The organism is Actinoplanes subtropicus, assembly GCF_000721705.1.
Classification (GTDB): Bacteria; Actinomycetota; Actinomycetes; order Mycobacteriales; family Micromonosporaceae; genus Actinoplanes; species Actinoplanes subtropicus.
Map to the genome: position 1 here is coordinate 341,094 of NZ_JOJL01000020.1, position 55,004 is coordinate 396,097.

Sequence of the window (55,004 nt, forward strand, 5' to 3'; positions counted from 1 at the left end):
GTCCTCCGGGCCGGCCGAACTGTGGGACAGCAGCAGTTGGCTGGCGCCGACGTTCACCCGGCTGGCTCTCGGCCGGTACCAGTCGTGCTTCCCGGCCTCACCGGCTGGGGAGGGCACGCCCTGGCCGCCGCGATGGGTGCGGGCCCGATCTACTGCGCAGTGGCGGGTTGGTGGCCGGTTGGGGCCGACCTGGCGGTGACGGTCGAGTGCTACGACATCGTCACGTCAGCCCCTGCCGAAGCCCCGCCCGAGACCGGCCTGGTCACCGCGGGGTACACGGCCTGAGGGCGCCGTCGCCCCGCGCGGCGCCGGCATCGGGGCCGGAGCCACGCCGAGGTCGGCCATCAGCAGGACATATCGGCGGTACCGGCGCCCCGCCTCTCCGTGCCGGCCCGCGTCCCGCAGCACGCCCACCAGCCGCAGGTGCGCGGTCTCGTCGTACGGGTCGTGTTCGAGGAGGCGCAGCAGGTGCTCCACCACCTCGTCCACATCGGACACCGCCAGCGCGAGGTCGGCGAGGGTGCGCAACACGTGCAGGTACCGCGCCCGGGCCCGCTCGCGCAGCGGGGCGGCCCAGTCGAGGTACGGGTCGTCGTGCAGGAAGTCACCGCGGTACCCGGTCGCCGCGTCGCGCAGGGCCTCCCGCGCGTTCGTCTCTTGTGGATGGCGCAGCGCGTGGCCCGTCGCGCTCAAGAAGTCGAGCACGTCAACCTCGAGGGCGCCGAGCCCGACGCTTGCCTTGTCGGCGCGGACGAAATGGTCGGGCGGAAAGCGCCGGCCCGGGTCGAGCACGGTGCGCACCGTGGACAGCGCGACGGACAGCCGGTTGGCCGTGCGCGCCGGTGGTTCGTCCGGCCACAACGCCTGCGCGACGCTCTCCCGCGCCACCATTCGGCCGTGCTGGGTGACGAGCAGCTTCAGCAGGTCACGGGCTTTGCGAGAGCGCCACTCCTCGACGCTTACCGGGGTGCCGTTACGCAGCAGCGCGAACCCGCCGAGCGTGCGCAGCCGCACGGACGGAGGCGCGTCGGCAGTGGCGAGCCAGCGCAGCGGTCCCGCGGCGTGCGGACCCTGGTCGACCGGTACCCCTGCGCGCCGCAGCGCCCGCTCCGCCGTGCCGCTCGGCGCACCGGCCAGGCGAGCGCGCAGGTACGCGTTGGTGAGGGTGCCCAGTTCGCTCCCGGTACCCCGCCACACGTCAGCGGCCTGGGCGAGCAGTTCGTCGCGGCGTGGTGCCGGCTCGGTCAGCGCGCACAGTTCGAGCGCCTCGGCAAGGCGGGCGCGGCGCAGCGGACGGCCCGCCGACTCGGCGGCGCCCTTGCCGTGCCGCGCCGCCTCTTCCGGTCGCCCGTGGACGAGCGCCACCCACCCGGCCGCGAGCATAGCCTCCACTTCGGACAGCCCGGGTCCATGCTCCAGCGCGGCGCGCACCAGCTCCTCGGAGCGGTCGAGATCCTCATCCACCAGTACCCGCGCCAACCCTGCCCGGGCGGGTACCGTCCCCTGCACGTCACCAGAGTCCTGGGTGTAGGTCAACGCGTGCTCGTAGCCCAGCCGCGCCCGGGCCAGCTCACCGCGTACCCGGTGGATGTCCGCGAGGCGCATCAACGGGTATGCCAGGCCGTGGCTGCCCATCTCCCGATAGCTGGCGGCGGCCGCGGTGAAGTCCGCCGCGGCCTCGGCCAGCCGGCCCAGGCCGAGGTAGGCCAGCCCCCGGTTGTGCACGGCGAGCGCCTGGAAGAAGGCGTACCCGGTGACTTCGGCCAGCCCGATCACCTCGCCGCAGGCGTCGACCGCCGCGTCCAGGCGCCCCTCCTCCAGAACCCGCGATGCCAGATTGTTCCGGATGCGCAGCAGGGCCAGGACGTCGCCGCAGCGCCGGGCGGCTCGCTCGGCCTCCCGGTAGTGGTCGAGGTTGGCCTGCTCGTCGCCGTCCATCGCGGCGACCAGCGCGGCGGAGGTGTGCGCGAGCGCGAGCGCGCCGTCGTCGGCACTGGCCGCTGCGTGTCGCAGCGCCTGCGCCGCGGCGGCACGGCACGCCTCGTGCTCCTGGCGCAGCCAGTGCACGGCCGCGGCCCAGCCGGCCAGCCGGGCCTGGTCGGCCGGGGGTGCGCCGGCATCGGCCTGCCCAGCACACAGCACGTCCAGCGCCTCAACCAGCTCGCCCCGCAGGTAGTGGATGGCGCCCATCCGCCAGGCGAGGGCGGCACCCGGCGCCGCCGTGCCGCCGGCAACGCCCGACGCCGCGGCTGCTCGGCGCAGGTCGGCCAGCGCGCCCGTCCAATCACCGCGCACCTGCCGGCACTCCCCCGACAACCGGTGCAGTCCGGCGTCCACCAGCGGCGCGGGCAGCTGCGCCACCGCGGCGGCCACGTCGGCGGGGTACCCAGCGGCGAGCGCCGCGACACCGTGCTGATGCAGGAAGGCGGCGAGGGTACCCGCGTCCAGCCCGCGCGCCACGCGCAGCGCGTCGCCGAGCCGTCCCTGCGCGACGAACCAGTCCAGGGCGGCTCGCCGCACCGGGACGGCGCCCGGCGCTGCCTCGTTTTCCGGGTGCGCCGCGCGCAACAGCGGGGGTACCGCGTACCGCCCATCCTCCAGCGGCTGCAGCAGCCCCTGGCGGACGAGGCGGCGCAACGCCGGTCCGGACAGCGCCAGGCCAGCCGCGCCGCACCATTCGGCGGCGAACGCGGGCAGCCCGGCGACCAGCGGCAGCAGGTTGCGCAGCGGTTCGGCGTACGCCTGGACGACCTCGCAGAGCACGTCGTCAGCCGGGCGACCGCCGGGGCTCGCGAGGGCCGCCAGCCAGGCCGGCCGCTCGGCGCCGGGTAGCCGGGCGAGTGCGTCGGCGAGCAGCCGCACGGCACCCGGCCAGCCGCCGGTGAGCCGGTGCACCGATCCGGCAGCGTCAACAGTGGACTCCGTACAGAGCAAGCACGCCACGAGTGCGGCGGTCTCGGCCGGCGTGAACGCCAGGTGCGCCGCGTCGAGGTCGGCGACCAGTCCCTGGCCGCGCAGCCGGCCAAGGTCGACCGGGGCGTCCGCCCGGACGGCGAGCATCAGGCGCAGCCCGGGCGGCGCCTGACGGCACAGCGACTCCAGGACGGCGGCGCCCGCGCTGCCGACCGGCAGGCGGTCGGCGTCGTCCAGGACCAAGACGCGGGTGCCAGCGCCGTCCAGCACGTCGGCCAGCCGCCCCGCCACGGCCTCCGTGGTGGCCGCCGAGCCGGCCTGCGGTCCGGGCGCGGCAAACCACAGATCGCCGGGCAGTTCGTGGCCGAGCGCGCGCAGCAGCCCGGCGACCAGGGTGGCGGGTTCCCGGTCGCTGTCGTCGACGGTGTACCACGCCGCGCCCCGCGCCCGGGCCCAGTCGGCGAGCTGCGTCGTCTTCCCGTACCCGGGTCCGGCGCAGACCAGTGTCACGGGTCGGGTGCTGGCGTCGTCGAGCCGGCGCAAGACCTGCGGCCGGTCCAGGTGCGTCGGGTCCCGGCCGGGTATGCGGCGCTTGTGCCGCGCCGCATACCCGGTTGTCTCGTCCATGCCCGCACGGTACCGAGCCGACGCACACCGTGCGAAGCTGCATCAAGCCGCCTGACTATGGGGGCACGATGAACTCCACGGGAAGGAAATCGCCCCAGCCGGTGACCCACGGCGGGCGGCGGGCCGGCTCGACCCGCCGACGTGAATCGGCAGGGTGGTCACGCCGTACGGCTTCGGGAAGCTGCACAAGGCCTCGAAATCGAAGAACTCGCCGTGGAAACTGACGCCCTCCGCGCCACCGGACCACAGCAGGCGCAGCACGTCGATCGCCTCGTCGGCGCGCCGGCCCCGGGAGCGGAAGTCGACACCCACCGCCCGCGCCTCGCCGGGCAGGCTGCCCAACCCTACGGTCAACAACCGCATCCGTCCCCTGGAGAGCAGGTCGATGGTGGCGAGGCGCTTCGCCAGCACGACCGGGTGCTGGTACGGCACCAACAGCACACCGGTACCAAGCAGAATGCGGCTGGTCGCGGCCGCGACGAAACTCAGCGCGTCGAGCGGGTCGACCAACGGCAGGTCCGGCGGCAACTCCATCGAGCCGAGCACCGCGCCGCGGTAAAGCGCCACATGCTCGGGCATGTACAGCGCCTCGAAGCCGCATGCTTCCGCGTGACGTGCATAGGCGACCATATGCTCAGGATCCACGCCGAGCGAAGCAGTACCGTAACTGATAGCGAACTTCAAACCGATCTCCATCGTCCGGCAGGTATAGGACGTCAGGGACGTTAAAGGTTGCCGTCGACGTCAAGGCAACGAAATCGGCGGGCCGGCCGGTTGGGGTGTCGACGTGCGGCTGAGTGGACCGGCTGTCCTGGATGAACGATCATCAGGGTGTGACCGGAGTAGGTGTGTGGGTGCGTCTTGCGGCGCCGCTGATGTCGGTGATGCTGGTGGCCGCGTGCGCCGGGCCGGTCACGGCCGCCGGTGGGAACGTCCTGTCCGGCTCCCAACCGGGCGCTGGTACCCGGGCCAAGGGGGCGGGAATCGTGGTCGCGGACCGTCACGGCTGGACCTCGGCCGGTCTCGGCGGCTCGGTGCCCGCCGCCGGATCGTGTCATCTGCGCAAGGCGGCCGACGGCGAGCCGCTACCCGACCCGGAGTGTACGCCGGGCGCCGTCGACCGGGCGGTCACCGACGCCGACGTGAGCTCGACGGTGTGTCGCAAGGGCGGATACACCGCGTCGGTGCGGCCGCCGGAAGCGTTGACCGAGTCGGTGAAGAAGAAGCTGCTGGCCGCGTACGGTATCCCGGCGAGCCGGATCCGTGACTACGAGCTCGACCACCTCGTCGAGCTCGCCGCCGGCGGCGCCAGCGACGTCCGTAATCTGTGGCCCGAGCCCAATACCTTCCAGCAGTTCCGGCCCAGCGAGTTCGTCCACAACGACAAGGACGCCGTCGAGGCGTACACCTTCCACGCGATCTGCGCCGGCACGGTGAGCGTGTCCGCGGTGCAGAAGGCGATGGCCACCGACTGGACGACCGCGGTGAAGGTGCTCGGCCTGCCGCCCGTCCCTGCCGACTACAAAGGCTGAACCCCGCTCACCCGACAGCCAGGGTGAACAGCTGTTACGAGGCCGAGGTCGGCGACCGGCATGGTGGCTCCACGCCCACCCGAAAAGGATCCTGTGCTCCCATTTTGCTCCCAGCGTAAGGAGCAAACAACAGAAAACCCGTTACCGGAACCTCGGCAACGGGCTATCTGAGCAGTACTAACACAAGGTGGGCGATACTGGGATCGAACCAGTGACCTCTCCGGTGTGAACGGAGCGCTCTCCCGCTGAGCTAATCGCCCTTGATGCGAAACAGACTGTACTAGACCCGACCACCCCGTAGCCAACCAGGGGTCAACTCAACCACTCCCGTGCCTTGTCGATCAGGTCCACCCCGAAGCTGACCCGCACCGAGGCCCACACCACCCCCGCCACGAACCCCAGCCCGACCACACCCAGCACTCCCCGAATCGGGACGCCCCGGCGGCCGATCCAGGTGGTCCAGGCCTTCACGTTGCGCCTGGTGAACTGGAGCAGGCTCTTCGCCCAGGCGAATTCCAGGGCCCAGATCGCCAGTCCCAGGATGACGATCGCCCACCCGGGGCCGGGGAACGGGATCAGGATGATGCCGAGGGCGATGACCAGGGAGCCGAGGGCGCCAATTCCGATCTTGAGGGCCAGTCGGCCGGTCGGGGTGGCCCTGAGCTTGTCTAAAAAACCTGGATCTTCGTCCGCTTTCGCACCCATTTCATCCCCCAGTGTCCCGGAGCCCCGTCACTACCCGGGAGGAATGGACGTTACCGGAGTAAGTCAACTGCTGGACCACCCGACGCCGGGCGGAACCGAGTACTTGGGTAGAACAGGACAAGATATCGCTTTTCGTCTTGGACCAAAGGGTTTTCGGAACCGTCTTCCCACTACTGGGTGAGATCAGCGTATGGCGGAGCGTAACGACAGGGATCACCTGAGTATGGGAAACGCGGGGTTCACCAGCCTCGCAGCGGTGCCGGGGGGAGTTCGTCCATGAGTACCATTCGTCCAACGACCGTCGAGGTCGAGACCTCGCTGCGGCTCGTAGCGCCTGACGCCACGGCTCTGCCCGTGCGCGCCAGTCTCCGTTACGACCCAGCGGACCCGTATGCGGTCCATGTGTTGTTCCACGCGGAATCAGCCGGTGGGGAAGCCGTGAGCTGGTCCTTCGCGCGTGAACTGCTCGTGACTGGGCTCGATGAGCCCGCGGGTATCGGCGACGTCCGGGTGTGGCCGTGGGCCACGCCCCGGGGGGATTTCGTCGCCTTGGCGCTGTCGTCTCCGGACGGCAACGCGCTGTTCGAAGTGCCCCGCAGTGTCCTCGTCCGGTTCCTCCGGCGCACCTATGTCGTGGTGCCGCGCGGCCGGGAATCGGAGCACCTCGACGTGGACGCTGCAGTCAACCGGCTGCTGGCCGGGAGATAACGGAGATAAGCAGCAGCAAGAAAGGACGACCCGCGCGGACACTGCCGGTCCGCGCGGGTCGTCCTTTTTGCGAGGGAAACAAGCTGCCCAACAAATGGGCAATAAACGGACATCTGGCTCGTTTTTGCGACACATTCCCGTCAACCCGCGTTTTGCCAGGTGCGCCGCTGGTCATCGACGGTTACCGTCGGCCCGATGACCTCTACCGGCACGCATCTCGCAAGCCCTCTCACCCCGCCGGGGTGGGCGGGCGTGGCGACCTGCGCGCTCGGCGACGTGGAGCCGGCCGGGCGGCCCTGGCGGCCATCCTTCCACGCTCTGCTGCTGGCCACCGGCGGCCACGGCACCGTCGAGGTCGATTTCACCGCGCAGACCTGCCGCCCGGGCACCCTCCTCTGGATCCGGCCCGGCCAGGCGCTGCGGATCGGCTCGAACGGCCTGGCCGCCTCCGTGGTCACCTTCGACGGCCGGATCGCCGACGCCACCCGTCACCTGGCCGAGAACGCCCCGGCCACCTGGCAGCTGGAGGGTGAGGACGAGGACGCGGTGATCAGCGAGTTCGCCCAGCTGTCGGTGGACTGTGAGCGGCACCGGGCCGGCCCGGTCGCCGCCGACCTGCTGCGTCACCAACTGGCCGTGCTGCTGCTACGGATCGCGCTGCTCACTCCGGACGAGGCGCCGCTCGGCGCGGAGGCTCGCACGTTCGCCCGGTTCCGCCGCCGGCTCGAGGCGGGCCACGGCCAGAGCCGGCGGGTCGAGGACTACGCCGAGGAGATGGGCTGTTCGGTACGTACGCTGACCCGGGCCAGCCTGGCGGTCACCGGCCGGACAGCCAAGCAGGTGGTCGACGACCGGGTCGCCCTGGAGGCGCGCCGGCTGCTCGCCTGCACCCCGATGTCGGTCGCCGAGGTCGGCCGGCACCTGGGCTTCCCCGAGCCGACGAACTTCGGCCGCTTCTTCCATCGCGAGGTGGGGATGAGCCCCGGCCAGTTCCGCGCCGAGATCTCGCTGAACGGCCGCCGCGGCGTACCGCAACAGCGACCGCCCGCCGACTGAGCGTAATTCCCACAACGCCGTGGGGTATGTGCGGCGGCGCCGGGCGGAGGGGGCATGATAGGTGGGTGCAGATCTCCGCGCGCGGCGACTACGCGGTCCGGGCCGCCCTCAGCTTGGCGCAGGCCTACCCGGCATTGATGTCCGCCCAGGCCATTGCCCAAGATCAGAACATGCCTCGCAAGTTCCTCGAGGCCGTGCTCGCCGACCTGCGCCGCGCCGGTGTGGTCCGGGCGCAGCGCGGCGCCGAGGGCGGCTACACGCTGTCATCGTCCCCACGGGACGTGACCATCGGCCAGATCCTGCGTGCGGTCGACGGCCCGCTGGCCGGCGTGCGCGGCCTCCGTCCGGAGGAGACACAGTACGAGGGCGCCGCCGAGAACCTGCCGAATCTCTGGGTCGCGGTGCGCGCCGCGGTCCGCGAGGTGGTCGACGAGGTGAGCCTGGCCGAGCTGATCAGCGGCCGGATGCCCGCGCACGTCCGCAAGCTGACCACCCGCCCCGACGCGTGGCAGCCCCGCTGACGTTTGTGGATTCGAGCGACCGGGAACCGAAGTGCCCATGGGCATCCTGTTCCGTAGTCGCAAGAAATTCGGCCCGCTGATCCTGAACTTCACGAAGAACGGCCTCTCCTCGTGGAGCATCAAGATCGGCCGCTGGTCGTGGAATTCACGTACCCGCGCTCACCGCGTCGATCTCCCCGGCCCACTGTCCTGGAAGCAGGACAAGAGCTAAGGCAGCGAGATCACCACGTCCCCGCCGAGCCGCCCGTGCGGCGGCCGGCGGGTGACCGCGCCCGAGTCGGCGAGCGTGTGCAGCACCCGGGTCGCGTCGGCGGCGCGATAGATCGTCTCGGTCAGCGCGAAGGTGCGCAGCTCGGTCACCGTCGCCGAGCCGACCCGCCCGAGGTGGGCCAGGATCTCCCGGCGCAGCGGGCCCGGATGCGGCGAGAGCGAGATGTCGATCAGATGCCGGTCGGGGTCGGCCGGATCCCGATACCGTACGCCGGCGAACTCGTCCACCGCCCACAGCGCCTCCTTGAACCCCTCGAGGCTCTTGCCCGACGTGGTTCCGAAGGCCAGCAACTCCCCCGGCTCGTCCCCGGTCGCCAGCTCCACCGCGGTGAACAGCGGCCAGCCCGCCCGATAAGCCTCGGCCGAAACCCCGGGCGCGAGCGCCAGCAGCACCTCCGCCGGCTTCCCGGCCGTCAGGGCCGCCACGGTGGCCGGGCTGGGTGGCTCACTCGCGCTTGCCGCATCCAGAAATCCCAGCAGCGGTACGCGTTGAGCACTCGCCGCCTTGAGCGCCACCCCGAAACGCTCCTCGGTGCCGCCCGAGACCGCGTGCATGGACAGCAGGGCCAACTCCGGGATACCGGCGAGCCGGTCGGCCACCGGGGTCACGTCGTCGCCCACCAGCAGCATGGTCAGCTCCCGCCCGCGTACGAAATCGGTCTGTTCGGCCAGCACCCGCGCGGCGGCCTCGGCCGACGCACCGGATTGCGCATCGGCGTAGCCGTGCGCGTAGATCACCCGGCGGGCCCGGTGCAGCGCGGCGGGGGCCCACGCCTCCAGGTGCCGGACCAGCAGTTCCCGCTTCACCGTGGCAATCAAGGCAGTGCCCTCCGACGACGACATACATGAGTTCTACATTGTTCTGGACGGTCCATGGGCCCGTCAGGGTTGTACGTACGGTGTTCAACCGAGCACTATGGGACACATGTCAGCGGTTGCCGTCGCCGAGCTCACCCAGCGCGCCCAGAGTCTGTCGTCCGCGGGCGATCTCGCGGGCGCCCGCCGGGTGCTCGCGGGCGTGCTCGATCAGGCCGACGCCACCGACCCGGGCACCGCCGATCCCGATCTCGCGCTCGCCGCCGCGCTGCACGCCCGCATCCTGATCGCGCTTGGCGACGCGCACGGCGCCCGGCTCTGGGCCGCCTTCGCGCACGAGGCCGAGGAGCGGCTGCACGGCCCCCGCGACGAGCGCACGGTGGCCGCCGCCGCCACGCACGCCGCGGTGCTGCACCGGGTGGGTCACTTCGGGCGCGCCGCGCAGGTGTACGAGCGACTGGTCACCGACCTCACCGCGATGGACGGCCCGGATTCGCCGCGGGTGCTGGCCGCCGAGGCCGATCTGGCCACCGCCGAGCACGCGGCCGGCCACTGCACCTCGGCCCGCGCCCGGCTGACCGGCGCCTGGGTCCGCCACCGGCACCGCCACGGCGACGCCGCCCCGGCCGGGATCAAGATGCTGGCCCGGCTCGGCGCGATGGAGCGGGAGTGCGCCCGCGACGGCGAGTCGGCCGAGCACCTGGCGCTGGCCCAGGAGCTGTGCGCCCGCTACCTGCCCGCCGACCATCCGCTGGTCGGCCAGGTGGCGGCCCTCGCGGTGGCCCCGGCCACCGGCAAGCACGTCTGCGGCCGGGTCGAGCAGTCCGTCGGCCCGGGCTCGGTGCCCTTCCCGCGCCGCCCGACCGTCCCCGACCCGGAGGAAGGTGGCGATTTCCCGCCCGATGAGGCGCTGCGGCCGCCGCCGGACAACCGGCCCACCGACCCCAACGGCACGGTCTACCAACAGCCGCTCTATCTGGCCGACGTGGCGCAAGCGCCCGGCGACCTCACCGGCCGGCACGCCCGCGCCGACACCCCACCACCGATGGCCGGGCAGCGCTTCCCCGATTTCGGCCCGGACGGCCGGCCGCAGCCGATCGGCACCGCGCACGCCACCACGCTGGCCACCCCGCCCAACTCCGAGCGCCTGCTGCCGGTGCGCACCGACCAGCCGCCGCCCCGCCGCCGTCAGCCGTTCCTGCTGGTCGCGGTGCTGATCGCGGGCATCGCCGTGGCGATCGCCGTGATCGCGCTGACCCTGCCGGACGCGAACGGCGCGACCGGCGCCCAGCCGACCGTCCCGCCCACCTCCGCGGCCGCTCCCCCGGCGGCCACCACGCCGTCCGCCCAGGTCACGGCCTCGCCGACCGCGACCGGAGCGCCCGGCGCCCCCACCGCCCTCAAGCTCAAGGACAACCGGGACAGCGTGGCCCTGAGCTGGGTCTACCCGAAGGGCGCCGAGGGGCCGGTGCTGGTCTCCGGCGGCCGCACCGGGCAGCAGCTGCGGGCGTTCCAGCAGCTCCCGGCTGGGACGACCGACTACATCGTGTACGGACTGAACAACACGCAGAACTACTGCTTCACGGTGTCGGTGGCTTACTCGACCGATCGGATTCCCGCCTCGGCGCCGGTCTGCACCCACCGCTAGGGCCTGGGCCGCACCCGACTCGCAACCGCTCGAGACCTTTCCTGCTCCCTCGGCTCCCCAGACTGATTCGGCACACCCCCGGCAGGAAGCAGGCACGAGTTGACGACGAAGGCTGCCGAGCGAGACCACGCCCAAGTCGATGAGGCCGCGCTCGCGGCCACCCTGCTGGAGCTGGAGACCCGTGGGGTGAGCGCGTTCCGCACGGTTCGTGCCCCGGCCCTCGAGGTGCAGCGGGCGGCCCGGGAGATCGGCGACGAGGAACTCCTGCAGCGGGTCAACCTGCTGCTCGCCGACGTGATGATGCGCGAGGGGCGGGTCGGCGAGGGCGGCCGGGCGGCCCACCAGACGCTGGCCTGGAGCCGGGAGCACGACAGCCCGTACGTGCTGGCCCGCGCGCACCGCGAGCTCTCGATCTTCTACCGGCTGGTCGGCGACATCTCCGACTCGCTCACCCACGGCGTGCAGGCCCTGGCCCACCTGCCCGAGGACGTGCCCCCGAAGATCCGGGCCCGGCACCTGATGACGCTGGCCGTGGCGCTGGACGACGGCGGCTCCCCGGCCGACGGCGACCGCCGCTACCGGGAGGCGCTACGGATCGCCGAGGAGCTCGACGACCAGGACTTCGTGCTGCTCGTCCTCAACAACATGGCCTACTCCGCGTACGAGAACGGCGACGAGGCCGCCGCCCGCGCGCTGACCGACCGGATGCGGGGCGTCTCGGCGGCCACCGGTCGCCGGCTCGACGCGAACGAACTGGACACCGTGGCGCGGGTCGAGATGATGGGCGGCCGGTACGACTCGGTCGAGGTCGCGCTGGCCGGGGTGCTCGACGGCCGGGTGCTGGCCAACGAGGGCGACGCCGCCGCCGAGTGCCTGCTCACGCTGGCCGAGGCCCGCCGGCTGGCCGGCCGGCACGCGGCCGCGCAGGAGGCACTCGACCGGGCGATCCGGCAGTGCGACGCCAACGGGCTGGCCCGGCTGCGCGCCCGCGCCCGGCAGGAACAGGCCGCGCTGCACGCCGCCGCCGGCGACTACCGGGCGGCGTACGAGGAACATCTGCTCTTCCACAACGACTCGTCGGCGCTGCACTCGGCGCAGCGCGAGTCCCGGGCCCGCGCCATGCAGGCGGTCTTCGAGGCCAACGAGGCCCGCCGGGCCAGCGAGCACTTCCGCGAGATGGCCCACCGGGACGCGCTGACCGGCCTGTACAACCGGCGCTACGTCAACGAGCGGCTACCCGTCCTGCTGGGCGAGGCGGCCGTCGACCGCACCCCGATCTCGGTGGCGATCGCCGACCTCGACCACTTCAAGCGGATCAACGACACGCTCTCGCACGCCACCGGCGACACCGTGCTGCAGCGCGTCGGCGCGCTGCTGCAGGAGGCCGCCTCCGGCCCGGTCATCGCGGCCCGGATGGGCGGCGAGGAGTTCCTGCTGATCTTCCCGGGGATGGACGGCGCCGAGGCCGCCCGCCGCTGCGAACTGCTGCGGCTGCGGATCCGCACGCACGGCTGGCAGCCGGTGACCGGGGCGCTGCCGGTGACCACCAGCATCGGCGTGACCACCGCGCCGGACGGCCGGGCCACCGTCTCCGCGCTGCTCTCCCAGGCCGACCGCAACCTGTACGCCGCTAAGCGCGCCGGCCGCGACCGGGTGGTGACCGATCTGGCCTAGGCTCAGTGCCGCCACTGCAGCATGGCGGCGGTGGCGTCGTCGCGCAGCTCACCGTTCTCGTACGCGATGATGGTGTGCACCAGCCGCCGCATGACCTCCGGCGCCGGCGTCCCCCGCCCGATCGTCTCCAGCATGAAGGCGGCGAGCCGGTCCGGGCCGAAGAGCGCGCCCGTGCCGTCCCGGGCCTCGGTGATCCCGTCGGTGTAGAAGACGATCGTGTCGCCGGGCCGCAAGGCCAGTTCCGCCACCCGCGGCGCGCGATTCAGCATGTGCCCGAGCCCCAGCGGCAGCGCGGTCGGCGTGGGCAGCGCCGGCCGCAGACCGCCGTCGCGCAGGAGCAGTTCGGCCGGATGACCGGCGCTGATCCGGTGGTACTCGCCGGTGGCGGTGTCCAGTTCGGCCAGCACCGCGGTGACGAAACTGCCCGGGTACTGCGCGCGGATCCACTTGTCGATCGAGCGGTACGTGTCGGCGAGCGAAAGCCCGGACCGGCGGGCGTTGCGGTACGTGTTCAGGGTCAGCGTGGTCACCGCGCTGGCGGCGATCCCGTGGCCGACCGTGTCGAACAGGCCCACGTGCAGCCGGTTCCCGTTCGCCGCGTAGTCGAAGGCGTCGCCGCCGACGTCGTAGCAGGGCTCGAGCACCGCGGTCAGCACGGTCCCGTCGACCGCGAGCGTCAGCGGCGGCAGCTGGTTCCAGATGATCTCGGCGGCCACCTGCATGGGCAGGCGTCGCCGGGTGTGCTCGACCGCGTCGCCGTAGAAGCGCCGGCTGGCGATCAGCTCGGCCACCAGCGCGGCGATCAAGTCGAGGTCGCGGCGGTCCGCCTCGGACGGGTACGCCCGGCGGCGCATCTCCAGCACGCCCAGCCGTTCGGCGCCGTGCAACAGCGGCTGCCAGAGCCGCCCCCCGTCGCCGTCCGCGTCCGCCTGCCACGTCTCCCGGGCGGTGGTGAACGCCAGGCCGGCCGTCGTGCCCTCGACCGGGATCGCCGCGACCGTGTCCGGCGGGGTGCCGTGCAGCGGGCAGAGGCTCACCTGGCCGTAGTCGATGAGCAGCACCCCGGCCGACTCGGCGTCCAGCAGCGGCGCGGCCTGGCTGAGCACCGCGGGCAGGTCCTCGGCCTGGCCGCGGTGGCGCAGCGCGAGCAGCAGCCGGACGGCCTCCATCGGCGCGAGCATCAGACCATCATCCGGCCCTATGGACCGCGCCGCACCCCCCGGCGCTGCTCGGGGCGCGCCCGTTGCGGCGGTACCGGTCGTCCCGGCTTCCAGCTGTCCTGTTTGGCCGGTCGCCGCACGCCTACCCGCCGCGCCTCCAACTGGGCCGCGAACGCCAGCCCCAGGAAGATCGCGATGCCGGTGAGGTTCGCCCACAGCAGCAGCGCGATGATCGCGGTCAGCGGTCCGTACGTCGCGCCGAACCCGCCGCTCACCCGCACGTACGCGGCCAGCAGCAGGCTCGCCGCCCACCACAGCACCGTGGTCACCACCGCGCCGAACAGCAGCCAGGACAGGCCCGGCTGGCGGCGTCGGGGCGACCACTTGTACAGCAGGCCGACGGCGACCACGATCAGCCCGAGGCTCAGCGGCCAGCGCAGGACGTCCCAGAGCACGTGCAGGTGGCGGGCCCAGTCCAGGTGCCGCTCGGCCGACTCGTCGAACGCGTGGCCGGCCACCAGCAGCAGGAAGCCGAAGAGCGCGGGCAGCCCGGCGACGAGCGTGAGGATCGCGGCGCGGGTGTACTTCTCGAGCGCCGGGCGGTCGCGCTCCACGCCGTAGATCCGGTTGGCGCCGCGCTCGATCTGGGCCATCGCCGTGGTCAGTGCGACCAGGCCGGTGATCAGTCCGAGCGCCAGGGCGAGTTCGCCGGCGTTTCGACTGCGGGCGCTGTCCGCGAGCAGTTCGCGGACGAGCTGCTCGCTCGCGCCCGGGGTGATCGCGCCGATCGTGTCGGTGAGCACCTGGCCCGCCGTCCGGGCGCCGAGATCGGCCGCCAGCCCGGCAAAGGCGATCATGAAGGGGACCACGGCCAGGCAGAGCTGGAAGGCGAACGCGCGGGCGTGGCTGAAGCCGTCGCCGTAGCGGAACCGGATGAACGCGTCGCGCACCAGCGGCCAGCCCCCGTAGCGGCGCAGGGCGAGCAGGGCGTCGTCGGCGGAGAGTTCGTCCCCGCTCATGTCCCGCGTTTCCGGAACCGGCTCCGTGGAACTCACGACGAAGCCCGGCGGGCCGCGGCCTTCACGTCGTACGCCAAATCGGGATCGCTGTCCGGAAGTGGCACGCAGAGCAGAAGCGCCCGGGGCTTGATGGTGATCTTCAGGCTGCGGCCGGGCTCGATCAGATCGCCGTCGAGCTGGCGCGGCTCGGTGCGGCGGGTGAAGATCTCCACGCGCTCGGCGGTGTACGTCTCCATCAGCGGCACCCGCTCGCGGCGGCGCAGCACCGCCCAGGCCAGGCCGGCCCAGTGCCCGAGCGTGTTCGGGCTGAGGATGGCCACGTCGAGCTTGCCGTCGGCCGGGTCGGCCTGGCTGAGCAGGCGCACCCCACCCTGCAGCCGGCCGACGTTGCCGACGATCACGGTGCGCGGGCGGCGCGGCATCGGCGGGCCGCCGTCCAGGACGATCCGGGCGCGCATCGGCCGGTCGCGCAAATGCTTGAAACCACCGATCACGTACGCGAGCCAGCCCCACCGTTTCTTCGCCCGTTCCGAGGTGCCGGCCAGCATCTGCGCGTCGAAGCCCATCCCGGCCATCACCGCGAAGCACTGGTCGCCGGCCACGCCCACGTCGATCCGGCGGCGGCCGCCCTCCAGCGCCACCTGCACGCCGGTCATCGGATCGCCGTTCATGCCCAGGTTGGCGGCGAGCAGGTTCCCGGTGCCGGCCGGCAGCACGGCCAGCGCCACGTCGGTGCCGGCCAGCGCGGTGACCACGCCCATCACCGTGCCGTCGCCGCCGCACACGAAGATCAGCTCGGCGCCCGCCTCCTTGGCCTCCCTGGCCTGGCCGCGGCCCGGGTCCTCGGGGGTGGTCTCGTGCCAGGAGGGTTTCGGCCAGCCCGCCTCGGCCAGGCGCCGCTCGACGTCGGCGCGCAGGTCGGCGGGCGCCTTGGCGGGGTTGACCACGACCGCGCTGCGGGGACCTGTCACGCCGTCAGTGTGCCCGAGTCCGGGCGTCCCGGCGACCCGGGGAATCATGAATGGGTGAGTGAATTGACGTACGCCCCGGTGGGCGCGACGCGGACCGGCACGCTGCCGCCCGGTTTCCGGCACCTGTTCTACCGGGCGCCGCTCGGATCGGGCGCCGACCTGTATGAGCGCGCCGGGGACGCCGTGCTCGGCTTCCGGATGCATCGGGCCACCGGCGCTCGCGTGGTCGCCGCCTCGTCCGCCGTCCCTGGACTACCGCTCACCCTCGGGTTCGGCCCGCTTCGCGTACCGTGCGAGGTGATTTGGACCGAAAAATCTGGAAAAAGGACCGGATTTGCGTACGGGACATTGCCCGGTCATCAAGCCTCGGGTGAGGAGGCCTTCATCGTCGAGCATGACGACCGGGATCGCGTGTGGTTCACCGTTGTCGCGTACAGCCGGCCCGCCCGCACCCTGATGCGGCTGGGCGGCCCGTTCGCGGTCGCCTTCCAGCACACGTACGCGCGCCTGTGCGGCCGCGCGCTGAAGCGGCTCTGTACCGTGAACGGGTGAGCGCGACCGCGGTGACCTGGTGGGGCCACAGCACCGTGTGGCTCGCCGACTCGGGGGCCACCCTGCTCACCGATCCGGTGCTCACCGACCGCGTCGCCCACCTGCGGCGGATGGCCGGCCCGGCTCCGGCGCTGCCCGGCCCGCCCGACGCCGTACTGCTCTCCCACCTGCACGCCGACCACTTCCACCTCGCCTCGCTCCGGCTGGTGCCGGGCGCCCCCACCCTGATCGTCCCGCGCGGCGCCAAGGCCTTCGTGGCCAAGACCCTCGGTCCCGCGTATGCGTCCCGCTGCGTCGAGCTGGCCCCCGGCGAAGACACCGCGGTCGGCGCGGTCCGGGTCCGGGCCGTCCCCGCCGCGCACGACGGCGGCCGCGGCCCGTGGTCCCGCGAGCGCGCCCTGGCGATCGGCTTCGTGATCGAGGGCGCCGCCCGCACCTGGTGCGCGGGCGACACCGGTCTCTTCGACGAGATGGGCGAGATCGGCCCGCTCGACCTGGCCCTGATCCCGGTCGGCGGCTGGGGCCCCACCCTCGGCTCGCACGGCCACCTCGACGCGGCCGACGCCGCCGAGGCGCTGCGCCGGGTCAAGTCCGCCTGGGCCGTCCCGATCCACTACGGCACGCTGTGGCCGATCGGCATGGCCCGGGTCCGCGCGCAGATGTTCGAGCAGCCCGGCCGCCGCTTCGCCGAGCTGGCCGCGCGGGCCGCCCCCGACGCCCGGGTCCGCGTGCTGGCGCAGGGCGAGACGCTGACCGTGGGGCGCGGCGCATGATGTCGTACCTCGGCGCGCTCGCCTGGCTGTTCGCGGTGGTCGCGTTCGGCGCCATCATCCCGATCGTCCCCACCGGCGCCGCGGTCAGCGGCGCCGCCGCGCTGGCCTTCCACGAGCACCACCCGATCACGATCGTCCTGGTCGTCCTGTTCGGCGCGGCCGGCGCGTACTGCGGCGACCTGGTGATGTACGGCATGTGCCGGATCGGCGGCGAGCAGCTGGCCCGCCGCCTGCGCTGGCTGCGCGACGAGGAGCACCTGGGGTCGGTGAAGGCCCGCCTGGAGAAGTCCCAGATCCCGGTCCTGCTGGTGTCCCGCCTGATCCCGGGCGGCCGGGTGCCGGTGCTGCTCGCGGCGGCGTTCGTGGGCCTGCCGTGGCGGACGTTCGTGGTCGCCAACCTGCCGGCCTGCGCGCTGTGGTCGGGCGTCTACGCGAGCATCGGGGTCGCGGGCGGCTCGATCTTCCCGCAGCCGTGGGAGGGCGTGGTCGCCGCCGTGGTCCTGATTCTGGTGGTCAACCAGACCGTCTCCTGGATCACGAAGCGCCGCGCCACGTCGCCCTCCGAGGCCTGACCCGGCGCGCACGATTGAAATCCGGGCAACGCGGGAACCTTCGCGGCGTGAACGTCGCCGAGAAGAGAGCCCGCTGGCATTTCGCCGAACGCAGTGTGCTGGGCCTGGTCGCGGTGGTCGCCGCCGGGCTGGGCTTCGGCACCCTGCTGCTGCTCGTGCGTTTCCACTGGCGGCCCATGCTGCGCCTCGACGCCTCGCTGGCCAACCGCCTCAACGAGCTGGTCGCGCCGCATCCGGCGGCCGTCGCCGCGCTCAAGGCGGTCTCCACGGCCGGCGGCCCGGGCTGGCTGTGGCCGCTGACCGTCGTGGTGGTCGTGCTGCTGCTGATCCGGCGGCGGACCCGGCTGGCGATCTACCTCGCGGTCACCGGGCTCGGCGCGGCGCTGCTCGACCCGTCGCTGAAGGCGCTGGTCGGCCGGGTGCGGCCGGTGGTGGCCGACCCGATCGCGTACGGGCACGGCAACAGCTTCCCGAGTGGGCACACGCTCGGCTCGACGATCGTCTACGGCGCGCTCACCCTGGTCTTCCTCGCGCTGGTCCGGAACCGGTGGCGGGCCTGGTTCGTCGCGGCGATCGCGCTGCTGGTCCTCGCGATCGGGCTGAGCCGCATCGCGCTGGGCGTGCACTACCTCTCCGACGTGCTCGCCGGCTGGCTGCTCGGGCTGGCCTGGATCAGCGTCACCGCGTACGCCTTCCGGGTCTGGCGCCGCGAGATCGGCCGGCGGCCCGCGCCGCTGGAGGAGGGGCTCGAGCCGGAGGCCGCCGCCGACCTGGAGCCCGCGCCGGACGAGCGGGCGATCCTGCCGCACCCGTGGGCGAAGGGCGCCGAGATCCTGGTCGGCTGGGTGTTCACGTTCGGCGTGCTCTACTTCCTCGGCTACCTGGTCACCCACCACACGCCGGCCTTCGACGACGCCTTCCCGCGCTGGCTGCAGACGTTCCGCACGCCGCGGCTGGACAGGCTCAGCTGGTACTGGAGCAAGGCCGGCGACACCCACGCGATCCTGGCGATCTCGCTGGTCTTCTGCCCGATCGCGCTGGCCGTGTGGCGGCAGTGGCGGCCGGTGCTGTTCGTCGTGCTGGCCATGTTCGGCGAGCTCACCCTGTTCCTGGCGAGCGCCGCCGCGACCGGCCGCCCGCGCCCGGCCGCCGAGCACCTGGACGGCACGCTGCCCACGTCGTCGTTCCCGTCCGGGCACATCGCCGCCACGATCTGCCTGTGGACGGCGATCGCGCTGATCGCGTACGGCCGGATCGAGCGCTGGTGGCGCTGGCTCTTCTTCGTCCCGGTGATCGTGATGCCGGCCGGCGTGGCCATCTCCCGGATGTACCGTGGCATGCACCACCCGACGGACGTGCTCGGCGCGGTCCTGCTCGCCGCGTGCTGGCTGTCGGTGCTGTGGTGGACGGTCCGCCCGAACGCGGAGGTCACTCACCATGCGACTGCTGACCTGGAACATCCTGAACGGCGGGGGCGACCGGCTGGAGACCATCGCCAAGGTGGTCGAGCGGGAGGCGCCCGACCTGCTGGCCCTGCAGGAGCTGCGCGGCTTCGACCGGCGACGCATCGGGATGCTGGCTGACTCGCTGGGCATGACGGCGCACCTCGCGCCGTCGGTCTTCGGGCAGGCCGTCGCGGTGCTGGTGCGCCGGCCACGGCGGATCGAGCGGGCCCGGTCGGTGACCTGGCGGCTGCACCACGCGGCCGCGGCGGTGCGGGTCGGGCCGCTCACCGTGGTCAGCACCCACCTCGACCCGAGGTCCGCGTACCGGCGGTATCGCGAGGCGACCTGGCTGGCGGCCCGGTACCGGCGGCGCGGCCAGGTGCTGATCGCCGGCGACCTGAACTCGTGCAGCCCGGCCGACGATCCCGACCCGGCCGAGGACAGGTCCGATCCGCGGGCGATCGATGCGCTCGACCGGGCCGGCCTGATCGATCTGTGGCGGCTGGCCGGCATCGGCCCGGGGACGACGGTGCCGACCGGCGGGGGCGTCGGCGACGCGTTCGGCCCGATGCGCCTCGACTACGTCTTCGGCACCCCGGCGGTGGTTCCGCGGGTGCGCGAGGTCCGGGTCCTGCGCGGCGGCGAGATCGAGTACGCCTCGGACCACTATCCCGTCGTCGTGGAGCTCATGCCCGGCAACTCGTGACGGTCAGTTGCCGTACTTGTCGTACGAGATCGTCCAGTCGCCCAGGCCATCGGTGAGCGGCAGCGGTTTCGGGCTGTGGTTGACCTGGACCACGTCGCCGATCATGAAGGTGTGGTAGACCCACTCGGCGTCGGCCTCGCCCAGGTTGATGCAGCCGTGCGAGATGTTGGCCCGGCCGAGCTGGTGGTTCCACGGCGCCGCGTGCAGGAACTCCCCCGAATACGTGATCCGGGTGCAGAACTTCACGTCCTCCGGGTCGTAGTAGAACGGGTTGTTCTTGTCGGTCAGCCCGTAGCTGGCCGAGCTCATGCTGTGCACCATCTCCTTGGACAGCACCACGTGCGGGCCGTTCTGCGTCCAGAAGTGGATCTGCTTGCCGTTCGCGATCGTGGTGTAGCCGCCGCGGCCGGTGCTGCAGGCCATGTCGCGCACCATCGCGCCGTCGACGTAGACCTTGCAGCGGTGCGTGTTGTTGTCGGCGATCGCGATCAGGGACCGGCCGATGGTGAAGCTGGCCGACCGGTTGGCCGAGCCGTAGACGCCGTTGCCGAAGTGCGTGCCGAGCCCGTTGACCGACACCTTGATCTTGGTGCCCTTGGCCCAGTACTTCTCCGGCCGCCAGTGCACGGTCGAGTTGGAGATCCAGTGGAACTTGCCGGCGACCGAGGGAGTCGTCTCGACCTCGATCGCCTTCTCCGCCGCGGCCTTGTCACTGATCGACTTGCTGAACGCGACGATGACCGGCTGGCCGACCCCGTACGTACCGCCGGAGTTGAGAACGCTCAGGCCGTTCGCCTGGAACGTGATGTTCGCGATCGATTTCGGCTTCAGCGTGGTGAAGGTCGACTTCTTCTGCACGGTCGCGCCGGCGCTGTCCTTGATGGACGCGGTCACCGTGTACGTCTTCCCGTACGTCATCGTGTCGGTCGACTTCCACGACCCGTCGGACTGCAGCTCGCCGGCAACCTTCTTCGACCCCGCGGCGACCGTCACCGACTGCAGGGTGCCGCCCGCGACGCTGACCTCGACCGGGTCGAGCGGCGACACGTCGGACTTGCCCGCGGCCGGGCTCACGGTCAGCGTGACCGCGGCGGCGGAGGCGGAGGGCGACCCGGACACGGGGTCGCCGGCGGCGTGCCACTCGCTGGCCCCGCTCGCGCCGGTCTTGCCCGCGTGGGAGCAGCCGGCGGCGGCCAGGCCCGCGGCCGTGCCGACAGCACCGAGAATCACCGTGCGTCGCTGAAGCATGACTCACTCAACCGAGGGGTGACGGGCCTCGCGGCCAGGTTGGGTCGATGGAGACTACTACGAATGGAGACGGGGTGAGACCCCAAAAACGTTGCCAGAAGATTCTTAAGTCTCAGTACTTCAGGTACTGCCTGGTCAGTTTTGCGGCCTTTTCCACCACATTGATCCCGCCCGACATGGACGCATGACCGTGGGACAGCACCGCGATCGAGACGTCGGTGTCGTCGTCTGTGATCCGGCCCACCGAGTTGATGATCCAGCGGTTGCTCTCGGTCGAGCGGGGCAGCCAGCCGTTCTTCACGGTGAAGTCCTCGCCGGCCAGAGCGGCCGCCGGCACACCCCAGTCCTGCTCGTCGTCGACCGTGCTCATCAGCGTGTGCGCCAGCTCGCGCGAGTCCTCGTCGAGCGGGCCCTTGGCGTCGACCAGCTGGGCGAGCAGCCGCACCTGGTCGTCGACGGTGGTCCTGGTGAGACCCCAGGCGCCGTTGACCGTGGTCTGGGTCAGGCCGAGCCGCTCGTTGCACTTGTTGATCGCGGGCGCCTTGCCGAGCCGGGCGAACAGCGAAGTGGTGGCGTCGTTGTCGCTGAGCCGGATCATCCGCTTCGCCAGCGCCAGCTCGGTCGAGCTCAGGTCGCGGTCGTTGTCCTGCGCGGTCAGCAGCAGGCAGGCGAGCACCTGCACCTTGACCACGCTCGCGGTCTCGTACTTCTCGGTGCCGCGGAACGAATACTTCGCGCCGGTCTTCTTGTCGAGCACGGCCACCGAGAACTCGGGGACCGTGGCCGCGAACTTCTGCAGCGCGGTGTCGAGCGCCTTCGATCGTTCGGCGCGTTGCTGGGCGGCCAGTTCCTCGGGGCTCGGCCCGGTCGGCGCCGGGGACGCCGGACCGGCCGCCGCCTGATCGCGAAAGGCCCCGGCCGACGGCAGGCCGCCGCCACCGGAGTCGTCGCGCATCCCCAGGCCGACCAATCCGGCACCTCCCAGGACCCCCACAGCCGCCACCGTCAAGATCCAGGTTCGAGTACGCACCCGGACATATTGCCGCGTCCGCGCCGCCGATGCCCGTCCCGGGACCGGCTGCATAGGAGATTGACAGAGACTTTCGACGCATGGAACAGCTTCGCTCACGGCACGTGACCGGCAGGGCAGACCCTCCGTGGCCGGATGGGCGCAGAATGGGGGCATGCGTCTGAAGCTGGTGTCGCCCGCCGAGCTCGCCGATCTCGCCCGCGCCACGATCGGCCAGGTGGTGGAGACGGCCGCGGCCGCGGTGACCATCCCGATGCGGGCGGTGGCCGTGCTCGGCCAGACCGAGCTGCTGGTCAGCCGGATCACCGTGCTGGCCGACGAGGCCGAGTCACTGATCCGCCGGGTCGGCGCGGTGGCCACCGACGCCGAGGCGACGGTGGTGGAGGCGCGAGCCATCACGACCGCGGCGGCCGTCGTGGTGACCGAGGCCCAGGGGATCAGCGCGGCGGCCTCGGGAGTCGTCGCCCAGGCGTCGACGATCAGCGAGGCGGCTTCGGGGGTGGTCGCGCAGGCGTCGACGATCAGCGGCGCCGCGGAGGGCGTGATCGTCACGGCCGGCGAGATCACCGCGGAGGCCACCGCCGTGGTCCGGCAGGCCGAGTCGACCGCGGCAAACGCCCATCAACTTCTCGAGGGGTACGCCGGGACGCTGCGCAAGGCCGCCCCGCTCGCGGCGCAATTCGTCGACGAGTTGTCCCCGGAGGAGGTCACCGCCGCGATCCGGATGGTCGACGAGCTCCCGCGGCTGCGCGAGCACCTGATCGACGACGTGATGCCGCTGCTGGCCAAGCTCGACCAGGTCGGCCCCGACCTGCACAAGCTGCTCGAGGTCACCGAGGACCTGCGGCTGGCCATCGCCGGCATCCCCGGCCTGCGGATGCTGAGGCGGCGCGGCGAGGAGAGGTCCGACAACGGCTGAACGGCCCCGCCGGAGCGAGGCCGTTCAGTCGCGAAGGGATCAGAAGACCGAGACGCCGTAGACGCCCAGCGGTTCCGTCACCGGCTGGAAGTACGTGACGCCGCCGGAGGAGCAGTTGCCGCTGCCGCCGGAGGTCAGGCCCAGGGCCGTCGTGCCGGAGTAGAGCGGGCCGCCGCTGTCGCCCGGCTCGGCGCAGACCGTGGTACGGATCAGGCCGGAGACGGTGCCCTCGGAGTAGTTCACCGTGCTGTTCAGCGCGGTGACCCGGCCGGAGTGCGTGCCGGTGGTGGAGCCGCGGCGGTAGACCGTGGCGCCGACCGCCGGGGTGCCGGCCGAGGTGATGTCCTGCGAGCCGACCGAGCCGGAGATGGTGATCGACGTGTTGGTGTAGCGGACGATGCCGTAGTCGTTGCCCGGGAAGCTGGTGCCCGCGCGGGTGCCCAGCGTCGAGGAGCCGTTCGTCCACGTGGAACCGATGTTGGTGCAGTGCCCGGCGGTCAGGAAGTAGTACGTCGAGCCGCTGCGGACGTTGAAGCCGAGCGAGCACCGCGCGCTGCTGGTGTAGATGGCGTCGCCGCCAGAGATCTTGACGCTCAGGCTGCCGGGGAGCGACTCGAGGCGGGCCTTGTCGCCGAGCTTGGCGACGGTGGCCTTGACCGCGGCGAGCTTGGCGCCGGTGACCGTGCTGTCGACGCTGACCACGATCTGGTTGGTGGTCGGGTCGACGGCGAACGCGGTGCCGGGCGTCTTGAGGTTCGCGGTCAGGCTGTCGCGCGCGGCCGCCAGTTCGGTGCCGGTGTGGGCGACGAAGCGCGGGGTGGCGCCGGCGGCGGTCACGGCGCGGGCCGTGGCGGCGTCGGTGACGTCGACCACGACCTTGCCGGTCGCGTCGAGGTACGAGCCGGCCGTGCGGCTGCCGAACTGGCTGTCGAGCTTCGAGGCGAGCGCGGAGGGCGCGAACGAGGGGTCGCCGGCCGAGGGGGCGGCCGACGCGGGTGTCGCGACGAACGCGGTGCCGACGAGCACGCAGGCGGCCAGGCCGACGATCGGTCGGCGCAGCTTCCGGGTGAGCACTTGTTCCTCCCATGGGGGGTGAGGGGCGTACTGTGCTCTCGCAGTATCGACAGTTCTAAATATGAACACAATCCGGGGCGAATATTGCCGAGACAGTGATCAATACAGGGCTGACCTGCACAAACGGCTCGTCATATCGTAGCCATATGACCGAGCTGGGATGAATATCCCAGCCTGTCGATCAATGCACGGGCTTGCGTGCGAATCTCCGGTACCGCGGTGGTCTCCCAGCGGGCGCCGCGGCGCAGCGGGCCGATCAGCCACAGATGCTCGCGGACCGTCCCGTCGGCGCCGACCAGCCGGCCGTCGGCGTCGATGTCCAGGCCGAGGCCGTGCGGGCCGAGCCGGGCGTGGCCGTCGGCCAGCAGGCTCCGCGCGAACGACCCGGCCGCGGCGGGCAGGCGGCCCGGGCCGGCGCAGTTGACCACCGCGCCGAACCACTGCACCCCGGCCTCCAGCTCGACGAGCAGGCCGCCGGCCGGCGGCGCGGTGATCGCCCGGATGCCGCCGGAGCGGACCTCGAGTCGACCCTCCTCGCGCAGCGTGGCGACCCGGGCGCCGACCGACGGGGCCATCCGGTGCCGGTGACACTCCCAGGGCCGGGCCAGGTGACGGAGGAAGGCCTCCTGCTCGGCCGCGGTGAGGTTGCCCCACAGCCGGTCGATGCTCGGGCGCAGGCCGTCCACGACCGCGCGCCAGTCACCGGCCTCGGCGGCGGCCGTGCGCACCCGGCGGACGAGATCGCGCAGCGTGCGTGGCTCCGCCAGGGACAAATCGGTCACCGGCGCCGGCGAAGAGACATGCGTCAGCGGGAGCTGACCGCGCCGGCTGACGGCCGTGATCGGGGCGTCCCGGTTGCCGTCGGCGGTCAGCGTGAGTACCACGTCGACGGCGGTGAGCCCGGCGCCGACCAGAAGCACCGGCGCGTCGGCGGGGATCGCCTCGAGCGCGCCCGGCCGCCACGGGTCGGCGATGTAGTCGGGGTGTCCCGCCACGGTCACCGGCTGGGCGGCCGCCGGGTTGCCGGTGGCCACCACGACCTCGTCCACCGCGATCTGCCCGGATTTTTCAGTATAAATCCGGGTGGAGCCCACGCGCACCGCGCGGTCGCGAACAACCGACAGGCGATCCCCGCCACCAGCGGCCGCCCGATGGAACACGTCCCGCAGATACGAGCCGTAAACCGAGCGAGGCGCAAACGATTCGGGCGAGACATCGGCCCACCGGGCGAAATGCCCGGGGTCGTCCGGATCGGCGCTCATCGCCCCCGCCCGCGAGTTGAGCAGATGCCACGGGCGGGCCGACCCGTAGGCCAGCCCGCCGCCCGGCTCGTCGGGCTCGATCATGACGACCCGGTCGTCGCTACATCGCAGCAGTTCCCGGGTGGCCAGCACGCCCGCGCAGCCGCCACCCACCACCGCCACCGTCCTCGTACGCATCAGACCACCGTCACCGCGGCCTCGTCGGCCAGCCGGTAGCCGAGGCCGTAGACCGTGGTCACCACGTCCGGGTCGTCGAGCTTGGTGCGCAGCCGGCTGACGTGCACGTCGACCGTGCGGTTGGTGGTGTGCGTGTGCCCCCACACCTGGGACAGCAACTGGCTGCGGCTGAACACCTGCCGCGGGTGCCGGGCGAGGAACAGCAGCAGGTCGAACTCGAGCCGGCTCAGGTCGAGCCGGCGCCCGTCGCGGGCCGCGGTGCGGGCGTTCGGGTCGAGCCGGAGGCCGCCCTCGACCTCGACCGCCACCTCGGCCCCGGCCAGGTCCACCAGGTCGCGCAGGGCGGCGAGGACGCGGTCGCGGCCGGGGGCCGCGCCGCCGGCGATGCTGATGGTCACGGTCACCGGGGGCTCCGGCGGCAGGTCGGGTACGGGCCGCAGGTGTACCGGCCGGGGGTGGGCGACGGCGAGCGCGGTCATTCGGGCCTCCTCAGGGTGCGCGATGGCGTCAGTATATCCCCTAGGATTACTAGGATATGAGACGGCCATTGACCACAGCGCGATTCAGGCGCGACGCTGACCCCAGTAGATCCATCGTCCCAAGAAATGGGAGCCGCTCCAGTGGTTACCGATCTTTTCCGCCAACTGCTGCGCCGGCATGCCGCCGCCGTGGTGGTGATCACGGCGCCCGGGCAGCCGCCGGCCGGCTTCACCGCCACCTCGTTCACGTCGGTCTCGCTCGACCCGCCGCTGGTCTCGTTCTGCCTCGCGCACACCGCCTCGGCGTGGCCGGCCGTGGCCGCCGCCGACCTGGTCGCCGTGCACGTGCTCACCCAGGAGCAGGAGCACGTGGCCCGCACCTTCTCCACCCGCGGCATCGACCGCTTCGCCACCCACGGCGCGTGGCGGCCGGGGCCGGAGGGCGTGCCGCTGCTCGACGGCGTGCTGGCCCGGATCGTCTGCCGGGTGGTCCGCCGGGTCGAGGCCGGCGACCACTCGATCGTGCTGGCCGCGCCGGAGATCGGCGAGCACCACGACGACCTCGGTGCGACGCCGCTGGTCTACCACGATGGTCACTACGCACACCTGAGGAGAGCCGCATGAGTCGCGTCGTCGTCGTGTCGGGCAGCCCGCGCCCCGGGTCACGCACGTCTGTTTTGGCCGTGGCGGTGGGCGCGGCGCTCGGCTCGACGAGCGAGGTGGTCGAGGTCGTCGAGGTCGGGGAGCTGGGCGCGGGCCTGCTCACGCCGGGGGACGAGCCGACCGCGCGGGCCGTCCGGCTGATCCGCGAGGCCGAGCTGCTGGTGGTGGCGACGCCGACGTACAAGGGCAGCTACACCGGCGTACTCAAGGTGCTGCTGGACCAACTGCCGGCGCAAGCCCTCGCCGGAAAGCGTGCCGTCCCGGTGGTGACCGCCGGCGTGGCGCCGCAGGCGGCCGCCGCGGAAGCGCTGCTGCGGCAGCTGCTCACCGAGTTGGGGGCGGAGGTCGCGCCGGGCCTGCCGGTGGTCGAGGCGGACCTGCCGGAGTCGGCATCGATCGCCGAGGCCTACGCCCACAGCCTCATCACAGCTTGAATACAGGCCACTGACAAACGCGAACATTAAAGTCCTCGTATGTGAAAGCGCTCGCTCGGCGTCTCCGTGCCCCCGGCCGCCGAGCGAGCGCGATCACGTTCAGCCGATCTGCAGCGTCACCTGCGCGCTCGCCCGGCTCCCCCAGCCGTCGGTGAAGCCGACCGTGAAGGTCGATGCGCCCGGGGTCGTGGGCACGCCGGTGATCGTGCCGTCCGCCGCGAGGGTCAGGCCGTCGGGCAGCGCGCCCGCGGTCAGCTCCCAGGCGCCGAGGCGGTCGGCGGTCAGCTGCGCCGAGTAGTCCACGCCCGTCGTGCCGGCCGGCAGCGTCCCGGTGGAGAGCACGGGCACCGACTTGCGGACCGTGACATTCAACACCTTGGTGACGGTGTACGGGACGTAGTCGACGAACCGCACCTTCACCGTGGCGGTACCGGGCGCCACCGGCGTCCCGGAGACCACCCCGCCGGCGGACAGCTTCAGCCCGTCCGGCAGCTTGCCGGCGACCACGCTCCAGGTGCCCCGGCGGCTCGCGGCCAGCGTCGCCGAGAACGGCTGCCCGACGGTGACGGTCAGCCCGGCCGACTTGATCACCGGCTGGGCCGGCGGCGCGGGCACGAACAGCAGCCGGTTCGGCGAGCCCTCGGCGTCCTTGATCTTGCCGGTGGTGGCGTGCGCGACCAGGAAGTTGCGCACCTGGGCCGGGGTGTAGCCGGGGGCCGCGTCGAGCACCAGCGCGGCCGCGCCGGTCACGTGCGGGGTGGCCATCGAGGTGCCGCTCGCCACGGCCGTCGCGGTGTCGCTGCCGGCGAACGAGGAACGGACGTTCACGCCCGGCGCGAACAGGTCGACGACGCTGCCGTAGTTGGAGAAGTACGCCCGGTGGTCGGTGCTGTCCGAGGCGGCCACGGTGATCGCCGCGGGCAGCGCCGCCGGGCTCTCCTGGCCGGCGTTGGTGTCGTCGTTGCCGGCCGCCACCGCGTACGTGACGCCCGAGTCGATCGAGCGCTGCACGGCCGCCTCGAGCGACGCGCTGCGGCCGCCGCCCAGGCTCATGTTGGCCACCGCGGGCTTCTGCGCGTTCGCGGTCACCCAGTCGACCCCGGCGATCACGCTGGAGAGCGTGCCCGAGCCGTCGCAGTCGAGCACCCGGACGGCGACCAGCTTGACCTTCTTCGCGACGCCGTAGTGGGCGCCGCCGATCGTGCCGGCCACGTGCGTACCGTGCCCGTTGCAGTCCGAGGCGGTCGCGTCGTCGTCGACGAAGTCCCAGCCGTACGAGGCCCGCCCGCCGAACTCGCTGTGCGTGATCCGGATGCCGGTGTCGATCACGTACGCGTGCACCGAGCTGCCGTCGTCCATCGGCGTGTACGACTTCGACGGCTTGACCGCCCGCTGGTCGATCCGGTCCAGCCCCCAGACCGGGTTCCTCTGGGTGGCCTCGACGTGCATCAGCCGGTCCTGCTCGACGTACGCGACGTTCGGCCGGGCGGCCAGGCGGCGGGCCTCGGTGGCGGTCATCTTCTTGACGTACGTGGCGCCACCGATGCTCTGCGCGCTCAGCTCGCCGGCCGGCGACTTGAGCGTGACGATGTACTGGCCCGGGATGGCGCCGGCGGCGTCGACGCCGAACACCCGGCCCTCCGCGGCCCAGGATGAAGCGGCCTGAGCGGGGGCGGCCATCCCAGCCGTGGTGACGGCCGCCGCGGTGAGCAGGGTGCCGAGGAGTCGCATTCGCATAGCCGCTCGATCGGTCGCGACCGGACCCTACTTGAGGTCCGCGAACCGGAAATATCCCTTCCCGTCGCGGCGTTCCAAAGGTCGCGTCCGGCGGTCCGGCCGGCGCGGAAAGAGGTTCCGCCATGAAGGTTCGCAACTCGCTCCGGTCGCTGAAGAGCAAGCCGGGTTCGGTCATCACCCGCCGCCGCGGCCGCCAGGTAGTGGTCAACAAGAAGAACCCGCGCTGGAACGGCCGGCAGGGCTGACGCCACGCCGCCGGGATGACCGCGCGAAACCCGCGGGCACGCGATAACTTTTAGCAGCGAAGGCCGGAGACCCGCCGCCACGGGTCTTCGGCCTTTCTGTTCATTTGCGCTCTGTTCCCTTCCGCAGGGCGACCAGGGCCAGGCGTACGCGATTAGGGCTGTCGGTCTTGGCCATCAGCGCCGTGATGTGCGTCTTCACCGTGGTCACGCCGATGTGCAGGCGCTCGCCGATCTCCGCGTTCGACAGGCCCTCGCCGACCAGGTCGAGCACGGCCCGCTCGCGCGCGGTCAGCCCCTCGATCGGTTTCGGCTCGGCCGGCCGGCTGTGCACCGCCCGGGAGACCAGCCGGCGCAGCACGTCCTGGCTGAACGGGCTGTCCCCGGCCGCGGCCCGCCGGATGCCGTCCAGCAGTTCGGCGGGCGGCGCGTCCTTGAGCAGGAAGCCGCACGCCCCCGCGGTCAGCGCCGGGTAGAGGTGGTCGTCGTCGCCGAAGGTAGTCAGCACCAGCACCCGGGTGGCCGGGCGGTTCGCCAGGATCCGGCTGGTGGCGCTGATCCCGTCCACCCCGGGCATCCGCAGGTCCATCACCACCACGTCCGGGGTCAGGCGCTCGGCCAGCGTCACCGCCTGCCGCCCGTCGCCGGCCTCGCCCACCACCTCGAGGTCGGCCTCGGCGTCGCAGAGCATCCGCAGCCCGGCCCGGATCAGCGGCTGGTCGTCGACGAGCAGCACCCGGATCACCGCGGCAACACCGTCCCGACCCGCCACCCGCTCCCGTCCGGCCCGGCGGTCAACTCCCCGCCCAGCACTTCGACTCGCTCACGCATGCCAACCAGCCCGTGCCCGCCAGCTGGGCCACTACCGGCGCCTGGTCCTACGGACGGCGCGGAGAACCAGGCCCCCTGCGGGGGCAAGCCGACCGCGTCCCCCTCGTTGCCAGCCGCCCCGCCGTCATCGGTGACCTCCCAGCTCACCGCGTCGTCGTCGACGGTCACCCGCAGGCGGGCCCGGGCGGTCGGTCCGGCGTGCTTGGCCACGTTGGTCAGCGCCTCCTGGGTCAGGCGGAGCACGGCCAGGCCGCGTACCGCGTCGATGGTTCCCACCGCCTCGTCGATGTCCGCTTCCACGGACAGCCCGGTGCGCCGGGCGGTGTCGACCGCCGCGCCCAGCGCCGCCGGCAGCGAGCCCGGCTCGATCGCGGTGATCGCCGCATCGTCGCGCACCCCGGCCGGATCGCGCAGCACCTCGACCAGCCGCCGCAGGTCGGTCAGCGCGGTCGTCCCGGTGGCGTGCACGTCGTCGAGCACCTCGGCCACCCGCGGATCGAGCTCCGGGAGCACGTGCCGGGCCACCCCGGCGCGCAGCACCATCGACGCCACGTGATGCGCGACCACGTCGTGCAGCTCGCGGGCGATCGCGCCGCGCTCGTCGGCCCGCGCCGCCCGGCCCTCCGACTCGGCCCACAGTTGCGCCTGCCGGCCCAGCTCCCGGGTGTTGCGGATGACCAGGCCGAGCAGCAGCGGCAGCCCGACCGGCAGCAGCAGGATCCCGAAGATCTCGGTGGACACCGGCCCGTCCGAGCCCGGCAGGCCGAACACCAGGTAGACCGCGAACAGCAGCGCCGTGCAGAGCCAGATCGTCAGCGGCCGGGCGGTCCAGAGCGCGACCTCGACCAGCGCCCAGCTGGCGCCGACCCGGTTGATCGTCTCGTCGGGCAGCACACAGATCGCGATCGTCAGCAGCCCGGTCTGCGCCAGGAAGTTGACCAGCGGCCAGCGGCCCAGCGCGATCGCGCAGCCGAAGGCGAGCACCGCGAGCTGCCACTGCCGGGCGTCCGGGAGCCCCGGGTCGTGGGGGCCGAACACCAGGTAGGCCACTCCGCTGAGGTCGAGCAGGAGCATGCGCAGCCAGGTCTGCCGGCGCTCGAAGAGGCGTACCACCCAGCCCATGCCGATCAGCCTAGGACCGCGGGACGCCGCTTCGCGGTCCGCAGCACCAGCGTCGCGGCGATTCCGGTGGCGACGGCGAGCGCCGCCCAGGCACTCAGGGTGAGGGCATCCGGTTTCACCAGCGGTTGCCCGCGCAGGGCCTGCCAGGTCAACAGCACATTGAGTACGCCGTAGGCCGCGCCCGCGACGAGCAGCAGCCGGGCCCGAACGCCGTCACCGAGCCGGGTGCGGGTCAGCAGGAAGGCCAGCAGCGGCAGGGCCTGCAGCGCGTGCAACCCGAAGAAGTGGCCGATCCGCAGGTCGCCGCCCGTGGTGCTCCAGCCCAGGAACGGCAGCCCCGGCCCGCCGTCCGGCACGCCCACGCTGTGCGCTCCGGCGAGATCCCCGCGCGGGATCACCATCGGCACCGCGGCCAGCATGCCCAGCAGCGAAAGGCCAAGACCGAGCCTCATCCCGTACGCGATAGACCGGTCTTCAGTCCGGTTAAGGGCGGTGGGCGGGGCGGTTGGCTGGCGGTCCTTGATTCTCTGCCGTAGCGCCGCCACCGCGATGATCAGGTGGCTCACGAACAGCAGCATGATCGAGACGCCCATGGTCCGCCAGAGCGCGGCGTCGAACGGGGTGGTCTGGTTGTAGTGGCTGGTCGTGCCGCGGGCCGCCTGCAGCACGACGATCGCCTCCTCGATCACCGCGACCGCGACGATCACCACCGCGGCCGCCTCGCCCACCCGGCTGCGGCGCGGCAGCACGGAGAGCATCCAGGCGATGGTGAGCCCGTAGACGGCCAGCGAGACGGCGAACTTGAACGGCTTGACCCAGATCGGCGCCCCGGTGAGCACCCGCGGGTCGAGGAAGATCCCGGCGGCGGTGACGACGGCGAGCACCGCCATCACCCCGGTCAGCACCAGCAGCGGCCGGTGCAGCTTGTTGAGGGGAGCGACAGCGACAGTAGTCATGACCGCAGCCTGCGGATTCACGGCGATCGTTTCGCCCACCCGCGGGCCGGATCGGTGGCCCCGGGTCGGAGCCGCTCTCCTACCTGGGTAGGAGGTCGCTCACGGCCGCACGTCCAGGTCGAAGTCGTCGGCGACGTCGTCCACCGGGACGACCCGCACCTGGTCGGCGTGGGCTCGCAGGTAGTCGCGGGCACCGCGGTCCCCGGTCGCGGTCGCGATCACGCCGGGCCAGTGCCGCCGGCCGAGCAGCACCGGGTGACCACGCCGGGTGCCGTAGCCGCCCATCACCAGGGCGTCCTCGGCGGCGAAGGCGGTCACCCTGCGTACCGCCTCGGCGGTCACCCTCGGCATGTCCACCAGCAGCACGACCACGGCCTCGGCCGGCGTCGCGGTCAGCGCCTCGAGCCCGACCCGCAACGACGAGCCGAGCCCGCTCGCCCAGTCCGGATTGACCACACTGGGCGGGAGCTCGGCCGCCTGCTCGATGACGGCCGGGGCTTGCGCCCCGAGCACCACCAGGCTTTGTGTCACATCGGCTGTCCGCAGGGTCTCGGCCGCGCGGTCCACCAGGAGCATTCCCTCGTACGCGACGAGCGCCTTCGGCATGCCGTAGCGGCGCCCGCCACCCGCCGCCAGTACCAGTCCGGCCGTTCCCACGTTCCCGATCCTAGGACTCGCGGTTGTAGAGCTTCTTCGACCACAGGTAGCCGCCGAGGGCCATCACCGCGCACCAGGCCAGCGCGATCCACCCGTCGTTGCCGACCGGCCGGTCCATCAGCAGGGCGCGCATGGTCTCGATGATCGGCGTGAACGGCTGGTGCTCGGCGAACCAGCGCAGGCCGGCCGGCATCGACGCGGTGGGGACGAACCCGCTGCTGAGGAACGGCAGCAGGATCAGCGGCATCGGGATGTTGCTCGCCGTCTCCACCGTCTTGCTCACCTGACCGAGCGCCACGCACAGCCAGACCAGCGCGAAGGTCACCGCCACCAGGAAGCCGGCCGTGAGCAGCCACCCGCCCAGCGAGGCGGTCGGCCGGAAGCCGACCAGCAGCGCCACCCCGATCACCGCGGCCAGGGCGATCATCGCCTGGATCACGCTGCCCAGGACGTGCCCGGTCAGCACGGAGACGCGGGCGATGTGCATCGTGCGGAAGCGGGCGATGATGCCCTCGGTCATGTCCATCGCGATCGAGATGGCGGTCCCCTGCACGGTGGCCGTGATGGTCATCAGGATGATCGCGGGCGCCACGTAGTTGGCGTACGCCGCCCGGCCGCCGCCGCCCTGCAGGCCGGCGCCGAGCGTACCGCCGAAGACGTAGACGAACAGCAGCAGGAAGACGACCGGCATGCCGATCAGCGTGATGGTCATCGACGGGTACCGCAGCATGCGCTTGAGGTTGCGGCGCAGCATCGTCGCCGAGTCGCGCAGCGGGTGGAATCTCCGGTCGGCCGGGGTCAGCGTCAAGGTGCTCATCGGTTCGTCACCCTCTCGGTGGTTGACCGGTTGCCGGTCAGGGCCAGGAACACGTCGTCGAGATCGGGGGTGTGCACGGACATCTCGTCGACCTTGACGGCCCGCTCGTCGAGCCGGTCGATCAGGGTCTTCAGCGCGGTCAGGCTGCCGTCGCTCGGCACCCGCAGGGCCAGCCCCTCGCCCTCCCGGGTGGCACCGGCCAGCGCCTCCCGGGCCGCGTCGAGCTGCTGTTCGTCGGTGAAGTGCAGGCGGACGTGGCCGCCCGGGATGCGGCGCTTGAGCTCCTCGGCGGTGCCCTCGGCGACCACCCGGCCGCCGTCCAGCACGGCGATCCGGTCGGCCAGTTCGTCGGCCTCCGCCAGGTACTGCGTGGTGAGGAAGATGGTGACGCCGTCGGCCACCAGGTCCCGCACGATCTGCCACATCTCCCGGCGGCTGCGCGGGTCCAGTCCGGTGGTCGGCTCGTCCAGGAAGATCACCTGCGGGCTGCCGACCAGGGTCATCGCCAGATCGAGCCGCCGCAGCATGCCGCCCGAGTAGGTGCCGGCCGGCTTGCGGGCCGCCTCGGTCAGCTCGAACCGCTCGAGCAGCCGTTCGCAGCGCCGCCGGCCCTCGGCCCGGGAGAGCTGGTGCAGGTCGGTCATCAGGCGCAGGTTCTCCTCGCCGGTGAGCAGCTTGTCCACCGCGGAGAACTGGCCGGTGACCCCGATCGCGGCGCGCACCGCGTCCGGCTCGCGGGCCACGTCGTGGCCGGCGACCTTGGCCTCGCCGGCGTCGGCCCGGTGCAGGGTCGAGAGGATCTTGACGGTGGTGGTCTTGCCGGCGCCGTTCGCGCCGAGCAGCGCGAAGACGGTTCCCCTCGGGACGTCCAGGTCGATGCCGTCGAGGACCAAGTGGTCGCCGAACGACTTCCGGAGCCCGGTCACGGTGATGGTCATGGCGTTCCCTCTTCCCTCGGCTACGAGCGGTGGACGGTGATGTCGCCGAACGAGATGCGGGCGTGCACCTGGACCGTCTCGGCCGCCTCGTCCGGCCCGGCGGCCTTGTCCAGCTGGTTGCGGACGTGCCCGAAGCCGGTCTTGGCCTCGAGCCAGGCGGCGGTGCCCTCGGCGATGCCGATGTCCAGCCCGCCCATCCCGGTCTCGGCGACGACCGAGCCGCGGGCGACCTGGCCGAGCCGGACGTCGCCGTTGGAGGTCTTCGCGTCGACGCCGGCGCCGGCCCGCTCGATCTCGATGTCGCCGTTGGCGGCGCGGACCCGGACGTCCCCGGTGACGGTGCCAATCAGGGTGGCGCCGTTGGAGTTCTTCACCGCCGCGGCGCCCTGGACCTCGCCGACCTGGACCTTGCCGGTGCCGGTGGAGATCTCGGTGGCCCCGGCGGCGGCGCCGACGGTGACGTTCCCGGCCGAGGTCTCCAGGCGCAGCGTGCCGGTCCGCTCGACCGACACGTTGCCGGCCGACGTCTTGAGCCGGGTCTCGCCCAGCCGGCCGGCGGTGCGCAGGTCGCCCATCTGCACCTGGGCGTCCACCCGGGAGCCGGTGGGCAGTTCGATGGTCACGTCCACCGAGCGCAGCTTGCGGGAGAAGTCGAAGGTCCGCTTCGGGCCGATGACCCGCAGTTCGCCGCCGGCGTAGTCGACGCGGACCTGCCGCGCGGCGGCCACGTCGGACTCCTCGGCCTCGTCGCTGGGGCGGACGTCGACGACGGTGTCGGCCCGGTCGCTCGCGGCGATCCGCACGTAGCCGACGCTGAGGTCGAGAGTGACGTTGATCGATTCGGTGGTCTCGAAAGTAGGCATGGTTGTCCCGTCGTGATGACTCGGATGGCTGTTGAGCTGGGCTTTTAGCGGACCCAGCCGCTGAACTGGCGTGCGCCGCGAGCCCCGCCGCCGCGCGGCTCGGGACGCTGATGCGCCGTCTGGAGGGCGGCCGCGGCGGCCCGGCTGAGCCAGGCGTTGACCGACCGGCCCTCCTTGGCCGCGGCTTCCTCGATGGCGGCCTTCAAGTGCTCCGGCATGCGTACGTTGATCCGCGCCGCCGGACCGTCCTCGGCGAACTGCAGGTCACCCTCCGGCGCGGCCGCCGCGGACTCCCCCGTCTCGACGGCCGGCAGGCTGACGACGAAGTTCGGGTCGCGGCCGCGCAGCCGCAACTCCACCGAGCCCGGCGCCAGATCCTGCGTGATCTCGTCGGCCGCCGCGGAGAGCGCGTCCAGCAGCGTCATCCGGATCGCCGACTCCAGCGACCCGGTCAGGCGCTCGACCAGCGCACGCGCCTCGGGCCCGCCGGCCTCGGCCAGGGTGGCGAACTCGCGGCCAAGGTTGTTCACATACGAGGTCAAGTCCATGGCACCACTATGGCACACCGGTGGCACACAAGCAAGCCATCTTGGCCCACAGCGATGGCGCCGGGTGCCATCGGCGGCGCCTTCCTAGGGGAGGCGCCGCTGCTCGCCGAGCCGGCCGTCAGCTGTCACAACAGGCCGAGGTCGCGCGCGACGATGACGGCCGTCATTCGGTCGTGGCAATCGAGCTTGACGTAGGCATTCTCCAGATGCTTGCGGACAGTGCGGACGCTGATCCGGCAAAGACGGGCGATTTGCTGCGCACTCAGTCCGTCCGCCAGATGGGTGAGCAACTCCAGTTCGCGGTCGGTCATGCCGATCCTGCTCCGAGACTCCCCCTGCCGAGCAAGGTCCACGCTCGCTGGCCGCGGCCTGGCGTAGACATAATCAAGAACCGTGAGTATCGGCTGCAGGCTGGCCGCCAATTCCATTGCCTCGGCATGGAAGTCGCCGCTGGATCGGTTGATGGCCCATCCTCGCACCGCATCGCGGGTAAGCAAAGTCGGAATTCCCAATTGATAATGAGCGCGAATGGGCACGAATAGTTCACTGTATACGACGTGGGACCGCCATTGCCGGTCCGAAAGGAAGTCGCTTATCTTGTGTGGCGCCGTATCGTCCGGTCGCGTGGCGTACCGTTCAACGAGCGGATGCCTGTCCATGAACGCCGCAAGGGTCAGATCGGACATTTGCGAATGGCCACGGCCGCCGTACCAATGGCCGCTCTGGATCGGAGTGGCGGACGCGCCACCCGCCACCGTCCGGCAGGAGACGTCGCCCGCCGATATCACCGTCGATCTGACCTCCTTTCCAGCCGGATCCGGCGGCACTGCACGGCTCGCACCGCACCGCTACCGGATTGCCGCCCTCGCAGTGGACGTGTTCATCGTGGTCGTGGTGTTCGGTGTACTGGCGGTACTTGGCCGGCTGGCCGAAGAGGCGCTCAAGGTCGACCTGGTCAGCCTCCGGACCACGGCCGTCGCCCTGACGGTCTGCGTGGCCGTCGTGCTCGGTCTGACCGTCTGGTTGACCAATGGCCAGACCATCGGGAAGGCGCTGTTCGGGCTGGCCGAGCGCCGGGTGGACGGGAAGCCGCTCCGCCCCACCGTGCGGGGACTCGGATGGGCCATCGGGCGGCACTCGGTCGGCTACCTCGTGGTCGACGTGCTCGGCGTCGGCATGCTGGCCGCGTTCGGGTCGTCCCGGCGACGCTGCCTGCACGACCTTGCCTTCAGCAGCGAGGTCCTGTTCGTCTCCCCGGAAGATGCCGGGCTACTGAGCTGGCGGGACCGCCTGACCACGCGGTTCACCATCTTCACCCGCAACCTGGAGGCCGGCGCGAAGCGGATCAAGGAACGTCACCACCGGGTCGGCTTCCTGTGGCGTTGGCTGACCGCGGTGATCACCGGCTGCGCTACGCCGGTATTTGGTATGGCCAAGTTGATCACGCCCGCCGGCGTCGTGAGCCACGGGCCCAGCACGGCGGCAGCGGGCAGCGTGCATCCGGCGACGGCCCTGACCGCGAAACCCGCGGCGGCGCTGTGGGCTTCCACCGCGGCGGCGACGGCCGGCGCCGGACTGGCCTTAGCGGTGGCTTTCTCCGGAGCTTCGGTGAACCGGATCAACGTCGCGTTCGCGTTCGGAACAGTTGGTCAGCCGGAGACCGACGAGATCTACGTGATGCACGCGGATGGCAGTCACCTGCGGCAGCTCACCCACAACGCCACCGATGACAACGACCCGAATCTGTTCGGAGATCGACTAATCGCCTTCGACAGTGACCGGGACGGCAACAACGAGATCTACACCATGAACGCCGACGGAACCCACCAACGCCGCCTCACCAACAACACCGCCAACGACGCCGAACCGGCCTGGTCACCCGACGGGCAGCAGAAGCGGCCGGGACGGCACCGACCAGATCTACACCATGAACGCCGACGGAACCCACCAACGCCGCCTCACCAACAACACCGCCAACGACGCCGAACCGGCCTGGTCACCCATCGCGTTCACGAGCGACCGGGACGGTGATCACGAGATCTACCTCATGAACGCGGACGGATCCCGGCAGCGCCGGCTGACCCGCGACCCATCTGACGACCGAGCCCCGTTCTGGGGTCTCGGGGGCCGAAAGCTCCTGTTCTTCAGCAATCGAGGACTGACCGATCCGGATGCCGGCGAGGTCTGGGCGATGAACCCCGACGGTTCCGACAGCCGGCGACTCACGTTCAAGAATCGCCAGTAGCGCCGCGCTCCGCGAACGCCAGCAGCATTTGACCGATGCCGAGCGAACTGATCGAGATCCATGCGCACCGGCCCAGCCTCGGAGCCGCCTAGGCGGCCGGCCAGGGGAGGTCGGGGTCGACCGGCTTCGCGTAGTCGACGCCGGGCACGTCGAAGCCGTACAGGGCGCGGAACTGGCTGCGGAACCAGACCAGGTCGGCCATCTCCTGGAGGTTGTCGGGGGTGATGAGCTGCCACCGGTCGCCGATCGTGGACTGGACCTCGGGGTCCAGCTCCCAGCCGTCCAGCCGGATGCGGCCCTCGGCGTCCAGGTCGGCGGGCTTGGCGCCGGTGAGGAAGTCCCACAGTTGTACCGACTGGCGGATCGGGGACTGCATGCGCGGGCCGAGCACCGAGCGCAGCAGGCTGGTGTAGAGGGCGATGGTCGGGATCGCGGTGGACGCCTGGGTCACCGCGGCGCCGTTGACCACCGTGGTCGCGCTGCCGCCGACGGCCGCGAGGCGCTCGGTCAGGCCCTTGGCCGACGCCTCCAGGTGGGCCTTCGCGGCGCCGATCGTGCCGCTGCGGTAGATCGGGGCGGTCACGCTCGACCCGATGTAGGTCAGCGCCACCGTACGGAAACCGTCGCGCACCAGGCCGCGCTCGAGCAGCGCGTCGACCCAGCGGGACCAGTCCTCGCCGCCCATCACCTGCACGGTCGCCGCGGCCTCGGCCTCGTCGGCCGGCTCGACGGTGATGTCCTGCAGGGTCGCCCCGCCGTCGGTGTCGAACGCGAGGCTCTTGGTCGAGAACGGCGCGCCGAGCGTCTTGATGACCGACTGGTACGTGACGCCGCTGCGCGGGTCGGTGCGGCGCGGCGCGGCGACGCTGTAGATGAGGTAGTCGACGCCGCCGTACCGCTTGGCGATCAGATCCAGCACGCTGGTCTTGGTGGTGTCGGCGAAGGCGTCGTCGTTCACGAACGAGAAGTCGTGGCCGAGCTCGCGGGCGATCGCGTCGGTGGCGATCGTGTTGTACCAGCCCGCGGTGCCGGTGCGGCGGCCCGGCGGCCGCTCGAAGCTGACCCCGACGCCGCGGATGCCGTGCCGGACCAGGCCGGCGATCGTGGCGGCCAGGCCGTACCCGGCGCTCGACCCGATGACGATCGCGACCGGCCCGTCGGTGGGTACGTCGGCGGGCTCGTCGGCCTCGGCCCGCAGCCGGGCGACGTTGGCCGCGCAGCCGGTCGGATGCGAATCCAGCAGGAGCAGGCCGCGGCCGGTGGGACTGACGATACGTTCGGGCATGGGGCGGCCTCTCTGATTCGTGGCCCCCGCACCGTACCGCACCTGGTAGCGCTACCGGCCGGTCACCGCGACGGCGTGCCCGGTGGTTGACCGGATCGTTCCGGCCGTGGTCGCGATGGTGTCTTCCGGGCGGCGCGGCCGGACGCCAAGAATTTCTGGCATGACAAACGCTCTGATCGTGATCGACGTGCAGGAGTCCTTCCGCGTACGGCCGCTGTGGCAGACGCTCGACAACCCGGAACTCATCCCCAATGTCGGGCGGCTCGTGGAGGCGGCGCGGGCGGCCGGCGAGGTGGTGGTGTGGGTGCTGCACGCGGAGGCGGGCAGCGGCGGCGAGTTCGACCCGGCCAACGGGCACGTGCGGGTGGTGAGCGAGTTGGAGCCGGCCAAGGACGAGCCACTGGTGACCAAGACCTCGCACAACGCCTTCACGACCACCAATCTCGGGCAGATCCTGACGATGGCCGGCGTCACCTCCGTGACCGTCTGCGGGCTGCGTACCGAGCAGTGCGTGGAGACCACGGCGCGGGTGGCCTCCGATTTCGGGTACGAGGTCACCTTCGTCACCGACGCGACCGGCACGTTCCCGATCCCGCACTGGGACGCCCCCGCCGACCAGACCGTCGAGGAGTTGCTGGCCGATCCGCGTACGCTTTCCGCGGCGGAGGTCGTGCGCCGTACCGAATACGCCCTGGCCGGCCGCTTCGCCGCGGTACGCGCTACGGACGACTATCTGGGAGGGTGACCGGATCGTGAGCCGGGTGGTGTTCGTGCTGACGCCGCAGGTGCACCTGCTCGACCTCGCCGGCCCGGCCCAGGTGTTCAGCACGGCCGACGGCTACGAGCTCTTCTACGTCGCCGAGGAGCCGGTGGTGCCGACGTGGCAGGGCGTCACCCTGCAGGCGTCGGTGGAGTGGCCCGCGCTGGCCCCGGAGGACCTGCTGCTGGTGCCCGGCTGGCGGGAGGGATTCGGGGCGTTCGCGCCGGCGACCCTGCGGCGGCTGGCCGAGCACCACGCGGCCGGCGGCACGGTCGCCAGCGTCTGCGCCGGCGCCGACGCGCTCGGCCGGGCCGGCCTGCTCGACGGCCGCCGCTGCACCACCCACCACGACCTGCAGGACGACCTGGCCCGCGACTACCCGCGGGCCACCGTCGTGCGCGACGTGCTCTACGTCGGCGACGACCGGGTGGTCACCTCGGCCGGCATCGCGAGCGGCATCGACCTCGGGCTGCACCTGGTCGCCCAGCGGCACGGCCCGGCGACCGCGGCGCGGGTGGCCCGCGAGATGGTCGTCTACGCCCGGCGCAACGGCGACGAGCCGCAGGCCAGCGCGATGCTGCGGCACCGGGCGCACCTGTCCGAGGTGGTGCACCGGGTGCAGGACACGATCGACGCGGAGTTCGCGTCGGCGCTGCCGCTGGGCGGTCTCGCGGCCGGCGCGGGGGTCAGCGAGCGCACGCTGACCCGGCTCTTCACGGCCGCGACCGGCCAGACGCCGCTGCGCTACCAGCAGGTGCTGCGGGTCGAGCGGGCCGAGTACCTGATCGGCCACGGCGCGACGGTCGAGTCGGCAGCCCGGGCGGTCGGCTTCACCGACGCCCGCATGCTGCGCCGGCTCAGGGCTCGCCAAGGGTAGTTTTCAGGGTCATTCCGGATTTGTCGTCGCCGTCGGCCGACCATGATCGACGGTCATGAAAATGCTGCTCGCCGCGATCCTGGCGGCCGCTCTCCCCGTCCCGGCCCACCCTCCGATGACCTGGCAGCCGTGCGGCGACGACGCCGAGTGCGCCACCCTGGTGGCGCCCGGACCGTCTGGCACCGGCTGATCGCCACGCACGACCACTTCGACCTCGATGCCGCCGCCCTGCAGTGGCTCAAGGACGTCAAGTACGCCGAACTGGCCACCTACCTGGCCGGGGTGGACGCCGGCGGCCCGGCCAAGCACATCACCGACCTCGGCGTGGTGGTCCCGGCGTTCTGCGACGACTGGTCGCTACCGGTGCGCGACTACGCCGAGTACGCCGCCCTGCTGCGACGCACGGCGAGGGTGGCCCCGGACACCGGTTACCCGCCGCAGGTCTTCGCGCTGACTCTCTGCCTCGGCTGGCCGCACGTGACCAACCCGCAGCACATTCTGCGAGTGCACACCAGGACGCCGATCCTGCTGCTCAATTCGCGCCACGATCCGGCGACCGGTCTCAACTGGGCCCGGTCGGTCGAGCGGCAACTGGGCCGGCACGGCGTGCTGGTGACGTACGAAGGCGCCGGTCATGGCGCGTACACCCAAAGCAGTTGCATGAAGCGCAAGGCGGACGACTACCTGGTGTCGCTCGAGGTGCCGCCGCGCGGCGCGACCTGTCCTATCGCCTGATGTCGCCGCCGGTCAGAGCGGCCAGCTCGGCCCGGTCGGGCAGTCCCTCGCAGTCGCCCGGCACGGTCACCGCGAAGGCACCCGCCGCGATCGCCGTGGTCAGGCACCGCTCGGGCGCCTCGCCGGCCAGCCGGTCGGCCAGGTAGCCGGCCACGAACGCGTCCCCCGCGCCGACCGGGTCGACCACGGTCACCGGCAGCGCGGGGACCTCGTAGCGCTCGCCGTTGATCTGCGCCACGCAGCCGCGGCCGCCGTCCTTGATGATCACCTCGGTCGGGCCGAGCTTGGCCAGGCCGCCCACGTGGTCGTCGTCGACGAACAGGCTGGCCTCCTCCGGGCCGGCGAACACGATGTCGACCATCGAGACCAGGTCGCGCAGCACCGTCGCCGCCTCCGGCCGGGACCACAGCTTGCTGCGGTAATTCACGTCGAGCGACACCGGCACGCCGGCCGCGAGAGCCGTCTCGACCGACTGGAAGACGGCCGCCCGGCAGGTCTCGCTCAGCGCCGGGGTGATGCCGGTGACGTGCACCATCCCGGCCTCGCGCAGCTCGGCGGCCGGGATGTCGGCCGGGGTGAGCCGCGAGCCGGCGCTGCCCGCGCGGTGGTAGTCGACGTGCATGAACTCGCCGGACCGCTTGTACCGGACCATCAGCCCGGTGAACATCGTGTCCTGGATCGCCAGGGCGCGCACGCCGGCGTCCGCCAGCCGTCGGCCGATCAGGGCGCCGGTCGTGTCCGGACCGACCCGGCCCAGCCAGGTCGCCTCGCCGCCGAGCCGGGCGACGCCGATCGCGACGTTGGTCTCCGCGCCGCCGATCCCGAACGAGAACGTGCGGGCGTGGGCGAGCGGGCCGATGCCATCGGCGGCGACCACGCCCATCGACTCGCCGAAGGTGAACAGGCCGCTCATGAACGGCTCCCGTCAGGGGGGAACAGGCCGCTCATGAACGGCTCCCGTCAGGGGTGAACAGGCCGCTCATGAACGGCTCCCGTCAGGGGTGAACAGGCCGCTCATGAGCGCGCGAACGCGACCGCGCTGACCGCATGCCGGGCGCGGGCGGCGAGCGCTTTCATGCTGCCGCCGGTCGCGGCGTCGCCGATCAGCGGGCTGCCGACGCCGACCGCCTTGGCCCCGGCGAGCAGCCAGTCGGCGATGTCCTCGATCTTGATACCGCCGGTCGGCATCACGTCGATCTGGGGCAGCGGGCCGCGCACGTCGCGCAGGAAGCGCGGGCCCAGGCCGCCGGCCGGGAACAGCTTCACCAGCGGCGCGCCGGCCTGGTACGCCTCGTACATCTCGGTGGGGGTCGACGTCCCCGGGTAGAACGGGACCGGCGAGGCGGCCACCAGGGCCTTGTCGAGCACCGGGGACACCAGGAAGGTGGCGCCGGCGTCGACCGCGGCCTTCGCCTCGTCACCGGTGAGGATCGTGCCCGCCCCGACCGCCACCGTGTCCGGCAGCTGACGGCGCAGCCCGGCGATCGCCTCGACCGCGCCGCGCGAGGTCAGCGTCACCTCGAGCGCCGTGATGCCGGCGCCGACCAGCACGTCGGCGACGGCGGCGAACCCGTCGGAGGTCGGCGCGCGCAGGATCGCCACGATCCCACTGCGGATGACAGCCTGGGTTACCTGGTCATCTCTCACGACTTAGATCCTGCCCGACATCGGCAAGATCATCCAGTGCGGGCTTGCGGGCCAGGAAACGTACGCGCCCGTTGTTCTGCGGCGGCTCGGTGTCGATCCCGAGTTCCTCCCGGATCGCCGCCTCGAACTGCTGCATGACCAGCGGGACCTGGGTGAGCAACTCACGGAAGTGGATCTGCGGCTGCACGCCGGAGACCGCCGCCGGGTTCATCTCGCCGTGCAGGCGCTGCAACAGAATGTGTACGGCGAGGGCCGCGCTGCGCACCGGCCCGGAGGCGAGCAGCCGCACCCGCATCAGCGCCGGCCCGACCTCGTCGACGTAGACCAGCGCCGGCGTCGGCTTGTCGCCGGCGTCATAAGCAGCGCGGAGGCGGTAGGTGTCGCGCTCGAAGACGGCGAGCAGGCCGACATACGCGTCCTTGCGTTCCTCGTACCACCGCCGGGTCCGCTTCCGGCGGCTGCGCACGATCTCGTCACGGGCAGTCACGAAGTACGCCGAGGCGGCCCCACCCAGGGCAAACACCACGGCGATGAGGGGCAGCCCCCACCACGGGATCTGAGACACGCGATAACGGTAGCGAGGCGGCGCGCGCGAGGTCACCGCAGCCGGTTCACATCACGGACCCGACCGGCCAGCCTTTCGATCCACACCGGCGATCGGGTCCGGCTGAGCGGTTTGGTCGCGCTGCTCCGGCCGTACGCGAAATGTCCGGTCTTGACTTGAACCTGACTTCAACTTGCAGGATACGGACCATGAGAGCTGTCGTGTTCGACCGTTTCGGACCGCCCGACGTCCTGCGCATCGCCGATCTGCCCGATCCCGAACCGGGACCGGGCGAGGTGCGCGTGCGGGTGCGGGCCGCCGGGGTGCAGCCGTTCGACGTCGCCGTGCGGCGGGGCGCCATGCCGTGGGTGCGGGTTCGGTTGCCGCAGACGAACGGGCAGGAATACTCGGGGGTGATCGATCGTCTCGGCGAGGGCGCCGGCTTCGCGATCGGGGACGCGGTTCTCGGTTCCACCGTGCTCAACGGCTATGCGGAGCTGGTCTGCGTGCCGGCGGACACCGTGGTGCGCAAACCCGACCGGCTGGACTTCCCCACCGCCGCCGCGCTGGTCGCCGCGTCCCAGACGGCGAGCGGCGCACTGAACGAGCTGGCGGTCGCCGCCGGGGACGTGCTGCTCGTGCACGCGGCCGCCGGCAGCGTCGGCACCGTCGCGACGCAACTCGCCCGGCAGCGGGGCGCGCAGGTGATCGGCACCGCCGGCCCGGCCAATCACGACTACCTGCGACAACTCGGGGCGGTTCCGGTCGCCTACGGCGACGATCTGGTCGAAGCGGTCCGGGCGACCGGCCTGGCCCCGACCGTGGCGCTGGACGCGGCCGGCGGCGCGGCGATCGCGCAGTCGGTGGCGCTTGGGATCGCCCCCGACCGAGTGGGCACGATCGTGGACGACAAGTCGGCTGCCGAGCACGGCGCCCGGGTGGTGCGGGCGGGCCGCAGCCCTTCGCGGCTGGCCGAGGTGGCCGGGCTGGCCGCTCGGGGTCGGCTGACGATGCCGGTGCGCGCCTATCCACTGGCGGACGTGGTCGCCGCGCACACGGCCGTCGAGTCGCGACACGGCCGCGGCAAGGTGGTGCTGATCCTGGAACCCTAGGCGGTGATCGTGTTCCAGGAGTAGGCGAGCAGCGCGGCCGCCGCCCCCAGCAGCGCGAGGTTGATCCCCCGGGTGCCGGGGATCGGCAGCGCCGCGAGCACCAGCAGGATGACCGCGATGACGTAGAGAACGGCCTGGGCAGACATTGTCGCTCCTCGATCGTGGGGATGGCGGCGTCCGCATTACCCCACCCGTCGGAAGCGCTAAACCACCGGCAGGATCAGTGACGACGTGTGCGAGTATCTCGCCGCGCGAGTATCTCGCCCAGCTAGTATCTTGCTTGGCTAGTATCTCGCTCGGCGAGCTATGCGGGGACCGAGCGCTCGATCCAGTGGGTCAAGTTCTCCGGCCGGTCCGCCTTGCCGTAGAACCAGCCCTGCACGAGATCGCACCCCTGATCGCGGAGCCAGTCCCGCTGCGTCTCCGTCTCCACGCCCTCGGCCACCACCCGGTGCCCCATCGCGTGGGTCATCGCCAGCACCGCGCGGACGATCGGCTCGTTCGTGCCGGTCGAGCCGATGTCGTTGATGAACGAGCGGTCGATCTTCACGATGCCGACCGGGAGGCGGTGCAGGTACGACAACGAGGAGTAACCGGTTCCGAAGTCGTCGATGCACAGCGTCACGCCCAGCGCGTGCAGGGCGTTGAGCGTCAGCAGCGCCGCCTCGATGTCCTCCATCACGCCGGACTCGGTGATCTCCAGCCAGAGCGCCTCGGGCGGCAGGCCGGTGCCCCGCAGGGTGTCGTCGACGATCTTCACGAGGGTGCCGTCGCGCAGCTGGCGGACCGCCACGTTGACCGAGACGTGCAGCGGGCGGGCGCCCGGACCGCGCGACTCGATCCACTCCTGCAGCTGGCGGACCGACTCGCCGAGCAGCCAGGCACCCATCTCCTCGATCATGCCGGTCTCCTCGGCGATCGGGATGAACTCCATCGGCGAGACGAAGCCGAGCTCGGGCGAGTTCCAGCGCATCAGCGCCTCGAAGCCGTCCAGCTCCTCGGTCGGCAGGTCGATGATCGGCTGGAAATGCACCGCCAGCTCGCCGCGTTCCAGGGCGCCGCGCAGTGCCTGCTCCAGCTTCACCCGGTCGCGGACCTGCTCGCGCAGCGAGGTGTCGAACATGGCGTACGCGTTGCGCCCGGAGCCCTTGGCCTTGTTCATGGCGGTGTCCGCGTCCCGGATCAGCTCGAGCGCGTGCGCCCCGCCGGTCGACTTGGCCACGCCGATCGACGCCGAGATCGCCACCCGGCCGACGGACAGCTCGAACGGCTGGGCCAGCTCGACCAGCAGCCGGTCGGCCAGCGACTCGGCCAGCCGCAGGTGCGACGGGCTGGCCAGGGCGACCACGAACTCGTCGCCGCCGATCCGGGCGACCACGTCCTCGGCCCGGACCTGCTCGCCGAGCCGGCCCGCTACCTCGCAGAGCAGCTCGTCGCCGACCTGGTGACCCCAGTGGTCGTTGATCATCTTGAACCGGTCGAGGTCGATGAAGAGCAGGCTGATCTCGAGGTGCTCGGCGACCGCCCGGTCGGCCCAGCGGGACACCGTCTCGGACAGCAGTTCCCGGTTGGGCAGGTCGGTGAGCGCGTCGTGGGTGGCGCGCCGGCGGGTGGCGCGCTCGGCCCGTACGCGGGAATTGTTGGAACGCACCACCCGGGCGAGCGTCCCGAGCACGATGAACGCGCACAGCGTGGCCCGGATCAGGTCGTTGGACATCACGCCGACCGGGATCAGCGAGGTCATGATCGTCGGCACCACCACGACGAGGCCGATCACCACCAGGCGTAACGGGCTCATGTCGCGGACCGTGACACGCTGCGCCTCGACCAGCGCGCGGGTCGAGGGGTGCAGCGCGGCCGCCGGCATCAGCACGAACATCACCAGGAACAGGGCGTTCACGGCGTGCTGCGAGACGCCCATGAGTTGCAGGTCGCGCAGGCAGAAGAACAGGTCGGCGGCGAACATCGAGATGGTGCCGACGATCAGCAGCCGCAGCGACGCCGTCCGGGAGCCGCCGGCCAGCATCATCTGCGCGACCAGGACCAGGAGCACCACGTCGAGGACCGGGAACAGCGCGTCGATGATCTGCACCGGCGACATCACGCGGGACGTGACCGCCGGTCCGACCAGGAACGTCCAGGTGAGGAACGCCCCGGCCAGCCCGACCAGGACCGCGTCGACCCGCGCCGGGTCGTCGTCGGCGGCCCGGCGGCGGCGCAGCATCACCATGTACGCGTAGCCGACGCACAGGTACGCGGGCACGATGAGGCCGTCGGGGATGAGGGTGAGCGTCGTGGGCGGGCTGGCCACGGTGCCCGGCCAGATGACCCGGATGACGCTCACGACGATGAAGATGTAGCCGCCGAGGCGCAGCAGCCGCCACGGGGTGCGGTCGGCGGGCGCGAGGTTGCGGCGCGGACCGACGTGCAGCGCCACCATGCCGAGGATGAGGATGACCGCGGTGACCGGGGTCTGCGTCCACTCCGGGCCGAAGCTGAAGACCGCGACGAGCACGAGACCGACGGAGGCGAGCAGCCACGCCGGGCGCGCGGATAGGACGTCGACTCGGGTCACGTCTTTCCATCGGCAGCCCGGGCCATCGGTTAACCAATTTCCGGAGGCTGACAGAAGGTGTCAGCCTTTGGCGGCAGGATCCGGGGCATGACTGGATTCGCGACTCTTGCCCTGATCAACCTCGATGCCGAGGACCCGGCCGCGCTGGCCGCCTTCTACTCCGACGTGCTGGGTTGGAAGGTGCTGCACAGCGAGGGTGACTACGCCATGATCGGCGACGGCACGACGAGCATCGGCTTCGGCCGGGTGCCCGGCTATTCGGCGCCCGGCTGGCCGGTGGAGGCCGCGCCGAAGCGCTACCACCTGGACTTCTACGTCGACGACCTGGACAAGGCCGAGGAGCAGGCGCTGGCGCTGGGCGCGACCAAGCCGGCCGAGCAGCCCACGCCGGACCGCTGGCGCGTGCTGCTCGACCCGGCCGGTCACCCGTTCGACATCTGCTTGCGCAGCTGACCGTAGTCCTTGAGGGTGATGGATTCCGCCTTCGAGAACTGCTTCTCCAGCAGGCCCTTCATCGGCCAGGCGCCCATCATCCTCATCGACATCGCCCGCATCCGGATCATGAGCCGGCCGTTGGGGGCGAACATCTCGACGCCGCCGGGCGGCAGCTGGGTGCCCTCGGCGACGTAGTCGGCCATTTCCCGCTGGTACGCGGCGAAAGCCTCCTCCGGGGTCTTCGCCGCGGCCAGTTCGCCGGCCAGCACGTACGCGCCGACCAGGCCCATGCTGGTGCCCATGCCGGCCAGCGGGGTGCCGCAGTAGCCGGCGTCGCCGATCAGGACGGCGCGTCCGCGGGCCCAGGTGTCGACCTTGACCTTGCTGATCTCGTCGAAGTAGAAGTCGGGGGCGTCGGGCATGGCCCGGAGCAGGTCGGGGACACGCCAGCCGACGTTGCGAAATTTCTCCTGGAGAATCGCAATTTGTCCCTTTTTGTCTAGCCTGCCGATGGCGTTTTTTGTTCGAAACGTGAGGCTCGCCTTCGCCGTGCCACCCCGCTCGGGTCGAATGCCGGCCACCCGGCCACCCGGGGCGTTGTACATCTCGAACCAATTGTCCAGGTCACCGGGGTCCGGCACGGTGAAGTAGGCCTGGTAGGCGCCGAGCGGCTGGACGAACTCGCCGTGCGGCCCGAAGACGAGCTGCCGCACCCCCGACCGCACCCCGTCGGCGCCGATCACCACGTCGTACCGCTCACGGCGCCCGCTCGCGAAGGCGACGTCCCCGGCCGGCGTCAGCTCGGTGATCTTGTCGCCGAAGCGCCAGTCCACGTCGGCCGCGGTCGCGTCGTGGAGGACGCGCGCGAGGTCGCCCCGCGCGATCTCGATCTCGGCGACGATGCCCTCCCCGCCGAACAGGTCGGCCGGCATGCCCGCCAGCCGGCGGCCGCGCGCTGAGACCATCGCCCATCCGCGCTCGTCGACCTGGTGGGCCCGGATCGCCTCGCGAATGCCCATCCGCTCGACGACGCCGCGGGCCACGCCCCGGACGTCGACCGCGTGCCCGCCGGGGCGCGACGCCGGCGCCCGCTCGACGACCGTGACCTGGGCGCCCGCGCGGTGCAGCCAGAACGCCGTCGCCGGCCCGGCGATGCCCCCGCCGGAGATCAGAACCCGCATGTTCCCCGCTCCTCTGCGTACGATGTTATTTGTGTACTAGTCAGAGTAGGAGAGCGTGTTGCGGCTGGCAAACCGCACTAGTACGCTCCACGACAGAACAGGAGGTGTACTAGTGCACCCGTATCGGCGGATCGTCGAGGACGTGCGCCGGCGCATCGAGGCCGGCGAGCTCAAGCCGGGTGACAAGGTGCCCTCGGCCCGGCAGATCACCGGCGAGTGGGGCGTCGCGATCGCCACCGCCACCAAGGCTCACGCGACCATGCGGGAGGAGGGGCTGACCGTGGCCCGCCCCGGCGTCGGCACCGTGGTGGCCGGCCCGGCGCCCCGTCGCGACCACGAGCTCAGCAAGGAGCGGGTGGTCGCCGCCGCCATCGCGATCGCCGACCAGGACGGGATGGCCGAGCTGTCCATGCGGCGCATCGCGAGCCGGCTCGGCGTCTCGACGATGGCGCTCTACCGGCACGTGCCGGGCAAGGAGGAGCTCACCCTCGCGATGATCGACGCGGCGATCGGGGAGGAGCGGCTGCCGCCCCGGCCGCCGGGGAACTGGCGGGCCGCCCTCGAGCTGGTCTCCCGGCTGGAGTGGCAGGCGTTCCAGCGGCACCCGTGGCTGGCGTCGTCGATGTCGCTGACCCGCCCCCAGATGGCGCCGAACGCGATGGTGATCACCGAGTGGGTGATGGCCATCTTCGACGGCACGCGGCTGACCCTGCAGGAGCGGCTCTACATCCAGATCCTGCTGTTCAGCTTCGTCCGGGGGGTGGCCAGCGCGCTCGAGCCGGAGGCCGAGGCGACCCAGGAGACCGGGATGACCAACGACCAGTGGATGGACGCCCAGACGGCCACGTTCATGGCGCGCCTGGACGCCGGCGAGATGTCGCACATTCGCGAGCTGGCCGGCCAGGATTTCGACTTCGACCTGACCATGCTGTTCGAGTTCGGGCTCGGCCGGCTGCTCGACGGATTGGTGCCCTATGTCGAGCGCCGGTAGACGACCGCCTGCCAGGGCGCGAGCGTCAGGCCCTCGTTTCCCCCGACATTGGTGAGGACCAGTTCGGCCTCTTCCCAGGCGATCGCGTCCTCGATTTCGGCGCGCACCGTTTCGCCGGTGAAGTTGCCGACCACCAGGAGTTCGGTGCCCTGAAATTTCCGGGTGAAGGCGTACAGGCGCTCGTCGTGCGGCAGCAGCATGGTGAAGTCGCCGTCGACCACGGCCGGCTCCTCGTGCCGCAGCTCGATCAGCTTGCGGTAGTGGTGGAACACCGAATCCGGGTCGGCCCGCTCCGCCTTCGCGTTGATCTGCGGGTAGTTCGGGTTCACCGCCAGCCAAGGCGTCCCGCTGGTGAAGCCGGCCTGCGGGGAGTCGTCCCACTGCATCGGCGTACGCGCGTTGTCCCGGCCGCGCGCCCGCAGCACGGTGAGCACCTCCTCGGGCGAGCGGCCCTCCTGCACCGTGGCCTGGTGGTACTGGCCGAGCGCCTCGATGTCCCGGAAGTCGGCGATCGTCCGGAACGGGTAGTTGGTCATGCCCAGCTCCTCGCCCTGATAGATGTAGGGCGTGCCGCGGTGCAGGTGCAGCACCGTGCCGAGCATCTTGGCCGCGGCGACCCGGTGCTCGGGCGAGTCGTCGCCGTACCGCGAGACCACCCGCGGCTGGTCGTGGTTGTTCCAGTAGAGGCTGTTCCAGCCGACCTCGGCCAGCCCGGCCTGCCACCGCCCGAAGATCCCCTTGAGGACGGTGAGCCGGAGCGGGATCAGCTTCCACGGGTCGCCGCCGCGGTCCGCCCAGACGTGGTCGAACTGGAAGACCATGTCGACCTCGTGCCGGTCCTGGTCGGTGAATTTGATCGCCTCGTCGACCGTCACCCCGGGCATCTCCCCCACGGTGAGCATGCCGTCGCGGCCGGCGAAGACCCGGTCGTGCATCTCGCGCAGGAATTCATGGTTGCGCGGGCCATTGATGTACGAGGAGAAACCGTCCCCGTACGCGGAGCCGGCCTTCACCGGGCCGTCGGTCAGCGGCAGCACCTTGGAGATCATGTTGATGACGTCCATCCGGAAGCCGTCCACGCCCCGATCCAGCCACCAGCGCATCATCGCGTAGACGGCCTCGCGGACCTCGGGGTTCTCCCAGTTGAGGTCGGGCTGCTTCGGCGAGAACAGATGCAGGTAGTACTCGCCGGTCTCCTTGTCGTACTGCCAGGCCGGTCCGCCGAACGCCGAGCCCCAGTTGGTCGGCTCCGCCCCCGGCGTGCCCGGCTCCATCCCCGCCCGGGCCGGCCGCCACCAGTACCAGTCCCGCTTCGGGTCGTCCTTGCTTGACCGGCTCGCCACGAACCACGGGTGCTCGTCCGAGCTGTGGTTCACGACCAGGTCCATGATCAGCTTCATTCCCCGCTGATGCACCCCGGCGAGCAGCTCGTCGAAGGTCGCCAGGTCGCCGAAGAGCGGGTCGATGCTCTGGTAGTCGCTGATGTCGTAGCCGTTGTCGTCCTGCGGCGACTGGTAGATCGGGGAGAGCCAGAGCACGTCGACGCCGAGCTCGGCCAGATGGTCCAGGTGGTCGATGACGCCGCGCAGATCGCCCATGCCGTCACCGTCGGCATCGGCGAAGCTACGGGGGTAGATCTGATAAACGACCGCACTCTTCCACCAGAGATCCCTCATACGTCCCATACTAAGGAGGTGTTAATGACCAAAAAGCGGCCGTTGTCGTGAAGGTGGCGTTGTTGGGGCCGATCGCCTGGCGTACGCCGCCGCTGCACTACGGCCCCTGGGAACTGATCACCAGCCTGCTCGCCGAGGGGCTGACCGAGCGCGGGATCGACGTCACGCTCTTCGCCACGCTCGACTCGGTCACCAAGGCCGCCCTCGACGGGGTGAGCCCGACCGGGTACGAGGAGAGCGCCGACCTCGACGGGCGGGTCTGGGAGGCGCTGCACGTCAGCCACGTGCTCTCCCGCTCCGGCGAGTTCGACCTCGTGCACAACCATCTGGACTGGTTGCCGCTCGCCTTCTCCCGGCACTGCGCGGCGCCGTTGCTCACCACGATCCACGGCTTCTCCGGCCCCTCGATCGTGCCGGCCTACCAGCGGGCGGCCTCGTCCTACGTCGCCATCTCCGACAGCGACCGGTCCCCCCTGCTGTCCTACGTCGGGACGGTCCACCACGGCGTCGACTTGACGGCGTTGCCGGTGTCGCTCTCCCCCATGACTGATTTAATAGCATTTGGGCGAATCCATCCGGACAAAGGCACCGACCTGGCCATCGAGATCGCCGCGCGGGCCGGGCGGCGCCTGATTCTCTGCGGCATCGTCCAAGATCGTTCGTTTTTCGAGGCGGCGGTGGAGCCGAAGATCGACGGGGACCGGGTCGTCCACCTCGGGTCGGTCGGGCCGGCCGACCGGGGGCGGATCCTCGGCTCCGGGGCGGCGCTGCTGCATCCCATCCGGTTCGCCGAGCCGTTCGGGCTGTCCGTGGTGGAGGCGATGGCCTGCGGGACGCCGGTCGTCGCGTACCGGAAAGGATCGATGCCGGAGATCGTCGACGAGGGTGTCACCGGCCGGCTGGTCACCGATCTCGACGAGGCGGTCGCGGCCGTCGAGGGCATCGGCACGATCGACCGGGCGGGGTGCGCCCGGCGGGCCCGGGAACGGTTCTCGGCCGACCGGATGGTCGACGACTACCTGACGATTTACCGCAAAATCATCAGTTGAAAAGTCGGTTCTTGTTAACGTCGCAATGTCAATTGCGCGTTAATCGGGGCAATTTCCGGAGCACCGCAATGACGTTTGCGCGCGACCCGCACCGCGTCGACCGCGCGCGCTGAGTCGTGCTGCGGGGAGGCAGCCGCGAACCGAGAAAGGCCCTGTCATGCCCGCGACGTATGGCTTTCTGAGCACTTACCCGCCCACTCAATGCGGTTTGGCCACTTTCAATGCGGCACTCGCCACTCAGCTGAATACCGGCGGCGGCGCCGGGGTCGTCCGGCTGCTCGCCAGCGACAACGTGAGCGGCGGCATCGACCTCGACCGCGGCGCGCCCCGGGTCGTGCACACCTGGCACACCGACAACCCGGGCGGCTGGGTCGCGGCGGCCAACGCGCTCAACCGCTTCGGCGTGGCGATCGTCCAGCACGAGTACGGGATCTACCCGGGCGACGCCGGCGCCGAGGTGCTGCCGCTGCTGCGCGCCCTGAAGGTCCCCTCGATCGTCGTGCTGCACACCGTGCTCAGCCATCCCGACCCATTGCAGCGGCAGGTGCTCGAGCGGATCGCCGCCACCGCCGACGCCGTGGTCACCATGACCGACACCGCCCGGCAGCGCCTGATCGCCGGGTACGCCGTCGACGCCCACAAGATCTCGGTGATCCCGCACGGCGCCGGCAGCCACGAGAGCGCGCCCCGGGAGGACCACGACCGGCCGCACCTGCTCACCTGGGGGCTGCTCGGCCCCGGCAAGGGCATCGAGTGGGCGTTGCGCGCGCTCGCCCTGCTGCGCGGCTCGTCGCCGATGCCGTTCTACACCGTCGCCGGCCGTACCCACCCCAAGGTGCTGGAACACTTCGGCGACGCGTACCGCAACAGCTTGAAAGCCCTCGCCGACACGCTCGGGGTGACCGACGACGTGGTCTGGCGGGACGAGTACCTGGACGAGGCCGCGCTGTCCCGGCTGATCCGCTCGGCCGACGTGGTGGTGCTGCCCTACGACTCGACCGAGCAGGTCACCTCGGGCGTGCTGATCGAGGCGGTCGGCGCGGGCGTGCCGGTGGTGGCCACCGAGTTCCCGCACGCGGTCGAACTACTCGCCGACGGTCCCGGCCTGCTCGTGCCGCACCAGGACCCGGAGGCGATGGCGATGGCGATCCGCCACCTGGCCACCGAACCCGGCCTCGCCGGGCGGCTGACCGGCCTGGCCGGCGGTCCGACGCTGCGCTGGCCGGCCGTGGCCGCCCGTTATCAGTCCCTGGCCGGCCGCCTGCTGTCCGCGCGCACCCCGGCGGCCCCGATCGCGGCCTCCATCCCGGCATGAGCGTGGGCTTGCGGCTGGTCCCGCCTCCCGTCCAACTGTCCGACGCTCCACCGCCCTCGTTCAGCCACCTCGCCCGGCTCTCCGACGACACCGGGCTGCTCGAGCACGCGCGCAACGCGATCGTGCGGCGCGAGCACGGCTACTGCGTCGACGACGTCGGCCGCGGCCTGCTCGTCGCCAGCCGGGAACCGCGGCCGTCCCCGCAGGTCATCGGCCTGGCCGAGCGCTACCTGGCGTTCCTCACGCACGCGCAGGCCCCGGACGGCGCCTTCCGCAACCGGATGAGCTACGACCGGCGCTGGACCGACCGGCCGGGTCTCGGCGACTGGTGGGGGCGCGCGCTCTGGGGGCTGGGCACGGCCGCCGCGCGCTCCACCGCGCCGTGGATCCGGCGCGAGGCCCGCGCGGCCTTCCGCTTGGGCACGCGACAACGCTCGACCTGGCCGAGGGCGATGGCGTACGCCGGACTGGGCGCGGCCGAGGTCCTGCGGATGGACCCACGCGACCCCGACGCGGCGGCCCTGCTGCGCGACGCCGCCGCCACGGTCGGCGTCCCCGGCCCCGACCCGGCGTGGGTCTGGCCCGAGGAGGAACTCACCTACGCCAACCCCACGGTGGCCGAGGTGGTGATCGTGGCCGGCGACCTGCTCGGCGACGAGCCCCTGCTGCGGGCCGGCCTGCGGATGCTCGCCTGGCTGTGCCGGGAGCAGGAGCACGACGGCCACCTGTCCACCGTCCCGGTCGGCGGCTGGCGGGCCGGCCGGCCCAAACACCGCTTCGACCAGCAGCCGATCGAGGCCGCCGCGACCGCCGACGCGTGCGCCACGGCCGCCGCGATCACCGGCGACGACCGATGGTCTGCCCCGCTATTTCAGTCAATAGCCTGGTTTCTGGGCGAAAACGACACTCAGA

Annotated in this window: 57 protein-coding genes and 1 tRNA gene (1 of these 58 only partly in view); 27 read left to right on the plus strand and 31 right to left on the minus strand. The window is 71.7% G+C overall.

Translation table 11 applies throughout. The features are described 5' to 3' along the window. Positions 1–225: 225 nt before the first annotated feature. Positions 226–3,540 carry an AfsR/SARP family transcriptional regulator gene (locus IH26_RS0126825; protein ID WP_051808530.1) on the minus strand — a complete coding sequence of 1,105 codons (3,315 nt, stop codon included), beginning with the start codon at positions 3,538–3,540 and terminating at the stop codon, positions 226–228. A 42-nt stretch (positions 3,541–3,582) separates the two neighbouring features. Continuing rightward, entirely contained in the window at positions 3,583–4,236 is a 654-nt protein-coding gene (locus IH26_RS0126830; protein WP_084599088.1) for a TIGR03619 family F420-dependent LLM class oxidoreductase, read from the minus strand. A gap of 158 nt (positions 4,237–4,394) precedes the next feature. Here IH26_RS0126830 and IH26_RS0126835 point away from each other — a divergent pair, with 158 nt between their 5' ends. Next, positions 4,395–5,072 (plus strand): hypothetical protein, encoded by a 678-nt coding sequence (locus tag IH26_RS0126835; RefSeq protein WP_157437417.1) that lies wholly within the window; start codon positions 4,395–4,397, stop codon positions 5,070–5,072. 188 nt (positions 5,073–5,260) lie between these two features. Here the strand turns inward: IH26_RS0126835 and IH26_RS0126840 are convergent. Both IH26_RS0126840 and IH26_RS0126845 read right to left on the minus strand, forming a co-directional pair. Next, positions 5,261–5,332, minus strand: a tRNA-Val gene (locus IH26_RS0126840). A 52-nt stretch (positions 5,333–5,384) separates the two neighbouring features. Then, complete coding sequence (locus IH26_RS0126845; protein ID WP_030439017.1) at positions 5,385–5,777, minus strand: PGPGW domain-containing protein; 393 nt, start codon at positions 5,775–5,777, stop codon at positions 5,385–5,387. A gap of 276 nt (positions 5,778–6,053) precedes the next feature. Here IH26_RS0126845 and IH26_RS0126850 point away from each other — a divergent pair, with 276 nt between their 5' ends. From IH26_RS0126850 to IH26_RS58305, 4 genes are all read left to right on the plus strand, one after another. Beyond that, positions 6,054–6,485 carry an SsgA family sporulation/cell division regulator gene (locus IH26_RS0126850; RefSeq protein WP_020514863.1) on the plus strand — a complete coding sequence of 144 codons (432 nt, stop codon included), beginning with the start codon at positions 6,054–6,056 and terminating at the stop codon, positions 6,483–6,485. A 195-nt stretch (positions 6,486–6,680) separates the two neighbouring features. After that, positions 6,681–7,541, plus strand: a complete 861-nt coding sequence (locus tag IH26_RS0126855; protein WP_030439018.1) for a helix-turn-helix transcriptional regulator — start codon at positions 6,681–6,683, stop codon at positions 7,539–7,541. 65 nt (positions 7,542–7,606) lie between these two features. Further along, a complete protein-coding gene (locus IH26_RS0126860; RefSeq protein WP_030439019.1) occupies positions 7,607–8,062 on the plus strand; it encodes an RrF2 family transcriptional regulator in 456 nt (151 codons plus the stop codon). A gap of 37 nt (positions 8,063–8,099) precedes the next feature. Then, positions 8,100–8,273 (plus strand): DUF4236 domain-containing protein, encoded by a 174-nt coding sequence (locus IH26_RS58305; protein WP_084599089.1) that lies wholly within the window; start codon positions 8,100–8,102, stop codon positions 8,271–8,273. On the opposite strand, the gene IH26_RS0126870 is transcribed toward IH26_RS58305, so the two are convergent. Beyond that, on the minus strand, positions 8,270–9,151 hold the full coding sequence (locus IH26_RS0126870; RefSeq protein ID WP_425394400.1) for a hypothetical protein: 882 nt from the start codon (positions 9,149–9,151) through the stop codon (positions 8,270–8,272). The genes IH26_RS58305 and IH26_RS0126870 overlap by 4 nt on opposite strands. Before the next feature lie 106 nt (positions 9,152–9,257). Here IH26_RS0126870 and IH26_RS0126875 point away from each other — a divergent pair, with 106 nt between their 5' ends. Together IH26_RS0126875 and IH26_RS0126880 are read left to right on the plus strand one after the other, a co-directional pair. Then, the gene (locus tag IH26_RS0126875) at positions 9,258–10,796 is read left to right on the plus strand and encodes a fibronectin type III domain-containing protein (RefSeq protein WP_030439021.1); all 1,539 of its coding nucleotides are present in this window, start codon (positions 9,258–9,260) and stop codon (positions 10,794–10,796) included. 99 nt (positions 10,797–10,895) lie between these two features. Further along, complete coding sequence (locus IH26_RS0126880) at positions 10,896–12,470, plus strand: GGDEF domain-containing protein (RefSeq protein WP_030439022.1); 1,575 nt, start codon at positions 10,896–10,898, stop codon at positions 12,468–12,470. Between the two features lie 2 nt (positions 12,471–12,472). On the opposite strand, the gene IH26_RS0126885 is transcribed toward IH26_RS0126880, so the two are convergent. The 3 genes from IH26_RS0126885 to IH26_RS0126895 are packed head-to-tail and all read right to left on the minus strand — an operon-like array spanning position 12,473 to position 15,668. Continuing rightward, positions 12,473–13,651 carry a PP2C family protein-serine/threonine phosphatase gene (locus IH26_RS0126885; protein WP_030439023.1) on the minus strand — a complete coding sequence of 393 codons (1,179 nt, stop codon included), beginning with the start codon at positions 13,649–13,651 and terminating at the stop codon, positions 12,473–12,475. Between the two features lie 17 nt (positions 13,652–13,668). Then, on the minus strand, positions 13,669–14,649 hold the full coding sequence (locus tag IH26_RS0126890) for a YihY/virulence factor BrkB family protein (protein ID WP_245665528.1): 981 nt from the start codon (positions 14,647–14,649) through the stop codon (positions 13,669–13,671). Between the two features lie 32 nt (positions 14,650–14,681). Continuing rightward, positions 14,682–15,668, minus strand: coding sequence for a diacylglycerol/lipid kinase family protein (locus IH26_RS0126895; RefSeq protein ID WP_051808534.1), 987 nt, complete (start codon positions 15,666–15,668; stop codon positions 14,682–14,684). Between the two features lie 6 nt (positions 15,669–15,674). Between IH26_RS0126895 and IH26_RS0126900 the strand changes: the two genes are divergently transcribed. Genes IH26_RS0126900 through IH26_RS0126920 form a run of 5 tightly spaced genes read left to right on the plus strand, consistent with a single transcriptional unit; the run spans position 15,675 to position 19,668 of the window. Then, positions 15,675–16,172: a DUF1990 domain-containing protein gene (locus IH26_RS0126900; RefSeq protein ID WP_030439026.1), complete on the plus strand. Its 498-nt coding sequence runs from the start codon at positions 15,675–15,677 to the stop codon at positions 16,170–16,172. Beyond that, positions 16,169–16,945, plus strand: a complete 777-nt coding sequence (locus tag IH26_RS0126905) for an MBL fold metallo-hydrolase (RefSeq protein WP_030439027.1) — start codon at positions 16,169–16,171, stop codon at positions 16,943–16,945. Before IH26_RS0126900 ends, IH26_RS0126905 begins: the two co-directional genes overlap by 4 nt. Continuing rightward, entirely contained in the window at positions 16,942–17,517 is a 576-nt protein-coding gene (locus IH26_RS0126910; protein WP_030439028.1) for a DedA family protein, read from the plus strand. Before IH26_RS0126905 ends, IH26_RS0126910 begins: the two co-directional genes overlap by 4 nt. 47 nt (positions 17,518–17,564) lie before the next feature. Continuing rightward, positions 17,565–19,100 (plus strand): phosphatase PAP2 family protein, encoded by a 1,536-nt coding sequence (locus tag IH26_RS58310; RefSeq protein ID WP_030439029.1) that lies wholly within the window; start codon positions 17,565–17,567, stop codon positions 19,098–19,100. Beyond that, positions 19,018–19,668, plus strand: a complete 651-nt coding sequence (locus tag IH26_RS0126920) for an endonuclease/exonuclease/phosphatase family protein (RefSeq protein WP_030439030.1) — start codon at positions 19,018–19,020, stop codon at positions 19,666–19,668. Before IH26_RS58310 ends, IH26_RS0126920 begins: the two co-directional genes overlap by 83 nt. Positions 19,669–19,671: 3 nt before the next feature. On the opposite strand, the gene IH26_RS0126925 is transcribed toward IH26_RS0126920, so the two are convergent. Then, positions 19,672–20,916 (minus strand): L,D-transpeptidase, encoded by a 1,245-nt coding sequence (locus IH26_RS0126925; protein WP_030439031.1) that lies wholly within the window; start codon positions 20,914–20,916, stop codon positions 19,672–19,674. A gap of 112 nt (positions 20,917–21,028) precedes the next feature. Beyond that, a complete protein-coding gene (locus IH26_RS0126930) occupies positions 21,029–21,910 on the minus strand; it encodes a serine hydrolase (protein ID WP_245665530.1) in 882 nt (293 codons plus the stop codon). A 190-nt stretch (positions 21,911–22,100) separates the two neighbouring features. On the opposite strand from IH26_RS0126930, the gene IH26_RS0126935 reads away from it, so the two are divergent. Next, positions 22,101–22,865, plus strand: a complete 765-nt coding sequence (locus tag IH26_RS0126935) for a hypothetical protein (RefSeq protein WP_030439033.1) — start codon at positions 22,101–22,103, stop codon at positions 22,863–22,865. A 39-nt stretch (positions 22,866–22,904) separates the two neighbouring features. Here the strand turns inward: IH26_RS0126935 and IH26_RS0126940 are convergent, their stop codons facing one another. The 3 genes from IH26_RS0126940 to IH26_RS0126950 all read right to left on the minus strand — a co-directional run bounded on the left by IH26_RS0126940 (position 22,905) and on the right by IH26_RS0126950 (position 25,857). Then, on the minus strand, positions 22,905–23,939 hold the full coding sequence (locus IH26_RS0126940) for a S1 family peptidase (protein ID WP_030439034.1): 1,035 nt from the start codon (positions 23,937–23,939) through the stop codon (positions 22,905–22,907). A 131-nt stretch (positions 23,940–24,070) separates the two neighbouring features. Continuing rightward, positions 24,071–25,378 carry an FAD/NAD(P)-binding protein gene (locus IH26_RS0126945; protein ID WP_051808535.1) on the minus strand — a complete coding sequence of 436 codons (1,308 nt, stop codon included), beginning with the start codon at positions 25,376–25,378 and terminating at the stop codon, positions 24,071–24,073. Further along, entirely contained in the window at positions 25,378–25,857 is a 480-nt protein-coding gene (locus tag IH26_RS0126950) for a winged helix-turn-helix domain-containing protein (RefSeq protein WP_030439036.1), read from the minus strand. Before IH26_RS0126950 ends, IH26_RS0126945 begins: the two co-directional genes overlap by 1 nt. Positions 25,858–25,983: 126 nt before the next feature. Between IH26_RS0126950 and IH26_RS0126955 the strand changes: the two genes are divergently transcribed. Further along, positions 25,984–26,481, plus strand: a complete 498-nt coding sequence (locus IH26_RS0126955) for a flavin reductase family protein (protein ID WP_030439037.1) — start codon at positions 25,984–25,986, stop codon at positions 26,479–26,481. Then, positions 26,478–26,954: an NADPH-dependent FMN reductase gene (locus IH26_RS0126960; RefSeq protein ID WP_030439038.1), complete on the plus strand. Its 477-nt coding sequence runs from the start codon at positions 26,478–26,480 to the stop codon at positions 26,952–26,954. The genes IH26_RS0126955 and IH26_RS0126960 overlap by 4 nt, the downstream gene beginning before the upstream one ends. A 99-nt stretch (positions 26,955–27,053) precedes the next feature. Here the strand turns inward: IH26_RS0126960 and IH26_RS0126965 are convergent, their stop codons facing one another. Continuing rightward, positions 27,054–28,691: a S8 family serine peptidase gene (locus IH26_RS0126965; protein WP_030439039.1), complete on the minus strand. Its 1,638-nt coding sequence runs from the start codon at positions 28,689–28,691 to the stop codon at positions 27,054–27,056. Between the two features lie 122 nt (positions 28,692–28,813). Here IH26_RS0126965 and IH26_RS0126970 point away from each other — a divergent pair, with 122 nt between their 5' ends. Beyond that, positions 28,814–28,936, plus strand: coding sequence for a ribosomal protein bL36 (locus IH26_RS0126970; protein ID WP_030439040.1), 123 nt, complete (start codon positions 28,814–28,816; stop codon positions 28,934–28,936). Between the two features lie 100 nt (positions 28,937–29,036). Here the strand turns inward: IH26_RS0126970 and IH26_RS0126975 are convergent, their stop codons facing one another. From IH26_RS0126975 to IH26_RS0127015, 9 genes are all read right to left on the minus strand, one after another. Beyond that, a complete protein-coding gene (locus tag IH26_RS0126975) occupies positions 29,037–29,678 on the minus strand; it encodes a response regulator transcription factor (RefSeq protein ID WP_030439041.1) in 642 nt (213 codons plus the stop codon). Further along, positions 29,675–30,886, minus strand: a complete 1,212-nt coding sequence (locus tag IH26_RS0126980) for a sensor histidine kinase (protein ID WP_030439042.1) — start codon at positions 30,884–30,886, stop codon at positions 29,675–29,677. Before IH26_RS0126980 ends, IH26_RS0126975 begins: the two co-directional genes overlap by 4 nt. Positions 30,887–30,891: 5 nt before the next feature. After that, a complete protein-coding gene (locus tag IH26_RS0126985; protein ID WP_030439043.1) occupies positions 30,892–31,842 on the minus strand; it encodes a hypothetical protein in 951 nt (316 codons plus the stop codon). 99 nt (positions 31,843–31,941) lie between these two features. After that, on the minus strand, positions 31,942–32,499 hold the full coding sequence (locus IH26_RS0126990; RefSeq protein ID WP_030439044.1) for a nucleotidyltransferase family protein: 558 nt from the start codon (positions 32,497–32,499) through the stop codon (positions 31,942–31,944). Positions 32,500–32,509: 10 nt separating this feature from the next. After that, positions 32,510–33,316, minus strand: coding sequence for an ABC transporter permease (locus IH26_RS0126995; RefSeq protein WP_030439045.1), 807 nt, complete (start codon positions 33,314–33,316; stop codon positions 32,510–32,512). Beyond that, the gene (locus IH26_RS0127000; RefSeq protein ID WP_030439046.1) at positions 33,313–34,254 is read right to left on the minus strand and encodes a daunorubicin resistance protein DrrA family ABC transporter ATP-binding protein; all 942 of its coding nucleotides are present in this window, start codon (positions 34,252–34,254) and stop codon (positions 33,313–33,315) included. Before IH26_RS0127000 ends, IH26_RS0126995 begins: the two co-directional genes overlap by 4 nt. Before the next feature lie 20 nt (positions 34,255–34,274). Continuing rightward, the gene (locus IH26_RS0127005; protein ID WP_030439047.1) at positions 34,275–35,117 is read right to left on the minus strand and encodes a DUF4097 family beta strand repeat-containing protein; all 843 of its coding nucleotides are present in this window, start codon (positions 35,115–35,117) and stop codon (positions 34,275–34,277) included. A gap of 44 nt (positions 35,118–35,161) precedes the next feature. Continuing rightward, complete coding sequence (locus IH26_RS0127010) at positions 35,162–35,665, minus strand: toxin-antitoxin system HicB family antitoxin (RefSeq protein WP_030439048.1); 504 nt, start codon at positions 35,663–35,665, stop codon at positions 35,162–35,164. Between the two features lie 125 nt (positions 35,666–35,790). Next, positions 35,791–36,201, minus strand: a complete 411-nt coding sequence (locus tag IH26_RS0127015) for a response regulator transcription factor (protein WP_169789826.1) — start codon at positions 36,199–36,201, stop codon at positions 35,791–35,793. Here IH26_RS0127015 and IH26_RS56160 point away from each other — a divergent pair. Continuing rightward, on the plus strand, positions 36,194–37,696 hold the full coding sequence (locus IH26_RS56160; RefSeq protein ID WP_084599091.1) for an RDD family protein: 1,503 nt from the start codon (positions 36,194–36,196) through the stop codon (positions 37,694–37,696). The two genes, IH26_RS0127015 and IH26_RS56160, sit on opposite strands and share 8 nt — an antisense overlap. A gap of 302 nt (positions 37,697–37,998) precedes the next feature. Here IH26_RS56160 and fabV read toward each other — a convergent pair whose 3' ends face one another. Next, positions 37,999–39,195, minus strand: a complete 1,197-nt coding sequence (gene fabV, locus IH26_RS0127025; protein WP_030439050.1) for an enoyl-[acyl-carrier-protein] reductase FabV — start codon at positions 39,193–39,195, stop codon at positions 37,999–38,001. A gap of 160 nt (positions 39,196–39,355) precedes the next feature. Here fabV and IH26_RS0127030 point away from each other — a divergent pair, with 160 nt between their 5' ends. The 4 genes from IH26_RS0127030 to IH26_RS0127045 are packed head-to-tail and all read left to right on the plus strand — an operon-like array spanning position 39,356 to position 41,567. Further along, on the plus strand, positions 39,356–39,940 hold the full coding sequence (locus IH26_RS0127030) for an isochorismatase family protein (RefSeq protein WP_030439051.1): 585 nt from the start codon (positions 39,356–39,358) through the stop codon (positions 39,938–39,940). A gap of 7 nt (positions 39,941–39,947) precedes the next feature. After that, on the plus strand, positions 39,948–40,832 hold the full coding sequence (locus IH26_RS0127035) for a GlxA family transcriptional regulator (protein ID WP_030439052.1): 885 nt from the start codon (positions 39,948–39,950) through the stop codon (positions 40,830–40,832). A gap of 55 nt (positions 40,833–40,887) precedes the next feature. Beyond that, a complete protein-coding gene (locus tag IH26_RS63985) occupies positions 40,888–41,022 on the plus strand; it encodes a hypothetical protein (protein WP_281179787.1) in 135 nt (44 codons plus the stop codon). Then, a complete protein-coding gene (locus IH26_RS0127045) occupies positions 40,980–41,567 on the plus strand; it encodes an alpha/beta hydrolase (RefSeq protein WP_030439053.1) in 588 nt (195 codons plus the stop codon). The genes IH26_RS63985 and IH26_RS0127045 overlap by 43 nt, the downstream gene beginning before the upstream one ends. Here IH26_RS0127045 and IH26_RS0127050 read toward each other — a convergent pair. From IH26_RS0127050 to IH26_RS0127060, 3 genes are all read right to left on the minus strand, one after another. Beyond that, on the minus strand, positions 41,557–42,480 hold the full coding sequence (locus tag IH26_RS0127050) for a sugar kinase (RefSeq protein WP_030439054.1): 924 nt from the start codon (positions 42,478–42,480) through the stop codon (positions 41,557–41,559). The two genes, IH26_RS0127045 and IH26_RS0127050, sit on opposite strands and share 11 nt — an antisense overlap. Positions 42,481–42,581: 101 nt before the next feature. Then, positions 42,582–43,214, minus strand: coding sequence for a bifunctional 4-hydroxy-2-oxoglutarate aldolase/2-dehydro-3-deoxy-phosphogluconate aldolase (locus IH26_RS0127055; protein ID WP_030439055.1), 633 nt, complete (start codon positions 43,212–43,214; stop codon positions 42,582–42,584). Continuing rightward, positions 43,204–43,779, minus strand: a complete 576-nt coding sequence (locus IH26_RS0127060) for a hypothetical protein (RefSeq protein ID WP_030439056.1) — start codon at positions 43,777–43,779, stop codon at positions 43,204–43,206. The genes IH26_RS0127055 and IH26_RS0127060 overlap by 11 nt, the downstream gene beginning before the upstream one ends. Before the next feature lie 188 nt (positions 43,780–43,967). On the opposite strand from IH26_RS0127060, the gene IH26_RS0127065 reads away from it, so the two are divergent. Next, positions 43,968–44,870 carry an NADP-dependent oxidoreductase gene (locus IH26_RS0127065; protein ID WP_030439057.1) on the plus strand — a complete coding sequence of 301 codons (903 nt, stop codon included), beginning with the start codon at positions 43,968–43,970 and terminating at the stop codon, positions 44,868–44,870. Here the strand turns inward: IH26_RS0127065 and IH26_RS61460 are convergent. Together IH26_RS61460 and IH26_RS0127075 are read right to left on the minus strand one after the other, a co-directional pair. After that, entirely contained in the window at positions 44,867–45,016 is a 150-nt protein-coding gene (locus IH26_RS61460) for a hypothetical protein (RefSeq protein ID WP_169789827.1), read from the minus strand. The genes IH26_RS0127065 and IH26_RS61460 overlap by 4 nt on opposite strands. A gap of 158 nt (positions 45,017–45,174) precedes the next feature. Then, positions 45,175–47,445 carry a putative bifunctional diguanylate cyclase/phosphodiesterase gene (locus tag IH26_RS0127075; RefSeq protein ID WP_030439058.1) on the minus strand — a complete coding sequence of 757 codons (2,271 nt, stop codon included), beginning with the start codon at positions 47,443–47,445 and terminating at the stop codon, positions 45,175–45,177. Positions 47,446–47,532: 87 nt separating this feature from the next. Between IH26_RS0127075 and IH26_RS0127080 the strand changes: the two genes are divergently transcribed. Continuing rightward, positions 47,533–47,898, plus strand: a complete 366-nt coding sequence (locus IH26_RS0127080) for a VOC family protein (RefSeq protein ID WP_030439059.1) — start codon at positions 47,533–47,535, stop codon at positions 47,896–47,898. Here the strand turns inward: IH26_RS0127080 and IH26_RS0127085 are convergent. Then, positions 47,868–49,061, minus strand: a complete 1,194-nt coding sequence (locus IH26_RS0127085; protein ID WP_030439060.1) for an FAD-dependent monooxygenase — start codon at positions 49,059–49,061, stop codon at positions 47,868–47,870. The genes IH26_RS0127080 and IH26_RS0127085 overlap by 31 nt on opposite strands. 112 nt (positions 49,062–49,173) lie before the next feature. Between IH26_RS0127085 and IH26_RS0127090 the strand changes: the two genes are divergently transcribed. After that, entirely contained in the window at positions 49,174–50,052 is an 879-nt protein-coding gene (locus IH26_RS0127090; protein ID WP_030439061.1) for a TetR/AcrR family transcriptional regulator C-terminal domain-containing protein, read from the plus strand. Here IH26_RS0127090 and IH26_RS0127095 read toward each other — a convergent pair. Then, entirely contained in the window at positions 50,034–51,728 is a 1,695-nt protein-coding gene (locus IH26_RS0127095) for a glycoside hydrolase family 13 protein (protein WP_030439062.1), read from the minus strand. The genes IH26_RS0127090 and IH26_RS0127095 overlap by 19 nt on opposite strands. 47 nt (positions 51,729–51,775) lie before the next feature. Here IH26_RS0127095 and IH26_RS0127100 point away from each other — a divergent pair, with 47 nt between their 5' ends. From IH26_RS0127100 to IH26_RS0127110, 3 genes are all read left to right on the plus strand, one after another. Next, positions 51,776–52,777, plus strand: a complete 1,002-nt coding sequence (locus tag IH26_RS0127100) for a glycosyltransferase family 4 protein (RefSeq protein ID WP_030439063.1) — start codon at positions 51,776–51,778, stop codon at positions 52,775–52,777. 157 nt (positions 52,778–52,934) lie between these two features. Beyond that, on the plus strand, positions 52,935–54,092 hold the full coding sequence (locus IH26_RS0127105) for a glycosyltransferase (protein WP_030439064.1): 1,158 nt from the start codon (positions 52,935–52,937) through the stop codon (positions 54,090–54,092). Further along, positions 54,089–55,004 carry the 5' portion of a hypothetical protein gene (locus IH26_RS0127110; RefSeq protein WP_030439065.1) on the plus strand. It continues 167 nt past the right edge of the window, so only the first 916 of its 1,083 coding nucleotides appear in the window; the start codon lies at positions 54,089–54,091; the stop codon falls past the right edge of the window. The genes IH26_RS0127105 and IH26_RS0127110 overlap by 4 nt, the downstream gene beginning before the upstream one ends.

Excerpts from the sequence above, each read along its gene's own strand:
- IH26_RS0126825 (WP_051808530.1), bottom strand. The coding sequence starts at position 3,540 with ATGGACGAGACAACCGGGTATGCGGCGCGGCACAAGCGCCGCATACCC.
- IH26_RS0126830 (WP_084599088.1), bottom strand. The coding sequence starts at position 4,236 with ATGGAGATCGGTTTGAAGTTCGCTATCAGTTACGGTACTGCTTCGCTC.
- IH26_RS0126845 (WP_030439017.1), bottom strand. The coding sequence starts at position 5,777 with ATGGGTGCGAAAGCGGACGAAGATCCAGGTTTTTTAGACAAGCTCAGG.
- IH26_RS0126850 (WP_020514863.1), top strand. The coding sequence starts at position 6,054 with ATGAGTACCATTCGTCCAACGACCGTCGAGGTCGAGACCTCGCTGCGG.
- IH26_RS0126855 (WP_030439018.1), top strand. The coding sequence starts at position 6,681 with ATGACCTCTACCGGCACGCATCTCGCAAGCCCTCTCACCCCGCCGGGG.
- IH26_RS58305 (WP_084599089.1), top strand. The coding sequence starts at position 8,100 with ATGGGCATCCTGTTCCGTAGTCGCAAGAAATTCGGCCCGCTGATCCTG.
- IH26_RS0126875 (WP_030439021.1), top strand. The coding sequence starts at position 9,258 with ATGTCAGCGGTTGCCGTCGCCGAGCTCACCCAGCGCGCCCAGAGTCTG.
- IH26_RS0126885 (WP_030439023.1), bottom strand. The coding sequence starts at position 13,651 with ATGCTCGCGCCGATGGAGGCCGTCCGGCTGCTGCTCGCGCTGCGCCAC.
- IH26_RS0126890 (WP_245665528.1), bottom strand. The coding sequence starts at position 14,649 with ATGAGCGGGGACGAACTCTCCGCCGACGACGCCCTGCTCGCCCTGCGC.
- IH26_RS0126895 (WP_051808534.1), bottom strand. The coding sequence starts at position 15,668 with ATGATTCCCCGGGTCGCCGGGACGCCCGGACTCGGGCACACTGACGGC.
- IH26_RS0126910 (WP_030439028.1), top strand. The coding sequence starts at position 16,942 with ATGATGTCGTACCTCGGCGCGCTCGCCTGGCTGTTCGCGGTGGTCGCG.
- IH26_RS0126925 (WP_030439031.1), bottom strand. The coding sequence starts at position 20,916 with ATGCTTCAGCGACGCACGGTGATTCTCGGTGCTGTCGGCACGGCCGCG.
- IH26_RS0126935 (WP_030439033.1), top strand. The coding sequence starts at position 22,101 with ATGCGTCTGAAGCTGGTGTCGCCCGCCGAGCTCGCCGATCTCGCCCGC.
- IH26_RS0126945 (WP_051808535.1), bottom strand. The coding sequence starts at position 25,378 with ATGCGTACGAGGACGGTGGCGGTGGTGGGTGGCGGCTGCGCGGGCGTG.
- IH26_RS0126950 (WP_030439036.1), bottom strand. The coding sequence starts at position 25,857 with ATGACCGCGCTCGCCGTCGCCCACCCCCGGCCGGTACACCTGCGGCCC.
- IH26_RS0126955 (WP_030439037.1), top strand. The coding sequence starts at position 25,984 with ATGGGAGCCGCTCCAGTGGTTACCGATCTTTTCCGCCAACTGCTGCGC.
- IH26_RS0126960 (WP_030439038.1), top strand. The coding sequence starts at position 26,478 with ATGAGTCGCGTCGTCGTCGTGTCGGGCAGCCCGCGCCCCGGGTCACGC.
- IH26_RS0126965 (WP_030439039.1), bottom strand. The coding sequence starts at position 28,691 with ATGCGAATGCGACTCCTCGGCACCCTGCTCACCGCGGCGGCCGTCACC.
- IH26_RS0126970 (WP_030439040.1), top strand. The coding sequence starts at position 28,814 with ATGAAGGTTCGCAACTCGCTCCGGTCGCTGAAGAGCAAGCCGGGTTCG.
- IH26_RS0126980 (WP_030439042.1), bottom strand. The coding sequence starts at position 30,886 with ATGGGCTGGGTGGTACGCCTCTTCGAGCGCCGGCAGACCTGGCTGCGC.
- IH26_RS0126985 (WP_030439043.1), bottom strand. The coding sequence starts at position 31,842 with ATGACTACTGTCGCTGTCGCTCCCCTCAACAAGCTGCACCGGCCGCTG.
- IH26_RS0126995 (WP_030439045.1), bottom strand. The coding sequence starts at position 33,316 with ATGAGCACCTTGACGCTGACCCCGGCCGACCGGAGATTCCACCCGCTG.
- IH26_RS0127000 (WP_030439046.1), bottom strand. The coding sequence starts at position 34,254 with ATGACCATCACCGTGACCGGGCTCCGGAAGTCGTTCGGCGACCACTTG.
- IH26_RS0127005 (WP_030439047.1), bottom strand. The coding sequence starts at position 35,117 with ATGCCTACTTTCGAGACCACCGAATCGATCAACGTCACTCTCGACCTC.
- IH26_RS0127010 (WP_030439048.1), bottom strand. The coding sequence starts at position 35,665 with ATGGACTTGACCTCGTATGTGAACAACCTTGGCCGCGAGTTCGCCACC.
- IH26_RS56160 (WP_084599091.1), top strand. The coding sequence starts at position 36,194 with ATGGGCACGAATAGTTCACTGTATACGACGTGGGACCGCCATTGCCGG.
- fabV (WP_030439050.1), bottom strand. The coding sequence starts at position 39,195 with ATGCCCGAACGTATCGTCAGTCCCACCGGCCGCGGCCTGCTCCTGCTG.
- IH26_RS0127030 (WP_030439051.1), top strand. The coding sequence starts at position 39,356 with ATGACAAACGCTCTGATCGTGATCGACGTGCAGGAGTCCTTCCGCGTA.
- IH26_RS63985 (WP_281179787.1), top strand. The coding sequence starts at position 40,888 with ATGAAAATGCTGCTCGCCGCGATCCTGGCGGCCGCTCTCCCCGTCCCG.
- IH26_RS0127050 (WP_030439054.1), bottom strand. The coding sequence starts at position 42,480 with ATGAGCGGCCTGTTCACCTTCGGCGAGTCGATGGGCGTGGTCGCCGCC.
- IH26_RS0127065 (WP_030439057.1), top strand. The coding sequence starts at position 43,968 with ATGAGAGCTGTCGTGTTCGACCGTTTCGGACCGCCCGACGTCCTGCGC.
- IH26_RS61460 (WP_169789827.1), bottom strand. The coding sequence starts at position 45,016 with ATGTCTGCCCAGGCCGTTCTCTACGTCATCGCGGTCATCCTGCTGGTG.
- IH26_RS0127080 (WP_030439059.1), top strand. The coding sequence starts at position 47,533 with ATGACTGGATTCGCGACTCTTGCCCTGATCAACCTCGATGCCGAGGAC.
- IH26_RS0127085 (WP_030439060.1), bottom strand. The coding sequence starts at position 49,061 with ATGCGGGTTCTGATCTCCGGCGGGGGCATCGCCGGGCCGGCGACGGCG.
- IH26_RS0127095 (WP_030439062.1), bottom strand. The coding sequence starts at position 51,728 with ATGAGGGATCTCTGGTGGAAGAGTGCGGTCGTTTATCAGATCTACCCC.
- IH26_RS0127105 (WP_030439064.1), top strand. The coding sequence starts at position 52,935 with ATGCCCGCGACGTATGGCTTTCTGAGCACTTACCCGCCCACTCAATGC.